This window comes from Iodidimonas nitroreducens (assembly GCA_000710935.1).
Lineage (GTDB): Bacteria > Pseudomonadota > Alphaproteobacteria > Sphingomonadales > Rhodothalassiaceae > Iodidimonas > Iodidimonas nitroreducens.
In genome coordinates this window covers 1-57,671 of sequence record BAYV01000003.1, presented here as the reverse complement: position 1 = coordinate 57,671, position 57,671 = coordinate 1, and the positions used below count along the sequence as shown (strand labels likewise).

The 57,671-nt window shown below is 54.4% G+C and carries 45 protein-coding genes and 1 pseudogene (1 of these 46 running past the window's edge); 28 read left to right on the top strand and 18 right to left on the bottom strand.

What is annotated here, in order from left to right; all coding sequences use genetic code 11:
- From AQ1_RS00905 to AQ1_RS00855, 11 genes are all read left to right on the top strand, one after another.
- Nucleotides 1-352 carry the 3' portion of a FliH/SctL family protein gene (locus AQ1_RS00905; RefSeq protein WP_042083003.1) on the top strand. It extends 329 nt beyond the left edge of the window, so 352 of the gene's 681 nt are visible here — the last part of the coding sequence; the start codon falls outside the window, past its left edge; the stop codon is at nt 350-352.
- A 209-nt stretch (nt 353-561) separates the two neighbouring features.
- Nucleotides 562-834 carry a flagellar motor switch protein FliN gene (gene fliN / locus AQ1_RS00900; RefSeq protein ID WP_042083124.1) on the top strand — a complete coding sequence of 91 codons (273 nt, stop codon included), beginning with the start codon at nt 562-564 and terminating at the stop codon, nt 832-834.
- 17 nt (nt 835-851) lie between these two features.
- A complete protein-coding gene (locus AQ1_RS15385; protein WP_042083000.1) occupies nt 852-1,781 on the top strand; it encodes a flagellar type III secretion system pore protein FliP in 930 nt (309 codons plus the stop codon).
- Nucleotides 1,782-1,801: 20 nt separating this feature from the next.
- Nucleotides 1,802-2,833 carry a flagellar motor switch protein FliG gene (locus AQ1_RS00890; RefSeq protein WP_042083122.1) on the top strand — a complete coding sequence of 344 codons (1,032 nt, stop codon included), beginning with the start codon at nt 1,802-1,804 and terminating at the stop codon, nt 2,831-2,833.
- Nucleotides 2,834-2,909: 76 nt separating this feature from the next.
- Nucleotides 2,910-3,560 (top strand): DUF938 domain-containing protein, encoded by a 651-nt coding sequence (locus tag AQ1_RS00885; RefSeq protein ID WP_042082998.1) that lies wholly within the window; start codon nt 2,910-2,912, stop codon nt 3,558-3,560.
- Between the two features lie 112 nt (nt 3,561-3,672).
- Nucleotides 3,673-4,743, top strand: a complete 1,071-nt coding sequence (locus AQ1_RS00880) for a radical SAM/SPASM domain-containing protein (protein WP_042082996.1) — start codon at nt 3,673-3,675, stop codon at nt 4,741-4,743.
- On the top strand, nt 4,733-5,995 hold the full coding sequence (locus AQ1_RS00875) for a NupC/NupG family nucleoside CNT transporter (RefSeq protein ID WP_042082993.1): 1,263 nt from the start codon (nt 4,733-4,735) through the stop codon (nt 5,993-5,995). The genes AQ1_RS00880 and AQ1_RS00875 overlap by 11 nt, the downstream gene beginning before the upstream one ends.
- Nucleotides 5,996-6,179: 184 nt before the next feature.
- Nucleotides 6,180-6,686, top strand: coding sequence for an RNA polymerase sigma factor (locus AQ1_RS00870; protein WP_161760356.1), 507 nt, complete (start codon nt 6,180-6,182; stop codon nt 6,684-6,686).
- Nucleotides 6,687-6,698: 12 nt separating this feature from the next.
- On the top strand, nt 6,699-7,820 hold the full coding sequence (locus AQ1_RS00865) for a FecR family protein (protein WP_042082987.1): 1,122 nt from the start codon (nt 6,699-6,701) through the stop codon (nt 7,818-7,820).
- Between the two features lie 233 nt (nt 7,821-8,053).
- Entirely contained in the window at nt 8,054-11,320 is a 3,267-nt protein-coding gene (locus AQ1_RS00860; protein ID WP_042082985.1) for a TonB-dependent receptor, read from the top strand.
- A gap of 72 nt (nt 11,321-11,392) precedes the next feature.
- Nucleotides 11,393-13,063 (top strand): M28 family metallopeptidase, encoded by a 1,671-nt coding sequence (locus AQ1_RS00855; protein WP_042082982.1) that lies wholly within the window; start codon nt 11,393-11,395, stop codon nt 13,061-13,063.
- A gap of 5 nt (nt 13,064-13,068) precedes the next feature.
- On the opposite strand, the gene AQ1_RS00850 is transcribed toward AQ1_RS00855, so the two are convergent.
- Nucleotides 13,069-13,971, bottom strand: a complete 903-nt coding sequence (locus tag AQ1_RS00850; protein WP_042083121.1) for a DMT family transporter — start codon at nt 13,969-13,971, stop codon at nt 13,069-13,071.
- 199 nt (nt 13,972-14,170) lie between these two features.
- Between AQ1_RS00850 and AQ1_RS00845 the strand changes: the two genes are divergently transcribed.
- Nucleotides 14,171-15,229: an NADP-dependent oxidoreductase gene (locus AQ1_RS00845; RefSeq protein WP_042082979.1), complete on the top strand. Its 1,059-nt coding sequence runs from the start codon at nt 14,171-14,173 to the stop codon at nt 15,227-15,229.
- Nucleotides 15,230-15,294: 65 nt separating this feature from the next.
- On the opposite strand, the gene AQ1_RS00840 is transcribed toward AQ1_RS00845, so the two are convergent.
- Complete coding sequence (locus AQ1_RS00840; RefSeq protein WP_161760354.1) at nt 15,295-17,760, bottom strand: TonB-dependent receptor; 2,466 nt, start codon at nt 17,758-17,760, stop codon at nt 15,295-15,297.
- 566 nt (nt 17,761-18,326) lie between these two features.
- Between AQ1_RS00840 and AQ1_RS00835 the strand changes: the two genes are divergently transcribed.
- Nucleotides 18,327-19,337: a LacI family DNA-binding transcriptional regulator gene (locus AQ1_RS00835; RefSeq protein ID WP_042083116.1), complete on the top strand. Its 1,011-nt coding sequence runs from the start codon at nt 18,327-18,329 to the stop codon at nt 19,335-19,337.
- Here the strand turns inward: AQ1_RS00835 and pgmB are convergent, their stop codons facing one another.
- Both pgmB and AQ1_RS00825 read right to left on the bottom strand, forming a co-directional pair.
- A complete protein-coding gene (gene pgmB, locus AQ1_RS00830; RefSeq protein ID WP_042082976.1) occupies nt 19,338-19,991 on the bottom strand; it encodes a beta-phosphoglucomutase in 654 nt (217 codons plus the stop codon).
- A complete protein-coding gene (locus tag AQ1_RS00825) occupies nt 19,988-22,447 on the bottom strand; it encodes a glycoside hydrolase family 65 protein (RefSeq protein WP_052370658.1) in 2,460 nt (819 codons plus the stop codon). The genes pgmB and AQ1_RS00825 overlap by 4 nt, the downstream gene beginning before the upstream one ends.
- Nucleotides 22,448-22,747: 300 nt before the next feature.
- On the opposite strand from AQ1_RS00825, the gene AQ1_RS00820 reads away from it, so the two are divergent.
- Together AQ1_RS00820 and AQ1_RS00815 are read left to right on the top strand one after the other, a co-directional pair.
- Nucleotides 22,748-23,995 carry an MFS transporter gene (locus AQ1_RS00820; RefSeq protein ID WP_042083110.1) on the top strand — a complete coding sequence of 416 codons (1,248 nt, stop codon included), beginning with the start codon at nt 22,748-22,750 and terminating at the stop codon, nt 23,993-23,995.
- Nucleotides 23,996-24,116: 121 nt separating this feature from the next.
- Nucleotides 24,117-25,169, top strand: a complete 1,053-nt coding sequence (locus AQ1_RS00815) for a substrate-binding domain-containing protein (protein ID WP_042082973.1) — start codon at nt 24,117-24,119, stop codon at nt 25,167-25,169.
- 12 nt (nt 25,170-25,181) lie between these two features.
- Here AQ1_RS00815 and AQ1_RS00810 read toward each other — a convergent pair whose 3' ends face one another.
- Both AQ1_RS00810 and AQ1_RS00805 read right to left on the bottom strand, forming a co-directional pair.
- Complete coding sequence (locus AQ1_RS00810; RefSeq protein WP_081836973.1) at nt 25,182-26,864, bottom strand: alpha-glucosidase; 1,683 nt, start codon at nt 26,862-26,864, stop codon at nt 25,182-25,184.
- Nucleotides 26,851-28,743, bottom strand: coding sequence for an alpha-amylase family glycosyl hydrolase (locus AQ1_RS00805; protein ID WP_462686900.1), 1,893 nt, complete (start codon nt 28,741-28,743; stop codon nt 26,851-26,853). Before AQ1_RS00805 ends, AQ1_RS00810 begins: the two co-directional genes overlap by 14 nt.
- Here AQ1_RS00805 and AQ1_RS00800 point away from each other — a divergent pair.
- The 3 genes from AQ1_RS00800 to AQ1_RS00790 all read left to right on the top strand — a co-directional run bounded on the left by AQ1_RS00800 (nt 28,724) and on the right by AQ1_RS00790 (nt 30,722).
- The gene (locus AQ1_RS00800) at nt 28,724-28,951 is read left to right on the top strand and encodes a hypothetical protein (protein ID WP_150006878.1); all 228 of its coding nucleotides are present in this window, start codon (nt 28,724-28,726) and stop codon (nt 28,949-28,951) included. The genes AQ1_RS00805 and AQ1_RS00800 overlap by 20 nt on opposite strands.
- Nucleotides 28,952-29,085: 134 nt before the next feature.
- Complete coding sequence (locus AQ1_RS00795) at nt 29,086-30,378, top strand: sulfite oxidase (protein WP_042082970.1); 1,293 nt, start codon at nt 29,086-29,088, stop codon at nt 30,376-30,378.
- Nucleotides 30,375-30,722 (top strand): hypothetical protein, encoded by a 348-nt coding sequence (locus tag AQ1_RS00790; RefSeq protein WP_052370656.1) that lies wholly within the window; start codon nt 30,375-30,377, stop codon nt 30,720-30,722. Before AQ1_RS00795 ends, AQ1_RS00790 begins: the two co-directional genes overlap by 4 nt.
- Before the next feature lie 52 nt (nt 30,723-30,774).
- Here AQ1_RS00790 and AQ1_RS00785 read toward each other — a convergent pair whose 3' ends face one another.
- From AQ1_RS00785 to AQ1_RS00770, 4 genes are all read right to left on the bottom strand, one after another.
- Nucleotides 30,775-31,944, bottom strand: coding sequence for an isovaleryl-CoA dehydrogenase (locus tag AQ1_RS00785; protein ID WP_042082967.1), 1,170 nt, complete (start codon nt 31,942-31,944; stop codon nt 30,775-30,777).
- 105 nt (nt 31,945-32,049) lie between these two features.
- Complete coding sequence (locus tag AQ1_RS00780; protein WP_161760352.1) at nt 32,050-33,066, bottom strand: Gfo/Idh/MocA family protein; 1,017 nt, start codon at nt 33,064-33,066, stop codon at nt 32,050-32,052.
- Nucleotides 33,059-34,339, bottom strand: a complete 1,281-nt coding sequence (locus AQ1_RS00775; RefSeq protein WP_042082963.1) for a dipeptidase — start codon at nt 34,337-34,339, stop codon at nt 33,059-33,061. Before AQ1_RS00775 ends, AQ1_RS00780 begins: the two co-directional genes overlap by 8 nt.
- On the bottom strand, nt 34,336-36,015 hold the full coding sequence (locus AQ1_RS00770) for a M28 family metallopeptidase (RefSeq protein WP_042082962.1): 1,680 nt from the start codon (nt 36,013-36,015) through the stop codon (nt 34,336-34,338). The genes AQ1_RS00775 and AQ1_RS00770 overlap by 4 nt, the downstream gene beginning before the upstream one ends.
- A gap of 313 nt (nt 36,016-36,328) precedes the next feature.
- On the opposite strand from AQ1_RS00770, the gene ald reads away from it, so the two are divergent.
- The 3 genes from ald (at nt 36,329) to AQ1_RS00755 (ending at nt 39,682) form a co-directional block, all read left to right on the top strand.
- A complete protein-coding gene (ald, locus tag AQ1_RS00765) occupies nt 36,329-37,447 on the top strand; it encodes an alanine dehydrogenase (RefSeq protein ID WP_042082961.1) in 1,119 nt (372 codons plus the stop codon).
- Nucleotides 37,448-37,484: 37 nt separating this feature from the next.
- Complete coding sequence (locus tag AQ1_RS00760; RefSeq protein WP_042082960.1) at nt 37,485-38,486, top strand: asparaginase; 1,002 nt, start codon at nt 37,485-37,487, stop codon at nt 38,484-38,486.
- 143 nt (nt 38,487-38,629) lie between these two features.
- Entirely contained in the window at nt 38,630-39,682 is a 1,053-nt protein-coding gene (locus AQ1_RS00755) for an EAL domain-containing protein (protein WP_081836960.1), read from the top strand.
- Between the two features lie 21 nt (nt 39,683-39,703).
- Here AQ1_RS00755 and AQ1_RS00750 read toward each other — a convergent pair whose 3' ends face one another.
- A complete protein-coding gene (locus AQ1_RS00750; protein ID WP_052370653.1) occupies nt 39,704-41,290 on the bottom strand; it encodes an alkaline phosphatase in 1,587 nt (528 codons plus the stop codon).
- Nucleotides 41,291-41,314: 24 nt separating this feature from the next.
- Nucleotides 41,315-43,288: a serine hydrolase domain-containing protein gene (locus tag AQ1_RS00745; protein ID WP_042082954.1), complete on the bottom strand. Its 1,974-nt coding sequence runs from the start codon at nt 43,286-43,288 to the stop codon at nt 41,315-41,317.
- A gap of 189 nt (nt 43,289-43,477) precedes the next feature.
- On the opposite strand from AQ1_RS00745, the gene AQ1_RS00740 reads away from it, so the two are divergent.
- Both AQ1_RS00740 and AQ1_RS00735 read left to right on the top strand, forming a co-directional pair.
- A complete protein-coding gene (locus tag AQ1_RS00740; RefSeq protein ID WP_313979440.1) occupies nt 43,478-44,950 on the top strand; it encodes a coniferyl aldehyde dehydrogenase in 1,473 nt (490 codons plus the stop codon).
- Nucleotides 44,951-45,020: 70 nt separating this feature from the next.
- Nucleotides 45,021-45,779, top strand: coding sequence for a hypothetical protein (locus tag AQ1_RS00735; protein ID WP_042082952.1), 759 nt, complete (start codon nt 45,021-45,023; stop codon nt 45,777-45,779).
- A gap of 33 nt (nt 45,780-45,812) precedes the next feature.
- On the opposite strand, the gene AQ1_RS00730 is transcribed toward AQ1_RS00735, so the two are convergent.
- Nucleotides 45,813-46,370: an NUDIX domain-containing protein gene (locus AQ1_RS00730; protein WP_052370651.1), complete on the bottom strand. Its 558-nt coding sequence runs from the start codon at nt 46,368-46,370 to the stop codon at nt 45,813-45,815.
- A gap of 383 nt (nt 46,371-46,753) precedes the next feature.
- Between AQ1_RS00730 and AQ1_RS14290 the strand changes: the two genes are divergently transcribed.
- Together AQ1_RS14290 and AQ1_RS00720 are read left to right on the top strand one after the other, a co-directional pair.
- The gene (locus AQ1_RS14290) at nt 46,754-48,907 is read left to right on the top strand and encodes a tetratricopeptide repeat-containing sensor histidine kinase (RefSeq protein ID WP_161760349.1); all 2,154 of its coding nucleotides are present in this window, start codon (nt 46,754-46,756) and stop codon (nt 48,905-48,907) included.
- A 60-nt stretch (nt 48,908-48,967) separates the two neighbouring features.
- Entirely contained in the window at nt 48,968-49,459 is a 492-nt protein-coding gene (locus AQ1_RS00720) for a hypothetical protein (protein WP_042082950.1), read from the top strand.
- A gap of 32 nt (nt 49,460-49,491) precedes the next feature.
- On the opposite strand, the gene AQ1_RS00715 is transcribed toward AQ1_RS00720, so the two are convergent.
- The gene (locus tag AQ1_RS00715; RefSeq protein WP_042082945.1) at nt 49,492-50,664 is read right to left on the bottom strand and encodes a vWA domain-containing protein; all 1,173 of its coding nucleotides are present in this window, start codon (nt 50,662-50,664) and stop codon (nt 49,492-49,494) included.
- A 369-nt stretch (nt 50,665-51,033) separates the two neighbouring features.
- Between AQ1_RS00715 and AQ1_RS00710 the strand changes: the two genes are divergently transcribed.
- On the top strand, nt 51,034-51,822 hold the full coding sequence (locus AQ1_RS00710) for a VPLPA-CTERM sorting domain-containing protein (protein ID WP_161760347.1): 789 nt from the start codon (nt 51,034-51,036) through the stop codon (nt 51,820-51,822).
- A 172-nt stretch (nt 51,823-51,994) separates the two neighbouring features.
- Here the strand turns inward: AQ1_RS00710 and ctrA are convergent.
- A pseudogene (gene ctrA, locus AQ1_RS00705) lies at nt 51,995-52,681 on the bottom strand (response regulator transcription factor CtrA); the annotation flags it as partial.
- 379 nt (nt 52,682-53,060) lie between these two features.
- On the opposite strand from ctrA, the gene fliI reads away from it, so the two are divergent.
- Both fliI and fliJ read left to right on the top strand, forming a co-directional pair.
- Nucleotides 53,061-54,386, top strand: a complete 1,326-nt coding sequence (gene fliI / locus AQ1_RS00700; RefSeq protein ID WP_042083088.1) for a flagellar protein export ATPase FliI — start codon at nt 53,061-53,063, stop codon at nt 54,384-54,386.
- A gap of 10 nt (nt 54,387-54,396) precedes the next feature.
- On the top strand, nt 54,397-54,822 hold the full coding sequence (fliJ, locus tag AQ1_RS00695; RefSeq protein ID WP_042082939.1) for a flagellar export protein FliJ: 426 nt from the start codon (nt 54,397-54,399) through the stop codon (nt 54,820-54,822).
- Nucleotides 54,823-54,866: 44 nt separating this feature from the next.
- On the opposite strand, the gene AQ1_RS00690 is transcribed toward fliJ, so the two are convergent.
- From AQ1_RS00690 to AQ1_RS15380, 3 genes are all read right to left on the bottom strand, one after another.
- The gene (locus AQ1_RS00690) at nt 54,867-55,205 is read right to left on the bottom strand and encodes a DUF4112 domain-containing protein (RefSeq protein ID WP_042082938.1); all 339 of its coding nucleotides are present in this window, start codon (nt 55,203-55,205) and stop codon (nt 54,867-54,869) included.
- An 8-nt stretch (nt 55,206-55,213) separates the two neighbouring features.
- Nucleotides 55,214-57,247 (bottom strand): pentapeptide repeat-containing protein, encoded by a 2,034-nt coding sequence (locus AQ1_RS00685; RefSeq protein ID WP_042082936.1) that lies wholly within the window; start codon nt 57,245-57,247, stop codon nt 55,214-55,216.
- Nucleotides 57,248-57,433: 186 nt separating this feature from the next.
- The coding region (locus tag AQ1_RS15380; RefSeq protein WP_042082934.1) for a hypothetical protein at nt 57,434-57,671 on the bottom strand (238 nt) is incomplete at its 5' end.

The following is a 57,671-nucleotide window of genomic DNA, read 5'->3' as shown; positions in this document are numbered from 1 at the left end:
AAAGCTGGCGCATCGTTTGACCGAGGATCATGCCCTCACCATCGCGCAAAATCTGGTGCGCCAGGCTCTGCATCAGCATGGCGATGCCCCCAGCCTGACGATCGAGGCCGGTCGCCTTTTGGCCGATCCCCTCAGCCGGCTGGTGCAGCAGGGTGAAGGCACCATGAAAGCCCAGATGAATGGCCTGCTGGTGCAGCAGAATAATCATTTGAGCGATTTTGGCATCGCCATCACATGGGCACGGGGATCGGTGCGCCATGACCCCCAGGAAACCCTGGACCGCATCGACAAGATGATCGGAACCATATTCGACCTGCGTTTGAAATCAGACCATGAAGAAGGAACATTCTGATGAATTTGAAAGATTTTGACGGCGAACAGCCAGATGAAAAACCAGCATCAAAAGGCGCAACTGAAGCCAGTGCCGAGGTCGGAATGGAAAAAGAGGGATCAGCCGGAAAATCCACCAGCAAATCCTCGGCCAAACCGTCAGATAAACCGGCGGGAAAAAAAGCCGGTGAGGCCGCTGCCGGCAATAGCGGGGGCGGCGATGGCGGGGTGATGGCCGATGAAAATGGCAAATACAGCCTTTCCGCCCTTTATAATGTGCCGGTGAATATCAAGGTGGTTTTGGGGTCGGCGGCGCTCACCGTTAATCAGCTTTTGAAGCTGGGGCGGGGTGCCGTGGTGGAAATTGATCGCAAGGTCGGGGAATCGGTGGATATCCACATTAATAACCATCTCGTAGCCCGGGGCGAAGTGGTGATCGTTGAAGATGATCGGCTGGGGGTCACCCTCACCGATATCGTCGATATGCGCATGACGCACAATTAAGATAAGGGCGAGGGGATATGCCGCAAAGCCGGAGAACCGCTTTTCATCTGGGCATTCTTTTGATGGCCGCCGCCTTCATGATCTGGCCGGGCATGGCGCTGGCCCAATCCATGAGCTTTGATCTGGGAACCGGCAGCGATGCCACCCTCACCGCCCGGTTGTTTCAGGTGATCTTGATGATCACTGTGCTTAGCCTTGCGCCGGGTATCCTGATCATGGTGACGAGTTTTGTCCGCATCGTGGTGGTGTTGTCGATCCTGCGCTCGGCCCTGGGGCTGCAACAGGCCCCCCCCAATATCGTTCTGGTCAGCCTTGCCCTTTTTCTCACCGCTTTCATCATGGCCCCCACCTTTGAGCGCGCCTGGAATGAAGGCATGCGGCCCATGATCAATGAAGATGTGACCATGGAACAAGGGGTGAGCAACATTATTGCCCCGGTGAAAAGCTTCATGCTGATGCAGGTGGGCAGCGGCGAACTGGCCTTTTTCGATGCACTGGCCGCACGCAGTTTCGGGGCCGTAAAGGATCCATCCGGCGATCCCCCATCCCCGCCCGCATCACCATCCATAGAAACATCCGGCCCGGGTGGCGGGGCGGCGGCAATGGACGGCAAGGATCTGCTGGCGATGATCGACCGGGCGGCCCAAATGGCAGATGGCCCGGCTGCAGGGGGCGGCGCAGAGAATGGGGGGGCGGATGCGGTATCCTTGCGGATTTTGCTTCCGGCTTTTCTGATTTCTGAATTGCGGCGCGCTTTTGAAATCGGCTTTTTGATTTTCATGCCCTTCCTGATCATCGATCTGGTGGTGGCGGCCTTGTTGATGTCGATGGGGATGATGATGCTGCCGCCAGCCATCGTCGCCTTGCCCTTCAAGGTGATTTTTTTCGTTTTGATCAATGGCTGGCAATTATTGGCGGGCAGCCTTGTGCTGTCTTTTGCCGGCTGAGAATGGAAGGAACCGCGACCATGGCAGGACAATCGATCGTTCGGGATAATTATGTGGCTTTGACCGGCCCTGAAAAGGCATCGATCATGTTTCTGGCCTTGGGCGAGAAACGCGCCGCCCCATTGCTGGAGCGGCTTGATGAGGATGAAATCAGGATCGTCACCCGTGCCATGTCGGGTTTGGGGAATATCACGGCATCGGTTTTAGAAGATCTGATCAATCGCTTTACCGAACAATTCGCCAAGGGGGGTTCGGTGGTCGGCTCTTATGAAAGCACCGAACGGATGCTGAAGGCTTTTCTGCCCGATGATAAGGTGGGCGAGATCATGAATTATATTCGTGGCCCCGCCGGACGCACCACATGGGAAAAGCTATCGAGCGTGAATGAGCATTTATTGGCAAAATATCTCTCAGGCGAGCATCCCCAAACCGTGGCTGTGGTGCTGTCCAAGCTGAACCCCGATCATTCCGCCAAGATATTACCCCTTTTGCCACGCCATATCACCCGCTCGGCGATGCGCCGGATCGTCAAATTGCAATCGATCCCCCAAGAGGTGGTGGGCGATGTGGAAGAAGTTCTGCACAAGGAATTAATGCTCAATTATGCCTTGGCGGCAACCACCGACAGCCATGAACAACTGGCCGAGATTTTCAACCGCACCGATCCCAAATCCCTTGATGATTTTATCGAGGATTTCGAGCGCGACATGCCGGATTCGGCGGCCCTTGTGAAGCAATTGATGTTCACATTTGATGATCTGGTGGAATTGGACCCCATGTCTTTGGGGGTGCTTATCCGCTCTTGCGATACGGATATGCTGGTTTATGCGCTGAAGGGATCGAAAGCCCCCATCCGCGATATGTTCATTGGCCAGATGTCGGAACGCGCCGGGGCTATTTTGCGCGATTCCATCGAAACCATGGGGCCGGTGCTGGCCCGGGATGTGGAGCAGGCCAAGAACAATATTTTGCAAAAGGCAAAAAATCTGGCCGAAGCCGGGGCGATCGTGATCCAGCGGGGCGATAACGCCAATAGTCAGGTGATCTATTAGGTCAGATGATTTCCTGATGGGATCATGCTAGGGTCAGGACCCTAGGGAAAGCCTTTATTTTGATCCGGGAAATATCGTGAGCCAGCCGCCGTCTGAACATCTTGCGCCTGATGCGAAGCGCCATGCGCCCGCAACCGAACGCAATCGCGAGGCCATTTTGCAGGTGCTTTATAAAGCTGTGCCGCAAGATGGCATGATTTTGGAAGTGGCATCGGGAACCGGCGAACATGCGGTTTATATGGCCCCAAAGCTGGCGCCAAGGCTGTGGCAGCCCAGCGATCTTGATGAAGATAATCTGCGCAGCATCAGGGCCTGGGCGATGGAGCAGCCATCAGCCTCTCTGCGCGATCCGGTGCGGCTCGATGTTTCTGCCCCCGATTGGGCGCAGCCTTTTGCGGGTACCCGGCCACAGATCTGCGCTCTTCTTGCCATCAATCTGGTGCATATCAGCCCATGGGCCTGCGCTGAGGGGCTGATGCGGGGCGCTGCGCAGCTTTTGCCGCCGGGCGGTCGGGTGATTTTATATGGTCCCTATAAAATCAAGGGCACCCACACAGCGCCCAGCAATGAAGATTTTGATCAATGGCTAAAGGCGCAGGATGAGGCCTGGGGGGTGCGCGATCTGGAGGCCATAGCCGATCTGGCGCGATCCCATCATCTGATCCTGATCGATCAGATCGCCATGCCCGCCAATAATTATTCACTGATTTTTGAAAGATCAAACTGAGCCCATCGGCTAAAGGGGGATCGCTGTCTCTTTCCCCATTGGGCAAAATATGTTTATTGGGTGATGCCTATTGGGCTGTGACTTGGGACGATTTGAAAGACAAGGGTAGAGTGTGGAATCGATCTATTATGTTCTGAGCTGGGCCTGCCATCGCAAATGCAAACATTGCTATGATGATCGCTTTCGCCCTTATGTGCGCGATGCTCTTGAATCTGTGGTGGTGGAAGGCGAACAGGCCTATGCTCGCATCATCGCCAATCTGCCTGAACGCATGACCTATCGCGATCTTGATGCCCGTAATGCACAGGGCGAGCCCGAAGAAAAGATTGGCCGGATCGTTTTATCGGGGGGCGATGTGCTGGTCGATCCGGTGCGCACCCGCATTCTGTATCCGGCGATGGAGGCGATCACCCGCAAATATCGCGATCAGGGCGGGGTGCGGATCATCGTGCAAACCACGGGGGATCTGGTGACCCCTGAAATCCTTGATGATCTTTTGGCGCGCGGAATGTGGATGATTTCAATTTCCGGCATGGATGATTATCATGTGGGCCTTGAAGGTGATAAAAAACTGCCGCTTGTTGCTCATCTGAAAGATCTGTTTGCCCGGCGGGGGATCAGGAAATCGGGCTATCATGCTCCTGTGATGGGCTGGGCGGACGAAGAGGGCCCGGTTTATGATATGTTTGGCGCCAATGGCGAAGAATGGATCGGCGCTTTATGGCCCCGGGGTCGGTCTTGGCTGAATGGCCTGTCGAAAGCCACATTCAGCGATAATTTCTGCAATGGCTGGTCGGGGGGGCTGCATTTTCTCGATCATGGCCATGCCGGGTCTGAAGTATCGATCGAGCCGAATGGCGATGTTTATCCCTGTTGCCTGAAATCGGCTTCACCCTTGGGCAATCTGCAACAGGAAGCCTTGGTGGATATTCTCGATAGCCTTGCCGGGCATCCGGCGTTCGAGGCCATCAATATGGGCCATCCCGAACGCATGGGCCTATCATTTGGTTGGGATACCGAAACATTCTATGAAAAATCCATGCGCGAAAACCCGAAGGGGGAAATTCAGGGCCATTTATGTTTTGGCTGCGATGCTTTCCATCGCGAGGTTTTGAGCAAGGTCATTGCTGATCTCCGCGCGCAACGCCTGAGCGAAAAGGGCGTGCGCAGCTATGCTGGATAATGTTCTGGTTTCCATTCAGCCAGCTTTTGGTCTGGCGGTGCTGATTGGTATTGCCTGGCTTTTCAGCGAGGATCGGCGCGCTTTTTCATGGCGCTGGGTGGTGGGCGCGGTACTTTTGCAGATCGTGCTGGCTTTTTTATTCCTGCGTGTGCCGATGTTATGGAAATTACTGGAAGCAGCCGGCGAAGGCGTGATGGTGCTGGAACAGGCGTCGCGCGCGGGCTCATCCTATATGTTTGGCTATCTGGGGGGCGCCCCTTTACCGTTCGAGGCAAAAGCCGGGGCATCAACCCTGATCATTGCCTTTGAAATTCTGCCGATCATTCTGGTCACAGCCGCCTTGTCGGCGCTTTTATGGCATTGGCGGATTTTGCCCGCCATCATTCGCGGATTGGGCTGGGCTTTACAGCGCAGTTTGGGAATTGGTGGCGCAGTGGGGCTTGGCACGGCGGCCAATCTGTTCATGGGCGTGGTGGAAAGCCCACTGGTTTTGCGCGCTTATGTACGCACCATGGGGCGGGCGGAAATTTTCATGGTGATGGTGGCGGGGCTTGCCACCGTTTCGGGGGTTGTGCTGGTTTTATATGCCACCTTGATCGAACCCGTGGTGCCGGGTGCCACCGGCCATATCCTTACCGCTTCCCTGATTTCGTTGCCCGCAGCGCTGTTATTTGCGCGGCTGATGATCCCGGGTGACAGTGCCACCGGGGCGAAGGATTTTGATCAAAGCGTGCGCTATGCCAGTTCCTTGGATGCTTTGGTGCGGGGCACCGAAGATGGGCTGAAGGTTTTTTTAAGCGTGATGGCCATGCTGATCGTGGTTTTCGCGCTGGTTTATCTGGCCAATGCCATTTTGGGTCTGGCCCCTGAAATCGGGGGGGCGCCGCTCAGCCTTGATCGGTTGTTCGGCTGGATCTTTGCGCCCATCGTGTTTTTATTCGGGGTGCCCTGGTCTGAAGCCGGGGTGGCCGGGCAATTGATGGGAACGAAGGCGGTTTTGAACGAGTTTATCGCCTATCAGGCCCTGTCGGAATTGCCAGCGGGGGCGTTATCCCAACGATCCTCGCTGATCATGGTTTATGCCATGTGCGGCTTTGCCAATCTGGCCAGCATCGGCCTTCAGGTCGCCACCTTTGCAACATTGGCCCCTGAAAGACGGGCGGAAATCGCGGCTTTGGGGCCGAAGGCCTGGCTTGCGGGCAATCTGGCGACCGGGGCCACAGGGGCGATTGCCGGGCTTGTGCTGTTTTAAAATCGGGGTTTTTTAAATGTCCGGTACCCGAACCCGGCCTCCCAAACGTCTGTACTTGAACATTGAAGCTGACATCCCCTGCCGTGCCATTTTCATGGAACTCTGCTATGGTATCAGTTTGGGGAGGGGCTATAAATCTGGGAGAGGGACGATTCCGCAGCTTTCCGATCAGGAGAATCCATTGTTGGCGGTTTTTCTGGAAAGGCGTGAAGCGCTCCATGCCATGGTGGCGGCGCGCCTGGGGGATCGTCAGGATGCCCGCGATATTTTGCATGATGCCTGGCTCAGGCTTTCTGCCATCAAACAGCCTAAGCGCGTCGATAATCCGTCGGCTTATGTGGTTCGCACGACGCAAAATGTGATGAAGGATCATATCCGCCGGGCCAATGTCAGCCGGCGGCATGTGCAGATGGCGGGGGATTTGCCAGCCGATATTCCTGCTGCGCAATCTTCTCCCGAAATCGATGCTTATCATCGCGCCCGCCTGCGCCAGATGCGCGCCTTGCTTGGCGATCTGTCGCCCAAATGCCAAACTGCTTTTCTGCTCAGCCGTTGCGATGGATTGAGCTATCGCGATATTGGCGATCGCATGGGGATTTCCGACAATATGGTGAAAAAATATCTGGTCAAAGCTTTGGCGCATTTGCGGGCCCATATGCAGCCTGCCGGCGATCCGGCGGATCGGGCTTGAGGCGTTTTGAAAATGAATAACAAAACGATGGATCAGGAACGATCACGCCATGAAAAAGCGGCCCATTGGTGCATCATCATGCAATCGGGGGTGCCGACGGCGGCTGAAAAGAAAGGCTTTGCCGATTGGATCAATGAAAACCCGCTCCATTTGCAGGAATATAGGGCAGTTTTATCCTTATGGGCCGAGGCCGCCGATTATGGCGCAGCCCTTGATCCCAGCAGCGATGTGATCCGTTTATATCCCGCCCATAATGGGGCGACAGCCAAAGATGCGGACGGGCACGGAGGGCGATTATCCGGCTTTTTCGGGGCGATGAAGGACCGGCGCATGGCGGCGGCGTTCGCCGTGATCATGCTGGTGGCGGTGGCTGTTCTTTCATTCCCGCCTTTGGGGGGTGGGGTGCTGGTTACGCAGATTGCGGATAATCTTTTCGGCCCGGCGGTGGAGTCATTCCAAACCCGCAAGGGCGAAAGCCGGATGATTGCTTTGGACGATGGCTCGGTGATTGAATTGAACACGCTGTCGAAACTGGAAATACGCTTCAGCCAGCATGAACGAACGATCATGATGATCGAGGGTGAGGCCTATTTTGATGTGGCCAAAGATCCCCAAAGGCCCTTTGTGGTGCGGACTGATAAGGCCAGCGTGCAGGCGGTGGGCACCGAATTCAATGTGCGCCTTAGCCCGGATGATCTGGCCGTTACGGTTGTGGAGGGGAAGGTGATGCTGCGCCAAACCAAAGCCGATGATGGCACAGTGGCAAAAGCGTGGGAAACCAGCCTGAGCCGGAATGAACAGGCGGTGTTGAGCCGCTTTGATGGCGGCGCGGATAACGATCCCCTGATCCGCAGATCGGATGATGTGCCATTGGAAAAAGTGGTGTCATGGCGGCAGAATAAGCTGATTTTTGAAGCCGCGCGCCTTGGCGATGTGGTGGCGGATTTCAATCGTTATAACACGATGGAAATCATTCTGGCGGATGAGGATTTGGCCGATTTGTCGATCAGCGGGGTTTTTGATTCCCGCGATCCCGAAGCTTTTTCACATACGCTGGAAGCATTCGCACCGGTGGAAGCCCTGATTTTCGGGCGATCCAGAATATTGATCAAAAACATTCATGATAATATATAATATATCGCCTTTTGCTAGATTATTATAATGATCCGCAATCACCATATTCGTGATTTATATTAAATTTACAAAATCGGGTACCCGAAAAGCATCGCTCAAACGTCACTCTTTTCACAGGAAGACTAAACAATCCTGTGGGCAAGGTTTGATCTGCATCTTTGGCACGATGAGATGCGAATTTTAAAAAGCCTTGGATCGCGTACCATCAAGGGCGGACAGTTTGGGAGAAGATCATGACCTTCAAGACCAGTGTTTCTGCATATGCACTTGCGATGGCTTTGGCCAGCACCGCTTATGTCGGCAGTGTTGCGGCCCAAGATAAGGGCCCGCTGCAGGCAAGCGCCGTCGAGGCTGACACGCGCACATTCGAGATTGAAGAACAGGCGGTGGAAACCGCCTTGCAGCGTTTTGCCGAACAATCGGGCTTTCAAATGGCGTGGCTTGCCAATGATGCTTCGATGCTCAATGCAAAAGCGGTGAAGGGCGATTATACCCCGTCTGCGGCGATGCAGATTCTTCTGGATGGCACCGGCCTTGAATTTCGCCAGATCGATGAAAAAACCATCGCTGTTCTGACCAGATCCGCGCAAAAAGATAGCCAAAATGGTCAGGATGAGCGCTGGACCCGCCTGGCATCAGCCAGTGGCGCGCGGATGGCCGGAATGGCGCAGGCAACGGGCGCAGGACAACCCCAGGGTGCCGGGGCTGCGCAGGCCGATCAACAGATGATCGAAGAAGTGGTGGTGACAGGGTCGCGCATTCGGCGCTCCGGCACCGCAACGCCGATCCCCGTCACCATGCTCGATGCCCGCGCCATTGCCTTGAACGGCGATGCCCGCCTGGCCGATACCTTGAATAATCTTCCCGCCATCGGGGCAACGCAGACCTTGGCCAACAGCAATGACAATCCGCAGGAAGCAGGGGCTAATTTCCTCAATCTGCGGCGCTTGGGCATTGATCGCACACTGGTTCTGGTGAATGGCCGCCGCCATGTGGGCAGCCGCCCCGGCACCACGGCAGTGGATGTGAATACCATTCCCACGGCGATGGTCGAACGGGTTGAGGTGATCACCGGCGGGGCTTCGGCGGTTTATGGTGCCGATGCCGTATCGGGGGTGGTCAATTTGATCATGCGCGATGATTTCCAGGGGCTGAAGCTTGATGGTCAGGTGGGGATCACCGATGAGGGCGATGGTGAAAGCTATCAATTGAGCCTGACCGCGGGCACCAATTTCGATGATGGTCGCGGCAATGTCTATTTCAACACGAGCTATGATAAAACACGATCCATCGATGCGCTGGATCGCGGCTATGCCAGCCAAAATCTGCGCTTTGCCAGCAATCCGGCCAATAGCGGCCCCAATGATGGGGTGCCCGATCAGATTTTGTTTGAAAATACCGGCTTCATCGGTACGCCGGGCGGGGGCCGGGTGGTGGCACCCGATACCCTTGGCCTGTTTGAAGCGGATGGCGGCCCTTTCACCTTTGATCAGAATGGCAATCTGATTTCCCAAGATCTGGGGCAATTGCCCGAACCCTTTCTGAGCCAGGGTGGGGATTTTGTTAATCTTTCCGCTTTCGATCTTTTGCAGGTGCCCATTGAACGCCTGATCGTTTCAACCGGGATGCATTATGATCTGCATGAAAAGGTAACGCTGTTTGCCAATGCCAAATATGCCCAAAGCGAAAGCGCAACCGCTGGCCAGCCCACCTTTACCCTGCCCACCTTTTCGCCCATCTTTTTAAATGCTGATAATCCTTTCGTACCGCCCGAATTGCAGACGATTCTGGCGAACAACGGGGCAGATGGCTTTTTTGTTTCGCGCACCAATGTGGATCAGGGGCAAAGGCGCTCGCGTTCGGATCGCGATACCATCCAATTGGAAATCGGGTTTAAGGGGGATATCCATCCCAATCTCGATTATACCGTGCATTATCAATATGGCCGGGCCGACAACACCACCGAATTTCAGAATGAACAGATCTTGTCGCGCTTCAATCAGCAGCTTGATGCGGTGCGTGATGCGGATGGCACTATCGTGTGCCGTGATCAATCGAATGGCTGTGTGCCCCTGAATGTGCTGGGCCCCAATGCCGCAACTGCGGATGCTTTGGCCTTCAGCCATGTTGATTTTCTCACCGAAGGGCGGCTGACCCAGCAGGTGGTGAATGCCACCATTACCGGCGATAGCGCGGGCTTTATCGATCTGCCTGCGGGGGCGCTTGGCTTTGCCCTTGGCACCGAATACCGCAAGGAATCGGCAGAAACCGAAGAAGGCTTCCTGCGCAATAGCGGTGATGTGTTCCCCGGCGGTCCCATCGAAGATGTGGCTGGCAGCTTTGATGTGTGGGAAGCTTTTGGGGAAATCAGCGTGCCGGTTTTGCGCGGCCTGCCTTTTGCTGAAGAGGTTAATCTGGAAGCGGCCGTGCGCTTTGCCGATTATTCCACCATCGGCAGCGCCACCACATGGAAGGTGGGCGGCGATTGGGCACCCATCAGCGATATTCGCTTTCGGGCGGTGGTGAGCCAGGCCGTGCGCGCCCCCAATATCGGCGAGCTGTTTGCCCCCACAAGATTGGCCAATGTGTTTTTGGAAGACCCCTGCGATAGTTCAAATCTGCAAGCGGGAGCTTCCAGCCGGGCCGCCAACTGCGCGGCTTTGGGGCTGCCGGCCGATTTTATTTCCAATGCTGGTGCCGTTACCACCCGGGTGCTGACCGGGGGCAATGAAAATCTGAAAGAAGAAACCGCCGATACACTGACATTCGGGGCCGTGCTCACCCCGCGCATGATCCCCGGTTTCAGCCTCACTGTCGATTATTGGAATATTGAAATCGATGATGCGGTGAACAGCTTTCCGGTGCAGGCGGTGGCCAATAATTGCGTGGATGCCGAAACCATCGATAATCCCTTCTGCGAGAGCATCACGCGCCGGCCGGATGGAAATTTTGAAAGCATTTCCAGCCAGTTGATCAATGTGGCCTCGCTGGAAGCCGCAGGCATTGATATCGAAGCCAAATATTTCATGGATCTGGGGGCGGTGACGAACAATGCCGTGCCCGGCACCCTTGATCTCAATCTGGTGGCCACCTATCTCGATAGCCTTAATTTCTTTGCGCAGGAAGGTCAGGCCGTGCCGGATCGGGAAGCCGGAGAATTGGGCGACCCGGAATGGACGGTGAATCTTCGGGGCACTTATGAACTGGGCGATCTCACCTTCAGCCTTTATCAGCGCTTCATTTCCAGCCAGCGCCTTGATCTGGCGGAATCGCCTGAATTCCGCGATCCCAACAGCACCGGATCGGAATGGTACACCGATCTTCAGGTCCGCTATCGTCTGGCTGATCTGACCGAGGTCTATTTCGGTGTGGATAATGTGTTTGATAATGCCCCGCCGCCTTTGGCACGGGTGCCGGAAACCCGCAGCTTTGGGGATGATGCGGTGGTCTTCGATCAGATCGGGCGCTTCTTTTATGCGGGCGTTACGGTTCAATTCTAGGCTTTTAAAATGCAAAAAAAGGGGGGTCGGCCAAAGCCTGCCCCCTTTTTTATGAAGATGGAGTGATGCACCATGGGCGACCCACGTGATTTTAAATTCATCGGCCTTTGTCTCGCTATCGGCCTTGCTGCCTGTGGCCAGCAAAAAACGGATGAGGATAAATCGGCCTTCAGCCCCGCGATCACAGCGGAGGATCTGGCCGCCCATAGCGCTGTTTTGGCCAGTGATGATTTTGGCGGGCGGCCCCCTTCGGGGCCAATGGCCGATAAAACCATCACCTATCTGGTGAATGCCTTGGAAAATATGGGGCTAGAGCCCGCTTTTGGCGACAGCTTCACCCAAAAAGTGCCGCTTGTCTCGATCGAAGCGGCGCCCGATGCGGTGTTGCGGGTCGCAGGCGATGCGCAAACGCGATCCTATGCCTATGGCAGCGATATGATGGTCTGGACGACGCGGGTGGCCGAGCATATGGCCATAAAGGACAGCGAACTCGTTTTCGTGGGCTATGGCATCAACGCCCCCGAATATGGCTGGAATGATTATGAAGGCATCGACATGACCGGGAAAACCGCGATCATTCTGGTCAATGATCCTGGCTTTGCCACCCAAAACCCCGATCTGTTCGATGGCAATAGCATGACCTATTATGGCCGCTGGACCTATAAATATGAAGAGGCCGCCCGCCAAGGGGCAGAAGGCGCGATCATCATTCACCAAACCGCCCCTGCGGCTTATCCCTGGAGCGTGGTGGAAAACAGCTGGACCGGCCCGCAATTTGATCTGGTGCGCCCCGATGGCAATGCCGGGCGCGTGGCGATTGAAGGCTGGGTGCAGGAAAGGGTGGCGCAGCAGATATTTGCCGATGCCGGGCTTGATTTTGATGACCTGACGAAGGCCGCACAAACACCGGGGTTCAAGCCCATGACGATGGGTTTGACCGCATCGGTGGCGGTGAAAAACAGCATCGAAACATCGCAAACGGTGAATGTCGGCGGTGTTTTGAAAGGGGCGAGCCATCCCGATGAGGCGGTGATCTATACGGCCCATTGGGATCATCTGGGCGAAGGCCCGGCGGTGGATGGGGATAAAATCTATAATGGCGCGGCCGATAATGCCACCGGCATTGCCACGGTTTTAGAAGTGGCGCAAAAAATGGCGGCAGCCCAAAAATCCCCCCGTCGCACGGTTTTGTTCCTGTTTGTGGGGGCAGAGGAACAGGGCCTTTTGGGAGCCTATCATTATGCCGATAACCCCATCACCCCCCTTGGAAAAACGGCAGCCCTGATCAATACGGATGTGGTTTTGCCCTTGGGCGAGATGAAGGATATCACGGTGATTGGGCTTGGTTCATCCCAGCTTGAAGAGATTTTAGCCGATAATATTGCAGTGGATGGGCGCAGCCTTACCCCCTATCCCAATCCCGAGCAGGGCTTTTATTTTCGCTCGGATCATTTCGCCCTCGCCAAGCGGGGCGTACCGGCGCTTTATCTGGATACCGGAACCGAACATATCACCAAGGGTCGCGCCTTTGTGGCCAAGGCCAAGGCCGATTATGTGGCCCATCGCTATCATAAACCATCGGATGAAATCATGCCCGATTGGGATTATAGCGGGGTGGTTCTGGATGCCCGGGCGATCCATGATGTGGGCTGGACTGTGGCCAATAGTGATCGCTGGCCGCACTGGTATGAAGGCAATCCCTTCCGCGCCATCCGCGCTGAAAGCGCCGATATGCGGCCCTGACCCGATCAGCGCGCGGTGGATTGGGTTTTCGGCTTCAGGATCAGCAGCAATAGCCCGCCCAAAACCAGGATGCTGGAAATCATAAAGCGCGTGCTCAGCGCTTCACCCACGAACACAATTCCCCCCAATGCGGCCAGCAGGGGGACCGAAGTTTGCGACAGGGCGGCCAGGCTTGGCGATAATTTGGGCAGGGCCTTGTACCAGAGCACATAGCCCAAGCCCGAGGTGACGGCCCCCGATAGAATGGCAAGGAACAGGCCCGAAGCATGCGGACGGCCAAAATCGCCAAATATCAAGAAAATCGGTATAGCAATAAAGCTGGCCATCAGGAAATTGCCTGTGGTGGCGGCGATGGGATCGCGGGCCAAACCGGTTTTGGGCGAAGATTTTTTGGCACCGTGAAGGGAATAAAAGCCCCAGGCCACCCCGCTCAAGCCCATCAGCAGGGCACCGACAGGATCGGGAGCGCTGGCCCCGGGCAGAAGAAAAGCGCCAAGCCCGCTCAGGGCGATGCTGATCCCCAGCCATTCGCGCCCGGAAGGGTGCATCCCCCGCCACAGGGCCACGCCGATCATGCTCGCCTGAACCATGGCGAAAAGGATCAGGGCCCCGGTGGCGGTTTCAAGCCGGATATAGGCAAAAGAAAAAGCGGCGGCATAAATCAGCAGATAAAGGGCAGGCCAAAACCCTCTTCCCGCCCATGCCTGTGCAAGCTTGTCTGATCGCCCTTTTGCTTGCAAAAGCATCAAAAAAGCCAGCATCAAAGCGCCTGATAAAAGCCTGATCAGGGTAAAGGCGGCGGGCGAGATGGCCCCATCGGCCAGCGCCAAACGGCAGATCACCGAATTGGCGGCAAAGGCCAGCAAAGCGGCAAGGCTGAGCAGAAAGAGATGCAAAGAGGCGATCATGATCACGAAATGTCCGAAAAAAACTGATTTAATGGGATGGAGCCAGAATGCAGCATAAGGGGATAGCCTAAGAGGTCGAGCGGATAATGATCCCACACCCTGTATCCTGATGGGCAACATGCCTTTTTTGTGAGCTTTATGGCTCGATCAGGATATGATCAGATCAATATGATGCTATTGGCAATCAAGGAAATATGTGATGTCTCAATCTTCTGCTACCCAGCAAACGGCTTCGGTCAATCGTCGTCTCGTGCTTGCCGAACGGCCGAAAGGCGAACCCACAGCAAGCACCCTGCGCCTTGAAACCGCCGAGATTCCTGCCCCCAAAAAAGGCCAGATGCTGCTGCGGACCGAGTTTTTATCTCTCGACCCCTATATGCGCGGACGGATGAGCGATGCCCCATCTTATGCCGCACCGGTGGAAATCGGCGGTGTGATGGTGGGGGGCACGGTGGCCCAGGTGGTGCAATCCGAGCGCGATGGCTTTGCAAAAGGCGATTGGGTGGTAAGCTTTAATGGCTGGCAGGATTATGCCCTATCCGATGGCACCGGGGTGATGCCTTTGGGGCGCAATCCGCAAAATCCCTCCTGGGCTTTGGGGGTTCTGGGGATGCCGGGCTTTACCGCTTGGGCGGGGCTGACCAAAATCGGCCAGCCCAAGGCCGGGGAAACCCTTGTGGTGGCAGCGGCAACGGGGCCAGTGGGCGCCACCGTAGGCCAGATCGGTAAAATTTTGGGCTGCCATGTGGTGGGCGTTGCCGGGGGCCCGGAAAAATGCGCCTATGCGGTTGAAACCTTGGGCTTTGATGCCTGTATCGATCATAAGGCTGATGATTTCGCCCAGCAGCTTGTGGCCGCCACGCCCAAGGGGATTGATGTGTATTTTGAAAATGTCGGCGGCAAGGTGTTTGATGCCGTCATCGGTCAGCTTAATCCCGGGGCGCGGGTGCCTGTGTGCGGGCTGATTTCGCAATATAATGCCACCAGCCTGCCTGCGGGGCCGGATCGGATGAACTGGCTGATGGGGCAATTATTGCGCAAGCGCATCACCATGCGCGGCTTTATCATTTTCGATGATTTCGCCCATCTTTATCCCGATTTTGCCAAAGACATGCAGGGCTGGATCGCGGCGGGCAAAATGCACTATCGCGAAGAAATCATCGAAGGATTGGAACAGGCGCCGGAAGCCTTTATCGGCCTTTTGCGCGGGGAAAATTTCGGTAAGCGGGTGATCTATGTTGGACCTTTGACGGCCTGACCGCAAAGCGCGATGCCTTATATATGCCGGGCCGGGAGCATCGATCCCCCGGCCCGGCACCGGTTTTAGAAATTGTAGCTGAGGCTGAAGCGGAAGGACCGCCCCAAAATCGGCCGGGCAAAGATCGCCGTGCCGGTTTGGGCCCCCAGAACACGGGGATTGCCTTCGGTCAAGCCATGGCTGTCGGTGAGATTGTCTGCGGTGACCTGAAAGGTCCAGTTATCCACATCCATGACGACCCCGGCATCGAGCTTTTGATAATCTTCCAGAACCTGCTGATTTTCAGAATCCGAGAAGCGATCCCCCACATGGGTGAAGGTGCCATAAAGGGTGGCAAAGCCCCAGGGCAGGGCGATGTCGTAGCTGGGGGTAAAGCGCAATTGCAATTTCGGTTGGCGTTGCACGCGATTGCCGTCATTAACGCTTTTCCCATCGAATTCCGCATCCTGCCATGTGCCGGTCAGGGCAAGCGACATGCCTTCAAAAGGCCGCACGACGAATTCACCTTCCACACCAATGGCATTCGAGCCGGAAATGATCACCACATTTTCGCCATCGATGAAGCGCTGTTCGGGCAATCCGGTGAAATCATTGTAGAATAGGGTTGCAAACACACTGACCATATCCGTTGAAGCCTTCAGCCCCACTTCATATTGGTCAATGGATTGAATGCCATCCGCGCCATCCCGCAGATTATCAAATTGCGGGAATTTCTGACCATTATTGACCCGGGCAAAGATCGCCATATCCTGGTTCAGATTATAGTTCGCACCGATGGTCCAGGATGTTTCCGTTTCATCAAAATTGATGGTGCGGAATGAGCCATTCAAAATAGCGGCATTATTGTTGAAAAGCGTGGTGGGATCATCATCAAGATCGACACCGAAATCAACATTTTCTAGGGTGGCATCAACATTCTGGTTTTCGATGCGGAAGCCGGCATCGATGCGCAGATCGGGGGTGATCTGCCATTCATCAGCAAAATAGGCGGCAATATTGCGGCCATTATAAGCGGCATTCACATCAAAGAAAGGCGCGCCGATAAAGCCATTGCGAGTCACCTGGGTGCCATCATTGAGGCTGAGATCAATGCGCCGGGCATTTTCTTCGGCAGCCAGAAGCTGATCATTGCCCAGAAACCAAAGATCGTTTGATGAGTAATCAGAAATATAAAGGCCAACAGTGAAGGTGTTGCCTTCAAACAGATCTTTGGCCACCGAAAAATCATTGGTAAAGGATTCGATATCCTTTTCCACTGACCACATGCCCGCCGTTAGCGCCTGTTGGCTAAGATCGGTGATTTGTTCGCCGGATTCGGTGAAGGTGAAGGTGCCGCCCACGCCATTCGTGTCGATCCCGGCGAGAATATCACCCAAGGTGCGGGGGGTATTGGCAGGCACCAGGCCGATGGTATCAGCATCGCCCGACATATAATTGAATTTCTCGCGGATAGTCCAGCCGCCATCGAATTCAAATTCTGCGCTGCCGCCGATCATAAAGGTTTCTGCACCCCGGCCATCGGCCAGATCCAGACGGCGGGTTTCGCCATTTCGGCCGGTTTCGATTACGCCCAAGCGATTGCCATTGCCGATCAGATTGCCGGTACCGCGATCAAAGCCCGGGAATTCTTCGATATTGCCATTTTCATCCGACAAAAGGGGGATCGGCAAAAGCCAGGCCCCGCGATCATCAAGGAAGCGGGTATAGACATTGATCTGTCCATTATCGAACAATTTCGTGATATTGGCGCTGATCTGTCCGCCCCGTTCGGAATTGAATTCGGCGTCCCTGATCCCGTTCGATGTGCGGTAAAAGCCGCCAAAGCTGTAGAACAGATCATCCGCCAAGGGGCCGCTCATCTGCACATCGACCCGCTTTTCACCAAAATCGGTGCCAGACAGCTTTAAGATGCCTTCGGTTTCCGGGCCACCTTGTTTTTGGATGAAATTGACCGTTACCCCTGGCTGGCCATTGGAGAAGACAGGATTGGGGCCGCCGCGCAAAGCTTCCATGCGCTCAACCGTTTCATCGATCCGAAACAAGCTGGAATTTTCAAGGAAAGACAATGTGGGGGGCGGGAAGATGGGCATGCCATCCACCTGAATCGTCACGAATTCGGCGTCACCTGCGCCGGGAAAGCCGCGCACGAAGATATTGGCACCGGATTCACCGCCAGAGCTTTCAGCCCACACACCGGGAACCGCTTTCAGAAGATCGGCGGTGCTTTTGGGCGCGAATTTGTTAATTGCATCATTATTCATGGTGGTGATGGCAAAGCTGGCATCCAGCTTCTTCATCCCCGCGCCGCCGGGGCGACCAGTGACCACGATTTCCTCAAGGCTGAGGGTATTGCTTTGTTCGCGTTCGCTCAGCTGATCGGCAGCCTGCTCGCTATCGGCGGCCGTTATTTGCGCAAAAGCCTGCCCGGTTGCAGCGCTTGCACCATAAAGCAGGGCAAAGCCTGCGACTGTTGACAGGAAACCGCGTGCTGCTATGCGCGCGGTTCGTGAGCCGTGTGTTTTTGAGGTCATGTCATCCTCCCCATAAAGAGCCATCCATCACCACATCACCATTGAGCCGGCCTGGCCAATGGGCAGATATGGCAGTTTTGCGTCGGCTTCGTGCCGCCGTCTATAGTTTCCGGGGATTTGATAGCCCGGATCATTACGTGTATTTGATTCAATAGGTCTAAATGAAATGCATTTCAATGTTTTTCTAAAATGCATTTCATAGCCGGTCTATAAAACAGGTGGACTGTGGCAGATCAGCATCTAGGGTCCTGACTCTAGCCTGTGTCATGAACTTTCAAAACAAGGGGAGCGCATCAATTTTCCGAGGGAAGGGAGATCGTCGTTTTTGCTTGCAACTCAAATCATGTTAAGAGGCCGAGAGCTTTGGTTATGATAGGCTAGAGCGATTTCGAGCGGAGTGGGATCACGACGCGGCAAGGAAATCGCGGTCAAACAGATATTGAGAGCATTTGATCCGGTCCACTTTGATCGGAAAATGCTTCAGACCCCTTTGAGGGGGAAGAGTTCAAAGGGGTGATGGGTTGAAAGGGACTGGCACAAAAATGATCGGCAGGCGGGCGAAAACGATGGACGATATCGCGCGCCTTGCCAGGGTTTCAAAGCCAACGGTTTCGCGGGCTTTGAGCAACAGCCCGCTGGTGACCGAACAAACCCGCCAGCATGTGCTCGAAGTCGCTGCAAAATATGGCTATGTGGTCAATCGCAATGCCAGAAAACTGCGGCAAAATCGTGCCCATACCATCGCGGTGGTGCTTGATTTCGGCTCTCATCGTGAAAATCGCATTTCCGATCCGTTCATCTTCAATCTGCTGGCGGGCGTTTCCGAAGCTTTGGGCGAGCGGGATCAGGATTTGCTTTTATGTTCGCCCAGCCATAGCACTATCGAGCAATTGGCATCCCTTACCTTATCAGGGGGGGCGGATGGTATCATCTTTTTGGGGGAAGGCGGGCGCCGGGATGAATTGATCGCCCTTGCGGGCCGCCCTGTGCCTTTTGTGGTGTGGGGGGCTGTGGAAGATGGGCTGTCTTATTGTGCGGTGGGAAGCGATAATTTTCGCGGTGGTTTATTGGCCGGCCGCCATCTGCTCGAACGCGGACGATCCCGTTTCCTGTTCATCGGCGATCCCCAGCATTTTGAGATTTCGGCTCGTCGTCAGGGGCTTGTGGCGGCCCTTGATGAATATTGCGAAAGCCATCCCGAGGACAAGGCGCGCTTGCAGATCACCGATCTGTCGATGGTCGATTTTTCTTATGCCACAAGCCATGAAGCCGCCACCCGGATGATGAAAAGCCCTGATCCGATCCCCGATGCCATTTTCGCGGGCAGCGATACGGCGGCGATGGCGGTGATCAGCGCTTTGCGTCAGGCCGGGTTGGCGGTGCCCGCAGATGTTTCTGTGGTGGGCTATAATGATATTCCGGCCGCCGAACATTTCCACCCGGCCTTGAGCAGCATTCGGCAGGATGTGCACCGGGCGGGCGCCTTATTGGTTGAAAAGCTGATGCTGGCGATTGAGGGCCACAGGCCTGCTTCGGCGATGCTCGAAACTCGCCTGATCATTCGGGATTCGAGCTGATCAGCGGCAGTAGTCCGCTGGCCTGAAGGCGGCGATATTGGGGATGATGGCATCGGCTTCATCAAGGGTCTCGCGATCCCCCACACCAATCACAAAACAGCCCGCCGCCTTCGCCGATTGCACGCCGGCTTTCGCATCATCCAAAGCAAGGCAGGCTTGGGGATCACAGCTAACCCCCTTGGCCGCCATGAGGAAAATATCGGGGGCGGGTTTTGAATGCCTGGCCGCCCCGGCATCGGCAATATAATCGATCAGATCACTGATCTGCAGCCTTTCGATCAGGGTAGGGGCATTGCGGCTGGCCGAAGCCAATGCGGTTTGCAAGCCCATGTCGCGACAGGCGAGAAGGGCATCACGGGCCCCGGGCAGCAGAGCATCCGGGCTGAGCTGCTCGATGATGGTGCGATAATAGCCATTCTTGCGATCCGCAAGCTGGATTTTTTCGGCGTTTGTATAAGATCGCGATGCCTTTTCCAACAATATATCAAGGGATGCCATGCGGCTCACCCCTTTCAGGCGTTCATTGATATCGATATCAAAGGCAATGCCCAAGTCATCAGCAAGCTTTTTCCAGGCCTTGAAATGCTCCATGGCGCTATCGGCCAGCACGCCATCGAGATCAAAGAGAACGGCTTTGAAAATTCGCTTTATCATGCGCTTTTCGTGCCCCTATTCTGACCGCTGTTTTCGGCGACTGTGTGGCGGGTAGGGGCGCTGATTTCTTGCGTTTCATCCAGCATCATCATCTGATCACCATGATAAATGCGCATGGGTGCCCCTTTCAAAAGGCGATAATGCGTTGTTTGGGGGGTAATCTCGATGGCGATCAAGCGATTTTGAAAGCCCAGATTAAAGCGCAGGGCCGTCCATTTCTCAGGCAGGCAGGGGGTAAAGCTCAGGGCATCATTTCCCTTGATCCGCATCCCCGCAAATCCTTCGATGATGCACATCCAGCTTCCCCCGGATGAGGCCATATGCAGGCCATGCCCGGTGTTTTTGTGCAGATCCCCCAGATCCACATAAACGGCATGGTGGAAATAATCCAAAGCCTTTTCCGCCCGCCCCAATTGGCTCGAAAGCATTCCGAAAATGCAGGCCGATAAGGTTGAATCATGAACCGTTACGCCTTCGTAATAATCAAGATCGCGGGCCATATCGGCCGGATCGAATTGATCGCCCAATAAAGCCATGGCCAGCACCGTATCGGCCTGTTTGCAGATCTGATGGCGATAAAGGCTGAGCGGATGATAATGCAAAAGCAAAGGGAATTTATCGGCTGGTGTGCCCGCAATATCCCATGGTTTCTTGTCGAGAAAGCTATCATCCTGCGCATGAATCCCTAAATCTTTGCTATAGGGCAGATACATCTGATCGGCGGCCTTGCGCCACAGGGCGATATCATCATGGGTGAGGCCGATGCTGTGGGCAAGGGCGGTAAAGGCATCGGGGGCCTTCGCCTCCATCCATCGGGCGATTTCATAGGCATGATCAAGATGCCTGCGGGCCATGGCATTGGTATAAAAATTATTGTTCACAAGGGCTGTATATTCATCCGGCCCGGTGACACAATTGATACAGAAAGCATTGTTTTTCAAGGGATTAAAAAAGCCGATGTCATTCCAGATCAGGGCGGTTTCAAATAAAAGCCGGGCCCCGTGTTCGATCAGGAAATCTTCATCGCCGGTCATATCCACATAGCGTTTCAGGGCATAGGCCACATCGCTATTGATATGATATTGCGCCGAACCGGCAGGAAAATAAGCCGAACATTCCCGCCCGCTGATGGTGCGCCAGGCAATCAGGGCACCGCGTGCATGGCCCATTTCGCGGGCATGTTGGCGCGATTGTTCCAAAGTGCGGCAGCGATAAAGCAGCATATCGCGGGCAAGCTGTGGCCGTGCCGATGCCAGCATGGGCAGCCCGAAAATTTCGGCATCCCAGAAATAATGCCCTTCATAGCCTTCGCCGGTTTGGCCTTTGGCGCAAAGCGATGTATCGCCGCCCCGGCCCACCGCCTGCAAAAGCTGAAACATATTAAAGCGCAGGGCAAAGCCATCTTCGGGCGCCCCATCAATGGCAATATCGGCATGGGCCCAGAAATCGGCCAGATCATCGGCCTGTTCCAGCAAAAGCCCGGCAAAGCCCAAAGCTTTAGCGGCCGCCAGATGATCGAGTGCTTTTCGGGCATGGTCCTGAAGCGCGGCGGGCTGCGGAGTGGGCGGGCTGGCTTCATAGCAGATGAATTTGGTCAGGCTGATGCTTTCGCCATCCGATAAGCTGGCTTTATACGCCTGTTCCACATTCTGATCTGGTCCCTTTTCGGGATTGGGGGTGATCGCTTCCAGACCACTTGAAGCTTCATGATCGGCGACAACAGCCAGATATTGCCCGCTTCTGGTCAGTTGATAAAGCATGCCCTGCGCCAAACCTTCGATGATCGCGGAACGCCTGATAAATGGGGATTGCTTGAACGCCGGGCCAAGGCGGGGATCATGGGCCCCTTCATGGGGCTTTTCCTGATTGCGCGCGGGGGCTTCTGCTTCAGCCGCTTCAATGAAGGAGTGGATGGACAGATCAGCCGGGGCACCCTTGACGCTGATGGTCACTCTGCTGGCCAGAATACCGGGCCTTTGCAGACAGGCGAGGCGTTCATAACGGGCGGTGATGATGGCGCCACGCGCTGTTTTCCAACACAGATGGCTTTCCAGAACGCCGGTTTTGAAATCAAGGCGGCGGCTGGATGAAACAAGCTGCGTGCTGCCGGCATGAAGCCTTTCCCCATCGGCATGAAGATGGATCGGCGTTGCATTGGGCGCGGGCGGGCGGGTATCGCTGCTTTCGGCAAAGCCATGGGCTTTTTCATGATAATGGATGGGAACCGTTTCATAAATGCCATTCACATAAACCAAAGCCCGGCCCAGATCCCCTTCATCCAGCGCATCTTCATAGCCGCCGCGCACACCGATCAGGCCATTGCCCACCGAGAAAAGCGATAAGCTGCGCGGCAGGCTCGCCTGATCCACCCCCTGTTCGCCCCCCTGTTCGCTGAGAGACCAGGCATCGAGCTTGTAGGGTGATCCTTTAAGGAATGGGTTTTTTGTGATGGACATCGTGCTGAACGCCTCCCCCGGTCGGACCGATTGTTTCACGGCAAGAGGCTGAGCGCAGTGCCTCGCGTGATCATCATTTTCTTGGTTATCTATAAGACAAAAACTTAATGAAATGCATTTCATAATGCAATAGGATATGATGCTGACACATGAAATTGATAACCATCAGGATCATCAGGACAGGCTCATCAGGAACGGCACCGGCTGATCGGGTGACAAGGCCATGATAAAGGGCCAATCTTGATGAAAGATAAGAGAAGCGGGCCAAAAAAAGCCTGCAATAATGGGAGGATATCGCGCGTGGAAACGATAAGGATCCGACTGTCGCTGATCACGACCTATATCGTGTTCGCCATCCTGCTCAATTCCGTGGGCACGGTGATCATGCAATCGATCAACAGCTTCGGGGTCACGGAAAGTGCTGCGGGCATATTGGAGGGTTTCAAGGATCTTTCGATTGCTATTGTCTCTTTTGTCGTGGCGTCGTTCCTGCCGCGTTTTGGCTATCGCCGCTCGATGATTGCGGGGCTTTTGCTGGTCACGCTCGCCTGTTTGGCCATGCCGCTGGCCAATAGCTTTTTTGCGACCAAGATGATGTTCATGGCGGTGGGGGTGGCTTTTGCTCTCGTCAAGGTATCGGTTTATTCCTCGATCGGATTGATCACCAAAAACCCCCGCGATCATGCCGGTTTCATGAATGTGCTTGAAGGCATGTTCATGGTAGGCGTTCTGGCGGGTTACTGGATTTTTGGCTATTTCATCGGCGATGGATCCTCAGGCGGGTCTGATTGGCTCGATGTTTATTGGGTTCTGGCGGTCTTGTGCTTGTTCAATATCGTGTTGTTGCTCAGCACCAAAATGGATGAAAGTGGCAGCCATGGGGACAAAAGCTCGATGGTTCAGGATTTTCGCAAGATGATGGCATTGCTGGCCTTGCCGATGGTGCTGGTTTTTGTCATTTCGGCTTTTCTTTATGTGCTGATCGAGCAGGGCATCGGCACATGGCTTCCCAATTTCAATAACAAGGTTTTAAATCTGCCTTCGGATATGAGCGTGCAGGCCACCAGCATTTTTGCCGCTTCATTGGCGATTGGGCGATTGAGCGCGGGGGCGGTTTTGAGCCGGGTGAGCTGGTATCCCGTGCTCAATGTGTGTGTGCTGGCGATGGCTGGTCTTGTTTTGCTGACTTTGCCCCTCACAAGGGGGCTGGAAGGACAGGTCGTGAGCGGCTGGGCCGAGGCCCCTCTGGCGGCTTTTTTGTTCCCGCTGATCGGGCTTTTCATGGCACCGATTTATCCGGCCATCAATTCGGTTATTCTATCGGCCTTGCCTACGGCGCGGCATTCCTCGATGACCGGGCTGATCGTGATTTTCTCCGCCCTTGGGGGCACCACGGGTTCGCTTATCACCGGGCGGGTGTTCGAGGCTTTTGATGGCCAAACCGCCTTTTATCTGTCGTTGGTGCCCATGCTGGCGATCCTCATGTGCCTTTATCTGTTTCGCCAGACCACCGGACGCCACAAAGCGGGCGAAGCGCAGGCCGCCTGATCATCTGTGGAAATGGGGGCAAGGCCGGGCTTTTGCAAAAATGAATTGCCGATTTGCAAAAAGCCCGCGCCTTGCTAAGGTCATCCCTGATAATCATAAGGGCGGGTGGCACCTCAATTCCATGGATAAAAAACGAATGCATGAGCGGGGCGTTTTTGGTGATCGCCCGCTTTATCGGCTGGAAGATCTGGCAGAACTGGCGGGCGTTTCCATTTCCACGGTTTCGCGGGCCCTGAACAATTCCGATCTGGTGAGCGAGCGCACCAAAAGCCGGATCAGGCAGATTGCCCAAACCCATCATTATTCCGGCCGCCTGCGCGATAAGCTGGGGCCGGTGGCCCCCACATCCCGCACCATATCGGCGGTGATCCCACCCCCACAGGGGCGCGACCGGCGGATTTCCGATCCTTTCCTGCTCGATCTTTTAGGCGGGCTTGCAGATCAAACGATCGAGCGCGATTGCGATCTGCTGATTTCGCATGTGATGCCAAGCGATCTGGATGGCATGTTGTCTCTGCTCAGCACCGGGCGATCAGATGGGCTGATTTTTCTGGGCCAAAGCACGGTGCATGATGATCTCAACAGTCTTGCGGATCGCGGGGTGCCCTTTGTGGTATGGGGGGCGCGCCTGCCCAATCAGAAATATTGCACGGTGGGCAGCGATAATTTCAAAGGCGGGCACCGGGCCACCAGCCATCTGATCCGGCTGGGGCGGCGGCGGATCGCCTTCATTGGCGATATCGAAGCCCCTGAATTGCGCCTGCGTTTTGATGGCTATAAGCAGGCCTTGGCGGATGCCGATCTTCCTTTCGATCCGGCTTTGGTGCGTTCGGCGCATTTTTATCTGGAATCGGCAATGGAATCCATCGAGGCGCTGATCGAAAGCGGGATCCGCTTTGATGGGGTGATCGCGGCCAGTGATCTGATCGCCATCGGGGTGGTGCGGGGCCTGTTGAAAAGCGGGCTTCATGTGCCATCGGATATATCGGTGGTGGGTTATGATGATGTGCGCATGGCCGCCTATGCCAGCCCCACCTTGACCACCATTTCTCAGGATGTGGATAAGGCGGGGCGGCTTTTGATCAGCAAATTATTACGCCTGCTCGATGGTCAGGCGGTGCGGTCGGAACAATTGCCAACCGAATTGATTGTTCGCGAATCCTGCGGCGCCTGATCGTTCAGCGCTTTATCTGCCCTCTCCGTGGCTCAGGATGCAGCCGCCAAAGGGGGGCAGATGCAGGCCGCCAGCCTTGATCGATCCATCCAGCCCCGTGATAGCAAGCTTTGACCATTGGCCGGTGCTTTGGGGATGCCAATCCAAAGGATCGGGGCCCAGATTGAAAGCGCACAGCAGGCGATCATCCCCATGGCGGCGTTCAAAAGCCACGATGGGTTCGGGGCTTTCAAAAAAATGGAGGGAGCCATGGCGCAGGGCCGGGTGGTTTTTGCGCAAGGCCAGAAAATCCTGCATCTGCCGATAGCATGATCCGGGGTCGGCCTGCTGGCCATCGGCAGCCAAAGCCAGATGATCAGGATCGATGGGCAGCCAGGGCTCGGTGGTTGAAAACCCGGCATGAGAGCTCTGGGCCTGCCATGGCATGGGGGTGCGGGCCCCATCGCGGCCCAGCGTATCGGGCCAATTGGCAATGGCTTCGGGATCGGCGAGCCGGGCATAGGGAATATCGGCCTGGCTTAGCCCCAATTCCTGACCCTGATAGATGAACACCGTGCCGCGCAGGCTGCATAATAGCGTGTTCAGGGTCTTGGCAAAACGCGGATCATGTTCGCCCCCGCGATCCCGGCCCCAGCGGGATGCCACCCTTGGGGCATCATGATTGCTGAATGCCCAGCTTGGCCAGGCGCTGTTATCTGCCTGATCCCAGGCCGAAACCGCTTCATTTACAAGCTGTGCGCTTAGCCGATCATTTTCAATGAAAACAAAGCTATAGGCCGTGTGTAAACGATCTGCACCCTCAACATAAGAAATCAATTCCTCAAGGGAGCTGTGATCGCCGATTTCGGCAACGGTAAAGCGATCCTCATAACTGTCGATAAGCGCCCGCAAACGCGCGATGAAAGCAAAATTTTCGGGCCGCGAGCGATTATAAAGATGCTCTTGAAAATCATAGGGCCGCAAGCCGCTGCGACCGCTGGGTGGATTATCGCGCAATTGGGCATCATGCATATAGAAATTGGCGGCATCCAGCCGAAAGCCATCAACGCCGCGATCGAGCCAGAAGCGCGCAATGTCCAAAATCGCATCCTGCACAGCTTGATTGCGCAGATTGAGATCGGGCTGTTCGCTTAAGAAATTATGCAGATAATATTGTTTCCGGCGGCCATCCCATGTCCAGGCCGCGCCTTTAAACAGGGATTGCCAATTATTGGGCGGGCCGCCATCTTTTTTCGGATCGGCCCACACATACCAATCGGCCTTGGGATTGCTGCGATCCCGGCGGCTTTCCAAAAACCATGGATGCTGATCCGAACTATGGGAATAGACCTGATCGATGATCAGCTTCAGCCCCAGGGCATGGGCTTTCTGGAGCACGGCATCGAAATCATCGAGGGTACCGAAAATGGGATCGACATTGCAGAAATCGGCAACATCATAGCCATAATCCACCATTGGCGAGGTGAAAAAGGGCGAAATCCAGATCGCATCCACCCCCAAAGCGGCAATATAATCAAGATGATCCAATATGCCTTTCAGATCCCCGATGCCATCACCATCGGCATCGGCAAAGCTGCGGGGATAGATCTGATAGATCACCGCGCCACGCCACCAGGGTTCTTCAGGATGCTTCCGTTCATCCGGCCTGTTCGGGGCAGGCTCATGGCGTGATCTGATGATGTCATTCTTTGTCATAAAGGCCCCATACAGCAAAAGATAAAGGGGGAAGGTGAAGCTGCAGATCACCGCTGGCAGCATCGCGCACCGCTTGCCCATCCCCAAGCAAAAGGCCGGGCTCATCCGCAGTAATTCCTGATGCTTTCAGGGTGCTCAATCGTGCGTTTTGTGGAGTATCGGCGCTGTTGATGGCGACAAGAAGGGCCGCGCCGCTTTGCACATCGATCCGGGAAAACGCGTAAATCCCAGCAGTTTCTGCAGCAAAATGGCTGATCTGCTCCCCCCGGCGCAAAGCAGGATGGGCGCGGTAGAGGGCCGCGAATTCGCCAAGGCTGCGATAAAGGGGATGGCTGGGGTCAAAATTATCCTCAGCCGTGCTGGCGTCACTGCCGATCAGGCGATTGTCATTATAAACCGCAACTTTGCTTTTAAACATATCTTCGCGGGCATCCTGATCATGGCCATCGCCGGTGAAACCCTGTTCATCGCCAGAATAGATCACCGGCGCCCCGCGCGCGAAAAGCATCAGGGCATGAGCCATGCGCAGCCGCTTGAGCAGCATCTCGTCATCGGCATCGGCGCCAAATTTTTTGAGGAGAAAATGCCCAAAGCGGCCCATATCATGATTGCCCAGAAAGGTGGGCAAAAGGCCGGCATCGCTCCAATCACTTTGATAAAGCCTGTCGGCGGCAAAAAAATCCGCCAGCATCTGCGTGGGGGCCCCATCAATCAGCACCTTTTGGGCAATGGATTGAAAACCGAAATCCAGCACAGCGGGGAATTTTCCATCCCGCACAAATTGGCTCAGGGCTTTGGGATCGGGATCATAAACCTCGCCGAAAACATAGAAATGGGGATTGCCAAGGGTTGCGGCATAGGCACGGATTTCGGGCACAAAACGCTGCCAGAACGCCATATTCACATGGCGCACCGTATCGATCCGAAAGCCATCGATACCAAATTCTTTGATCCAGAATTTATAAATTTCGATCATCCCGTCTAAAGCCCTGGGATGTTCGGTGAACAAATCATCAAGCCCGGCAAAATCGCCATAAAGGGAATTTTCGCCCCTGAAAGTGGTTTCGCCGCGATTGTGATAATAGATGGGATCATTGAGCCATTGCGGCACCTTTATATCCGCTTCCGCCTCAGGCACAAAGGGGCGATAGGCCCAATCGGGGCGGGTGAGACGGGCGAAATTCCCGGGTGTCTGATGGCGGGGATCATCCCCCATGAAGCCCGGATTGATGGCCGGGCCATCCCGATCCCCCCGGGTGGTATAGGGATAATCGGCCAAAGAGCGATAGGGGCAAATATTTTCACCCTGGCATTCCTGATATTGGATCACATCGGCTGTGTGATTGGTGATGATATCGAAAATGACCTTGATGCCCCGGGCATGGGCAAGGCGGATCAGATCTTTTAAATCCTGATTGCTGCCGAAATGGGGGTCGATGCGGGTGAAATCGGTGATCCAATAGCCATGATAGGCCGCTGATTCCTGTCCCTTGGGGCCTTGGACCGGCTTGTTTTTGAAAATCGGGGCCATCCAGATGGCAGAGACCCCCAAATCCTCCAGATAATCGAGCTTTTCGATTACGCCCCTCAGGTCACCACCATGATAAAAGGCTTTATGGGTGGGATCAAAGCCATGATCGAGTCTGCTGCCAGCCATTCCTCCGCGATCATTGGCCGGATCACCATTATAAAAGCGATCAGGCAGCATGAAATAGATGACATCATCCTTGATCGGCCGATTTTTGACCGGCAACAGATGCGGCGCATTTTTGTTTGTGATTTTGGGGTCTATCTCTTTGGAATTGCTGATCAGGCTTTGCCCATGGGCCTCGGCCCCCTGAAAAAAGGTGCCCAAGGCGATGAAAAATGCAAAAATCACCACCATCATGACGGGTGGGCGCCATGCGAAGGCAGAGGCCATCATCCATTTATTTCTGCCATTTATCATGATCAAAATCCCCGTCACCCTGCCTGTATCAGATTCGTTTATGGTATTTTATGCTAAAGATTTTGCACAAAAATGCAATAATGACAAGAAAATTGCAAAAACGGATGAGGGCAAAAAACGGCCGTTTTGTTTTGATTAAAAAACAGGGGGGCTGCATGGCCGCAAGCCAAGCCTCGCACGCTGGTGAAGGCAAGGTGACTTTACCGCAATAGAAAAACTAAGCATAATGAGCAGGTCATCTATTTTATCGGATTTAATCACCAAGAGGCAGGCATGTCGGACCCCAAACCCACTCCTCTCACAGACTTTTATGCGGATAATCCGCTGGAAGCCGAAGCCCATTTATTTGGGCGCAAGGCCCATGCGGATCGTCGCGGTTTTTTGCGCGGTGCGGGGCTTGCGGCTTTTGGAGCGGCCTTGGGCGCTGCGGTGCCCTTTCATCGCAATTTTCCCGCCGGGCTTATTCCCCATGCCTTGGCGCAGGGCAGTGTTGTTGCGGGGAAGGATGGGCTGATCATTTTGAATGACCGGCCTTTCAATGCCGAAACCCCGGCGCATCTCCTTGATGATCCCATCACCCCCATCGCGCGGCATTTCATTCGTAATAATGGCCTTCCGCCCGAAGATATGTCGGCCAGGGATTGGCGTTTGCGCATCGATGGCCTTGTGGATCGGCCGATGACCTTATCCATTGATGATTTAAAGCGCGATTTTGAAACGGTCACCGAACGATTGGTGATTGAATGTGGCGGCAATGGCCGGGCTTTTTTTGAACCCGGTGCCAGCGGCAATCAATGGACAGTGGGGGCCGTGGCCTGTGCGGAATGGACCGGCGTGCGGCTGGCCGATGTGCTCAAAGCCGCAGGGGTGAAGGATGATGTGATCTACACCGCCCATGAAGGGGCGGATAGCCATTTATCGGGCGATCCATCCAAAATGCCCTTGTCGCGTGGGGTGCCTATCGAAAAGGCCATGGATCCGCATAATCTGATCGCCTTTGGCATGAATGGCGGCGATATCCATCCCATGAATGGGGCGCCTTTGCGGCTTGTGGTGCCGGGCTGGCCGGGAAGCTGCTCGCAAAAATGGCTCACCCGTATCTGGTTGCGCGATCAGGTGCATGATGGCGCCAAGATGACCGGTACCAGCTATCGCATGCCGCGCTTTCCCGTGGCCCCGGGAACCGAAGTGCCGGAAAGCGATTTCGAGATCATCGAAGCGATGCCGGTGAAATCCCTGATCACCCATCCGGTGGATGGCATGGCCCTTTCCAGGCCGGCGCTGGATGTGCGCGGCCATGCCTGGGTGGGCGAGGGGAAAGTGGCGCAGATGCACATAAGCCATGATTTTGGCGCCACATGGCAAGAGGCCGAATTGGATGAACCGGCCAATCCCTTTGCCTGGCAGCAATGGCGCGGGCATATCAGCTTCCCGGAACCGGGCTATTATGAAATCTGGGCGAAGGCGACAGATGATCGCGGCATCTCTCAGCCCTTTAGCATTGGCTGGAATCCCAAGGGTTATCTCAATAATTTCTATCATCGCATCGCGGTAACGGTGGCATGATGATGAAATTCGGCTGGTTTGGTCTGCTCGCTTTGCTGGTGGGGTCTGATGTTCATGCCCAACAGGCGGGTGAAGATTTCGATCCGGATATGCCACCTGAAATGGCCATGATGCAGGCGGGCGAGGGGCGCGAAACCACATTTTACATGTGTTCGGCCTGTCATTCGATGAAGCTGGTGACCCAGCAAAGGCTGAGCCGTGATCGCTGGGATTATCTGTTAAACTGGATGACAAAGGAACAGGCCATGCCCCCCCTCGATGATGAAATGAGGGGGGAAATCCTTGATTATCTCAGCACCAGCTATGGCCCCGACCAAAGCAGCCGCAAAACCCAAAGGCGCTGAAATCCTGCGGTCCGGAAAGGCTCGACCCGGAAAAGCCCCAACCCTTAAAGGATTAGGCGGTTTCGCCAAAAAGCTCGCGGCCGATCAGCATCCGGCGGATTTCGGATGTGCCCGCGCCGATCTCATAAAGCTTCGCATCGCGCAGCAGCCTGCCGGCAGGATATTCATTGATATAGCCATTGCCGCCCAGCGCCTGAATGGCCTCAAGGGCCATTTGCGTGGCTTTTTCCGCTGCGTATAAAATGCAACCGGCGGCATCCTTGCGGGTGGTTTCGCCGCGATCACAGGATTGCGCCACCGCATAAACATAGGATCGGCAGGCCCCATAGCTTGTGTACATATCGGCGATTTTCCCCTGCATCAGTTGAAATTCGCCGATGGGTCGGCCAAATTGCTGGCGTTCATGCAGATAGGGCAAAACCACATCCAAACAGGCACGCATGATCCCCAAAGGCCCTGCGGCCAGCACCACCCGTTCATAATCAAGGCCCGACATCAAAACCCGCACGCCTTTGTTTTCTTCGCCAACCAGTTGATCAAGGCCGATTTTCGCCCCGTCGAAAACCAGTTCGCAGGTATTGGAGCCGCGCATCCCCAATTTATCGAGCTTTTGCGCCGTGGTGAAACCGGGGGTGTCTTTTTCCACCAGAAAAGCCGAAATGCCTTTTGATCCCGCCTCGGGCTCGGTTTTGGCATATACCAAAAGCACATCGGCATCCGGGCCATTGGTGATCCACATTTTATTGCCGGTGATGACATAGCCGTCATTGTGCTTCACGGCCCGGGTTTTCATCGAAACCACATCCGATCCCGCCCCGGGTTCCGACATGGCCAGCGCACCCACAAACTCGCCGGAAATCAGCTTGGGCAGATAGGCGGCCTTTTGCGCTTCGTTGCCATTGATGACGATCTGATTGATGCACAAATTGCTGTGGGCACCATAGCTCAGCCCGACTGATGCCGATGCCCGGCTGATTTCTTCCATCACGATACAATGGGCAAGATAACCCATATCCGCGCCGCCATAGGCTTCGGGGGCGGTGATCCCCAAAAGGCCGATCTCACCCATCGCGGGCCACAGATCCCGGGGGAAGGTGTTTGTGGCATCGATTTCGGCGGCACGTGGGGCGATTTTATCCTCGGCAAAGCGCCGCGCCGTTTCGCGCAGCATATCAAGCTCTTCACCATGATCAAAACGCAGGGTTGGAAAGTCGAAAAACATCTCTGTGGTCCCGATTTTATGGAGTTTTTACGGTCGGCCCATTCTTAGCGCGCTTTATGGGTCATGTCCAAGCCAAGGATGGTCCAAGCCTGGGATGGCTGCCCTTTATGGAAGGGAAGCAGCATGGCGCACCAGATCGATAGCGCGCATATTATTGATGCTGTCGGCCCCTTCTGTGGGCAGAGACTGGCCTGCAAAAAGGGCGCGCTTCACCGCCAGTAATTGGCATTCCATCGTTGTGGGGCCGATGATTTCCCCTTCCTCGCTGCCTTCAAGGGTTTCGACGATATAATGATGGCCGCGATCCGGGGCGAGGGGGTTTTGCACAAACAGGCGGCCTGCGCTGCCTTCGATCAGCAGATGATTGCCCCGCTCTGTTTCAGCATCCATCCGCATGGTGATGGCGCATTGGGTATCGCCACAGCTAAATTCCGCGCCCACCGCTTCATCCACGCCGTCTTTCACAATCGCTTCGGCCACCATGTTTTCCGGTTCATGCCCGGTCAGGCTTCGGCACCAATGCAGGGGATAGCAGCCCATATCCATCAAAACGCCCCCCCCCAAGGCCTGATGGCGTCGAAATTCGGATGGGGAGTCGCTGATGGGCGTGCTGAAGGTGGCACTGATATGCTGCAACTGCCCCAATTGCCCGCTTTTGACATGCGCCAAAATCATCGAAAACAGCGGATGATAGCGATAATGAAAGGCTTCGATCAGCCTTTTGCCGGTTTTGCGCGCAACCGCAACCATGGCGCGGGCTTCCATTTCATCAAGGGCGAAGGGCTTTTCACAGAGCACATGCTTGCCCGCCTCCATGGCCTTGATGCACCATTCGGCATGAAAAGCGGGCGGCAGGGCATTATAGACCAGATCCACCTGTGGGTGGGTGACAAGGGCAGCATAATCATCGGCCACCTCGAGGATGCCATGCTCTTCGGCAAAGGCTTCGGCCCGGCTTTTATCGCGGGCGGCGATGGCCATCAGATCAATATCGCCATGCAGCGCCGCGGGCTCAACTATGGCCCGTGGGGTGATGCGTGCGGCCCCCAAAAGCCCGATGCGCAGAATCTGCGCTGCCCAGTCTTTATTTGGCCCGTCTTTATTCAGCGTGTCTTTATTCATTGGCGGGTGCTGTGGCATCATTCTGCGCCTTGGTTGCGTGATCTTCAACTGCCCGCCACAGGCGCATCAGATTGCCACCCATGATTTTTTCGATCCCGGCTTCATCATAGCCGCGCTGCAAAAGCCCTTTGATCAGATTGGGGTAGGCCGACACATCCTTCAGCCCCACCGGCAGGCTATCGCCTACGCCATCATAATCCGATCCAATACCCACGGCATCGATCCCGGCGATTTCAACCACATGATCGATATGATCCAGCACATGGGATAAGGTGGCAAAGGGATAGGGGTTTTCGGCGCGATAACGTGTCTCGAAAGTGGTTTCCAGCTCTGCGCTTGCCTCTTGTTCGGTTTCTTCAAGCCAGGCTTCATAGGCGGTATCGCGGCGTTTATTATAGCCATTGGCGGCTTCGGTGAGAAAGGCCGAACCGAAATTGATCATGATCACGCCCCCTTTGGCGGCCATGGCCTTGATCATGTCATCCGCCATATTGCGCTCGAATCCCGGGGTGAAATGCCGGGCCGAGCTATGGGTGGCCAGCACCGGTGTGGCGCTTTCAGCCATCACATCCCAAAAAGCCTGATCCGATATATGCGAGACATCGATCATGATCCCCATGCGGTTCATGGCATGGATAAGGGTTGTGCCAAATGCGGTCAGCCCATCATGGGGGCGGGCCTCATCATAAGAGCTATCGGCGATATGGTTGGAGCGCGAATGGGCCAGGGTGATATAGCGGATGCCGCGCTTATAAAAATGATCGAGCAGATCAAGGCTGCCCGCGATAGGGGCGCCATTTTCCATGCCCAAAGGCAAAGCGATCCTGCCCGCTGCCCGGGCCGCCATCACTTCATCAGTGCTGTGGGCGATGGTGGCTTGATCGGGGGCTGTGGCTATGATCCGCTCCACCAGATCGATCATTTGATCGGCATGGGCCGTGGCTTTGCCCGGCGCCTCGAATTCATAATCGGCAGGGGTGTAGATCGACATGAAAGCCACATCGAGCCCCCCCGCAAAAGCCCGGGGGACATCGAAATCACCATCAACCGTGGGCCGGGTCACATCTTCATAAAGCTTATGCAGCCGATAAGGCACATCGATATGGGTATCGGCGATCAGCAATTCCTGCGCCAGTTTATCGGCACGGGCTTCAAGACTTTGCGACCCGACGGATGCCGGATCGCTGTTTTGATCGGATGTGGTGTTTTGGGGGGCCTGATCGCACGCCGCGAGGACAAAAAGCCCGCATAAGGCAATGAGGGGGGATTTCATTGGGTGTCCTCCATATCCTGTTCGCGGATGGCGCGAAATTCCGATCCTTCCTTCCATAAGGGCCAGCGATCTCCATAAGCCAGTTGGTGGCCGATATCGTAAAACAGCAATAAATCCTCCACCGCCCCCGATAAATCCCAGTTCGGATCATATTCATCGGCGGGCTTGTGATAGGCCCGATCGATATAATCCTGCTGCTGCGCCAATCCCCATTCGCGGCCATGGGCGCGGCTATCAACCCCGCTATCGGCATAAAGAGCGGGGATACCCACCTTGGCGAGGCTGAAATGATCGGAGCGATAAAAATAGCCATTTTGCGGGGTGGGTTCGGCAACCACAACGCGATCCTGCTTTTGGGCAGCGGCTTCCAGCATATCCTGCAGATCATTCTGCTGCCAGCCGATGAGGGTGACATCCTTCGTCGGGCCATGGATATTCAGCCCATCCATATTGATCGCGGCCACGGTTTTATGGGGGGCAAAGGCAGGACGGGCGGCATAATAAGCCGATCCCAAAAGCCCTTGTTCTTCTGCTGTTACCGCCAGAAAGGCAACGGACCTGCGGGGCGGGGTTGGGGCCTTGCTGAAGGCATCGGCCAGCAGCATCAGCCCTGCCGTGCCCGTGGCATTATCAAGCGCCCCATTATAGATTTTATCGCCCTTCAGGCTGGGATCGGTGCCCAGATGATCCCAATGGGCCATATAGATCAGCGCTTCATCCGGCACGCTGCTGCCTTCCCGCACGGCAATCACATTATGGGATGTGGTATGGCGCACAGTGCTTTCCAGCCTCGCTGAAAAGGTGACGGGCAGGGGGGTGGCCTTGAAATCGGGGGAAAGGGCGAGCGCTTGGGCCTCATCCAATGTCAGATCACCACGTTGGAGCAAAGCCGTGGCAGCGGCCAAAGAAATCCAGGCCTCCACGGCCACCCGGCTTTGGCCCTTATCTGCTGAAACGAGGCTGAATTGCGGGCCGGACCAGCTGGATTGCACCACATCCCATGGATAGCCTGCGGGGTCTTTTTGGTGGATCAGAATGGCGGCAGCGGCGCCCTGGCGGGCGGCTTCCTCGAATTTATAGGTCCAGCGGCCATAATAGGTCATCGCCTTGCCATTAAAGATTGCGGGGTCGCCGCTGGCATAGCCCGGATCATTGATCAGCATCAGCACGGTTTTACCCCTAACATCGATGCCTTCATAATCATTCCAGCCATAGTCTGGCGCGTTGATGCCATAGCCCACGAAAACCACCTCCGAACCCTCGACTGTGATCTCGGGCTCTTCGCGCAAACTCCAGGCCAGAATTTGGCTGCCATAGCCCATCCCTAAGGCCTCACCCTCTTTGGTAAAGGCGGCATGAAAGCGGCCCCCTTTGGGATTGACAGTGATTTCAGCCAAGGGAACGGGCTGAACATAACTGTCGCCAAAACCCGGCTTCAGGCCAAGCGCGCGAAAATGCTGCTCCAGAAAACCGATGGTTTTTTCTTCGCCTTCGCTGGCGGGGGCCCGGCCCGCAAATTCATCGGATGCAAGGGTCGCGGTATATTGATGCAGGCTGCTGGCCATGGCGTTTTGATCAAGCGCCTGATTGCCATTTTGGCCGCCAGTTTGATCGCCAGTTTGGTCGCAACCGGCCAGCACCAAAAGGCCCGCACCCAAAAGCCATGCTTTCAACATTTCTCGTTCCTGCGTGATGATTAAAACTTATTGAGAGGTTTGCAGGCGGATGCGCCAAGGTCAAGCGGCCATTGTGATCTCATTCACGTGCCCAGCCTTATGGCCTGCATGAATTGCTTATAATGAAATGCTGGAAACGCCGCTTATTTTATGCCTTAATCTTTCCAAATGATCAAAAAAAATGAAGCTTTCGATCAAAGTTGCACCGGGGTGGGAAGGGGCTACCCACAAGGAAAGACAGGGCGGTTTTATCATTGTATAAAGGCGCAGGAAATCAGGGCCGCACAGCGGTTTAACAAAAATGGAGTGTGCTATGCTTGTGGGTGTTCCCAAGGAAATCAAGAATCTTGAATTTCGTGTCGGTTTGACGCCGTCCAGCGTGCGCGAACTGATTTCCCATGGCCATCAGGTCATCGTGCAGAAATCCGCCGGGCATGAGATTGATCTGGGCGACGCGCTTTATCAGGCGGCAGGGGCCGAAATCGTTGATAGCGCGCAAGAAATCTTTGCCCGTGCCGATATGATCGTGAAGGTAAAGGAACCGCAGGCAGCGGAATTGAAAATGCTGCGGGAAGGCCAGATTTTGTTCACTTATCTGCATCTGGCGCCCGATCCCGATCAAACCCGTGGCCTGCTCGATTCCGGCGCCATCGCGATTGCCTATGAAACGGTGACCGATGCCCGGGGCGGCTTGCCCCTGCTGGCCCCGATGAGCGAAGTGGCGGGCCGGATGTCCATTCAGGCGGGTGCCCATTGTCTTGAGATGCGTCAGGGTGGCCGTGGGATGCTGCTGGGCGGGGTGCCCGGCGTGCCTTCGGCCAATGTGGTGATCATCGGCGGCGGTGTGGTGGGCACCAATGCGGCGCGGATGGCCATGGGGATGGAAGCCCATGTGACCGTGCTGGATAAGTCCATTCGCCGCCTGCAGGAACTGGATTTCCAGTTCGGCTCGAAATTGAATACCGTTTTTTCCACCGTTGATGCGGTGGAAGAACATGTGCTGGGGGCTGATCTGGTGGTGGGGGCCGTGCTGGTGCCCGGTGCTGCGGCGCCTAAAATCGTCAGCCGCGAAATGGTCTCGCGCATGAAGCGCGGCTCGGTGCTGGTGGATGTGGCCATCGATCAGGGCGGCTGTTTTGCCACATCCCGGGCCACCACCCATAATGATCCCATCTATCTGGTCGATGATGTGGTGCATTATTGCGTGGCCAATATGCCGGGTGGGGTGGCGCGCACATCCACTTTTGCCCTCAATAATGTGACCTTGCCTTTTGCTCTCGCTTTGGCAGACAAGGGCTATAAAAAAGCCCTGAGCGATGATCCCCATCTGCGCAATGGGCTGAATGTGCATCGCGGTCATCTTACTTATGAAGCGGTGGCACAGGATCTGGGTGTTGATTATGTGTCTGCCGAAAAGGCCTTGGGGGCCTGATCGGTTTGGCGCCCTTTCTATGAATATGGGATAAGGGATGGCAAAGCCGCAGATTGCCCTGTTCACCATGGGTGGCACGATTGCCATGACCAATGGTCCGGATGGCGGGGCGGTGCCCAGCCTTGATGGGGCGTCGCTGATTGCGGCGGTCCCCGCCCTTGGCGATCTGGCGGATATTTCCATCACCGAACTGGCGCGGCTGGGCAGTGCCAATATCGGCTTGCCGCAGATCATCCATCTGGCCCGCCTTGTCAAAAAAGCGGTGGCCGATGGCATCGATGGCATTGTGGTGACCCAGGGCACCGATAGCCTTGCCTATAGCGCCTTTGCCTTATCAATGCTGATCAATGTGCCGGTACCGGTGATCTTTACCGGGGCCATGCGGCATCCCGCCATGCCATCGGCAGATGGGCCAGCCAATCTTCTGGCAGCCATGCGGGCGGCCTGTTCCCCGCAATTGCGCGGCTTTGATGTGCTTTTATGCATGAATGATGAACTGCATAGCGCGGTTTTTGCCCAAAAAACCCATATGAGCAATCTGGCGGCTTTTCAATCGCCGGGTGCAGGCCCTGTGGCCTGCCATAGTGAGGGGCGCATTCATGTGCTGGCCCGGCCTGTGGCTTTTGCAAAGCCTGATATGGGCGATGATCTCAGTGCCGACCAGTTGCCCGCTGTGGCGCTGCACATGATTGCTTATGGCAGCACGGGGGCGGATTTGATTTGGTCCAAAAATATATCCGGGTTGGTGATCGCGGGCTTTGGCGGTGGCCATGTGCCGGAATCGATGGTTGATAATCTGGCTGATCTTGCCGCCACCATGCCGGTAATTCTGGCCAGCCAATCAGGCACCGGGCGGGTGCTCGAATCAACCTATGGCTATCGTGGCGCTGAAATCGATCTTATTGCGCGGGGGCTGATACCATCTGGCTTTTTCTGTCCGCAAAAGGCTTTTATTCTTCTGAAAATTCTTCTCGCCAAAAAGGCTAAAATTGAAGGGATTCGGGCCATTTTCCAGCAGCGTCCAGCTTTGGCTGGGTGAAAATGCTAACACTTTGTTTATTCCTCGCCGCTAACTTCAATCAATAGGGTTCAAAAGACCAACGCCTAGAAATAAAGTGTCATAAGATTGAAAATGCTCATTCGTCTGGTCGCATCATTGCAAAGTCCTTTAAAGGACTATTCATGAGCATGTCTGTTTTCAAGACAGATCTGCCCGAAGCCAGACCCGGTTTGGTGCGCGCTTTGCTATGGGCCAGCAACCCGGATGAAGCCATGATCTTGTCTCGGGAATTGCGGGCCAAGGGTTTTACCAGCTTTGCCACTGATGCCCAAAGCGTGGTGGGGGTTTTTGCCAATGATGTGGCGCTTTTGGCTCATGTTTTGGGGGAACGCCTCGATCTGGAACAAAGGCAGACAACCAAGGCCCTTGTTTTGAATGGTAAGGCCCCGGTTTTATCGGATTTTGCCAATATCCAGACGGTTGAGCATTTCGTTCATCATCATTCTTCGCGTTGGCTTGTGAAAATGCTCGATGATCGGCGGTTTAAAAGCCAGGTGCAGCCGATTGTCGAGGTGAATGGCCGGGCGGTGATGGGCTATGAATTTCTGTTTCGCGGTCTGCGCGATGATGGCACCATGGTGCCACCCGTGGAAATGTTCACGGCCGCGCGCGAGCCGAATTTGTCGGCGCGTCTTGATGCGGCAGCCCGTGATTGCGCCGTGCGCACGGCGGCACGCTTTGGAATACCGGAAAAATTGTTTATCAATGTTTTGCCCACCAGCGTTTCTTTGGGCCAATCGGCCTTTACCGATACCCTTGATCTGATCGAGGCAGCGCAGATCCCCCCCAGCCAGGTGGTTTTTGAAATTGTTGAAAGCGAAGCGGTGGCCGATATTTCGCTGCTTTCGCGGATGATCAATTTTTGCCGCAATGCGGGCTATTCCATTGCCCTTGATGATTTTGGCAGCGGGTTCAATAATCTGACCATGCTGATCGGCCTTAATCCCGATTATATCAAGCTGGATAAAAGCCTGATCTCGCGGATCAGCGATGAACCGCCGATCTGGAATCTGGTGGCCAATATGATTGATGCGGCCAAACAATCTTCAGTTCAGGTGATCGCCGAAGGGGTGGAAGACGAGCGCACCGCGCGGCTTTTAAGCGCCTTGGGTGCTGATTATATGCAAGGTTATCTGCTGGGCCGCCCCGAAGACCGCCCCAAATTGCTGGATTGAGGCGGCCTTTGAAGTCGGTTTTCAGGGAGCCTTATGCGCTGTGCTCGCATGATCCATAATGTGATAGATCACATTCTGTTCCAACACGCCGCCCGCCAGATGCGCCCAGGGGCCGGTGGCAAATAAAGCCACATCCTCGCCCGCATGGGTTTCCGATGGTAAGGGCACCAGCGCCTGCTGCTGATAGCCGGGGGCTTTTGTGTCATGCTCTGCTGGATCGGGGCGCTCTCCCTTGATGGCGCCGGGGCCATTCCCATAGCCCAAAGTGGTATAGGCCTTGCCGTCCGCGGCCAGGGCCGGTTCATGGGATGGGCTGCCATCTTTGGCTGGCGGCGATACCAGCCCCAAAATGGGATTGCCGCGCGCCGGATAGCCCGCCATGGTGAAAACATGGCTGTGATCGGCGGTGACAAGGATCAGCGTTTCATTGATATCCACCTTATCCAAAGCGGTTGCCACGGCCCGGGCAAAGGCCTGCCCATCTTGCAAGGCATTGAAGGCATTGCCGCCATGATGGGCATGATCGATCCGCCCGCCTTCCACCATCAGAAAATAGCCCTTGTCGTTTTTCCTGAGCATATCGATGGCGATGCCGGTCATGTCGGCCAAGGATGGCTCGCCCGGCCCGGTTCCTTGCTCCAAATCCTTGGCTCTTTGGGAGTCAAATTTCATGTGCGAAGGCTCAAACAGCCCGAGCAGATGATCGGTTTTTGCAAGATCAAGGGCGCTGAGTTGATCAAGCGATGTGACAAAAGCCGCGCGATCATGGCGCTGCAGCCATTCCTGGGTGAGATCGCGACCATCGGCGCGATTGCCGCTGCGATCAGGATATTCGGGGTCTTTTGTTTCTTTGGGAAGGAACTGCCCGCGCCCGCCGCCCATGGCAACCGTTAGCCCCTTGCCATTTTTTGGGCCAAAATCGAGGAGTTGGGTGGCGATATCCTTGCAGCCTGCGGCTTTGGCTTCGGCGGGTATGTCGGTATCATCTTCCCAATCCCGCGAAGGGCTATGGGCATAGACGGTCGCCGGTGTGGCATGGGTCAGCCGGGCAGTGGTGACAACGCCAATGGATTGGCCCGCCTGCGCGGCCTTTTCGGCAAAGCTTGATCTTTGGCCCGATGGCCAATCACCGCAATGGCCCACGGGATGCCGGGCTGCCATATTGATCACGCCGATATTGGTTTTCACCCCGGTCATCATCGCCGATGCGGTGCCTGCGGAATCGGCCACCTGTGCATTATGATTATAGGTTTTAATGAGCGCGCTATGGGGGAAGCGTTCATAGGGCATGATATTTTCTTCACCGCTTTCGCCGCGTGATTGCCCATCATAAATGCGCATGGCGGTGAGGGTGGAAATACCCATGCCATCACCAATGAACAGGATGATGTTTTTGGCCCGGTTTTCGTTTTTCTGCACCGTCAGGCGCTGTTCGATGGCGGATTTGCCCGCCACCCACCAGGGGTCTGCGCTGAGATCGGTGCTGGGATTGGGGGCCGTATTCTGGGCCTGTGCCGGGTTTATGGCCAAAAGTGCGATGAGCGCAAGGGCGAAGGCGCCGCCTGTGTAGCATTTGGACTGTGTGAGCCGGGGGCGATGATCTGTCATATTCATGATCCGCTTGTGGTCAGGTCAAAATCCGGGGAAAAACCCCCATTGAAAAAGGGTAAACAGATAAATCAGGCTGATCACGATGATCATGGCCTGAAAAATCCGGGTGCCATTGTTTTTTATAGCAGCCAAAAACTGCCCATGACCAATGAAAGACTGATGACGCCCAGAGCGGATCAATATGGCAAGGCGGATCAGCATGGCGAGATTGGCCAGATTTATAAAAAGTGCCAAAAGCGCACCATAGCCAAGAACGGGAAGAATGAGCGGGGCAAAGATGGGGCGGGCGGCGGCGATCAGCAAAATTGTCAAAAAGAAAAGCCACAAGACTGATGACAGAATCATTCCGATATGCAGCGCTTTATGTGATGGGGTCTTGATCAGTCGCGCGCTGTTTCGGCAGGCGATCAGCAGGCTGATCACAGCCAGCCCGGCAATGATCAGGCTTTGCCATAGGAACCAGGCAGGCGTGGCGGCCCAGCCGATTTTGCGGGCGGGATCAAGGCCCGTTTCATCGGTTAAAATCATCTGCCCGGATCGACTGATCCCTTTCCTGCTGATTTTTTTGAAGGCGCGCGGGGCTTCCAGCCCCTCGGCTTGATAGAGTGCCGGGCCAATTGGATGGTATAATTGGGCCTTGCCCCCATCATGATCGGGTTGATGGATCAAAAGGCCATTGGATTTGCTTCTCTCTGTGTCAGACGGGGCTCTCACCTCGATATAAAAATCGCTAGGTGACACAATCCCGGCCACCGAGCGTAAGGGCTTGGAAAAGGGGCGATAAAGCCCGATCAAATCACGCTGATCCGTTGTATCAGCAGCGGCGCTGTCTGCCTTAAGATCATCCGTAGCAGAGAAATAATGATCCACCAGAAGGGGCGGCAAAGTCTCAACAAGGCTTGCCCCGCCGGGCAGGGTGGCGACTATAAAGATGCCAAGGTGCAATTCAGGGACCATCACCAGATTGGCGTGAACCATTCCCTTTTGCCCGCTTTGGTCGCTTTGGCCCAAGTGACTTCTATGGCCAAGACCACGAAAGCCGCCGGGCAGATTATACTCCATCAATCCATGGGCCATCCCCACCACAAAAGGCGCATTTTGAAACTGCGGATCAAACATACGCTGCGCTGTTTGGGGGCGCAAAATCCGCCCATTTCGCCATTGCCCATCAGCCAGAAAGGCCCCCATCAACCGGGCTAGATCGGTCGCCGTGGAGGAGAGCGCATGGGCAGTGCTCATGTGGCTATGGGTCATATCAAGGGGGGCAAAAATATTCTGATTGCTATAATCGGCGATAGAAAGCCCGGTGATCTGGCTGATGATCGCAGCGCCAAGGGCGGCATTGTGCTCGGAATAAAGGGCGATTTCTCCCGCTGGGCGGCGCTGATTGGGCCTGCCCGCGCTCTCAAATCCGGCGCTATGGCTTATCAGATGGCGGATCAGGATCGGCCCGGTGGGATCGATTTCAAGCTGAAGCTGTGGGGGCAGATGCCGATTGATGGGATCATCAAGGCTGAGATAGCCGCTTTCCTGAAGCTGCATGATGGCGATCCAGATGATGATATCCGATAGGGCACCCATCGGAAATCGGGTCGTTTCGGGATCGATCAGGTCACCATCGCTTTTCGTGCCATAGCCTTTGTTCAATAGAATTTCATCATCCTTGATGATCGCGATCATCGCCCCTGAGATGTGATCGCGGGCCATCGCCCCATGCACCACCCCATCGATGAAAGAGATAACGCCATTGATATTATTGAAATTGGGCCGGGCGTGGGCCAGGACCAGCGGGGCTTCCGACACCGGTGGCGGCGGAATGGCCCCGGGGGAATAAAGCTGGCCATCGTCTGCTTTGGTCTGGCTATCGTTATTATTCTGCGCCCCTGCCTGCGCTGTTTCGCGGTTTTGGGCCTGTGCCGGAATGGGGGGCCAGACGAAAGCCGCAACCATAAGAGCATTGAAAAGCAAGACATATGAACGCAAGGCGGATGTCATCAGGGCTGGTTCCTTGATCAGGTTTTCATGGCAGCTTTAAAATCCAACCCCGATCAGCCGGAACCCGCCGCAATAGAGGGGATTAAAAAGATGCATCCAGCCTATCATATGCTAGATTAAGACCGAAACAGGGCCAAGCCTTCATTGGCCCTGCAGTGATGAACCCTGTCTTTGAAAAGGATGGATGGGATGGCCAGCCGGATGCAAGCAATTGATGCCGATCAAACGATAGAGGCCTATCGGGCAGCCATGAATGATGTTTTGGCGGCGCAGAAAAAAGCCTTTCTTGATGAGGCGCCGGTCTCAGTGAAAAGCCGCATCAGCCGCCTTGACCGAACCCTTGCCATATTGGTTGATCATCAAAATGAACTGTGTGCGGCAATGGCACAGGATTTCGATTCTCGCCCGGTGCTGATGTCGAAATTCACCGATATCGCTTCGGCTGTAAAGGCCCTGAAATTTGCCAAGAAACATCTGCGCTATTGGATGCAGCCGGAAAAGCGCGGCCTTGAATTTCCCCTTGGGCTTTTGGGGGCATCAGGGCGGATCGCGTATCAGCCGAAAGGCGTTGTGGGCGTGATCAGCCCATGGAATTTTCCGGTCAATCTGACCTTTGCGCCCCTGGCCGGGATTTTGGCAGCGGGCAATCGGGTGATGATCAAGCCATCTGAATTGACACCGGCCACCTCGGCTTTGATGGAGCAGCTTTTCAGCGAGTATTTCGATGGCGAGGAAATTTCCGTGATCACCGGCGGGGCTGATGTGGGTCAGGCTTTTTCCTCCCTTGCCTTTGATCATCTGCTGTTTACCGGCTCCACCGCTGTGGGCCGCCATGTGATGCGGGCGGCGGCAGATAATCTGGTGCCGGTGACTTTGGAATTGGGCGGCAAATCCCCTGTGATCGTCTCGAAAAGCGCCGATCTCGACCAGATGGCTGAGCGGGTTTTGACTGGCAAGCTGATGAATGCCGGGCAGATTTGTTTGGCCCCGGATTATCTGCTGGTGCCACAGGATCGGATGGCCGCCTGTGTGGAGGCTTTGGAAAAAGCGGCCGCCCGGCTTTATCCCCACATGGATCGCCATCCTGATTATACGGCCATCATTAATAGTCGCCATCACAGCCGCTTGCAGGCCCATATCAAGGATGCCCAGGAAAAAGGCGCGCGTCTTTCAGTGTGTGGATCAGATGGCCAACAAAAGCCCGATGATCAGCCGAACACCACCATGCCCCTTTATATACTCAGCGGTGTTGATGATCAGATGACGGTGATGCGCGATGAGCTTTTCGGCCCGATCCTGCCCCTTGTGGGCTATCAGTCTATTGATGAGGCCATCGCCTATATCAATGCCCATGATCGGCCTTTGGGGCTTTATTATTTCGGCCAAAATCAGGCCGAGGAGCGCCATGTGATCGCGCGCACGACATCGGGCGGGGTGACGGTGAATGATGTTTTGTGGCATGTGGCCCATGAAGATCTGCCCTTTGGGGGCATCGGACCCTCGGGCATGGGATCTTATCATGGGGTGGAAGGTTTCAAAAGCTTCAGCCATGCCCGCACGATCTATCGGCAAACGGGCTTTAATATCACCAAATTGATTGGGGCCCTGCCGCCTTATGGTCAGGCTTTGGCAAAAACCTTGCGCTTCCAAATCAAGAAATAGATGATGCCGATGGTAGGCTTTTATGGCCTTTTGATGCGGTGATCAGGCAATGAGGAGATAGGTTATTTTTATGGCAAAGCGCAGGGCTGCCGCCCTTTTGTTGATGCTTGGCGTGTTTATGCCTTTTGCGCTCAAGGCGCAGGATGGATTGGATCAGGCGCAGGCTTATGTGGATGCGGTCAGCGTGCCCTTATTTGAAGCCGCCCGGATCGAGCCTGAACTGCGCTTTCCCATCAGGGTGATCGAGGATGAACGCCCGGTGGCTGTGATGTTGGGCAAAAGCGAGGGGCAGATTTCCACTGCGTTGCTTTTGCTGGCGGATCAAACCGAAGAAGTGGCCGCCGCTTTGGCCCGGATCATTGCCGAACAGCAGATCGATCCCCGGCGATCGACCGGCAAGCGGGGCTATAAAATGAAGATGCATGCGCCCGGAGATGATCGCTTGCGCGGGTCTTTGACTAGCGTGGATGAAGCCTTTGCCCGCTCATCGGAAAGAGCGGCGCGAGAAACCCTGAAAAATCGGGAAGGGTTTGGACCCGCGACCGAGGAAATCCGGGTGCGGGCGCGTGATCTTGACAGTTTCGTGGTTGAATTGCTGCGCAAGGCCGATGCATCGGGGCGCCCCTTGATGACCTTATATGAAAAAATGTCGCGCATGGGGGCCGGATTGTTCGAGCGCGATGATTATGATGGCCGTATGGTGCTGAATGAGCAGATAAAGTGGCTGGCGGATCGGGTGGCCATGGATGCGGATGCACAATCCAGCCCGATTTGGCAGGCGATGGATGATGATCTGCGGGCCGTGCAGCAAAGCCTGAAAGCCCAATGAAGCCCCAGTGAAGCCCCAGTGAAGCCTTGTCAATCAGGACTGCAACAAAAACCATTGCAGGGCGATCACGGTTTTTGCATCCTGAAGCCGGTTTGATGCCAGCAAAGATTTGATCTCATCGAAAGGGATGCGAACGATCTCGATATGTTCTCCGGGATCGGTGCCGCCCCCTTTATGCACAGCTTTGCTATGATCGATGGTGCCAGCAAAGATAAAGCTCCGCTCGGTGGAATAGCCGGGTGTGGGATAGCACAAGCTGATCAGGGTCAGGGGGCCGGGGGTGAGCCCCGCTTCCTCGATGGCTTCTCGATGGGCCGCTTCTTCCGGTTTTTCCCCCTCTTCGACCACTCCGGCGACGATTTCCAATAGCGCACCGGGGCCTTTTTCATAGGTCGGCCATCTGAATTGCTCGACTAAAACCACCTCTCGATGGATCGCGTCAATCAGCAAAACCGAGGCCGCATCGCGCCGATTGAGGCGCATCAAACGATGGGGGCCGGAGATGCCCTGATCCTTGAATTCAAAGCTGATCTCGGCGCTTTCGATCTTTAGATAATCGTCAAAAAGGCAATTTTGGTTTTCGATTTTCATGCAAATCCTGAGCATGAGGAGAGAAGGCGTGCCGAGCGGAAAAAGGGTTCTCGCTGCTCAGACCGATGAGGGCTCCGGGGTATGCATTCAGTCTTGATGATTCGTTCTGTGGTTTATTGGTCTCAATCTTGTTTACTGAACGTTGTTAAAGATCCGTTTATAATAAGCAAATTATTTTGAGAAATATCATTATCCATTACGGTAATGAAATTATTAATCATCACAATCAATTGATCTTGACCGATGGAACGTGCGTAACGTAGCTGCTTGGTGCTCGTGCAGACAATCTGCATGTTTTTTTTCAAAAAACTTATGAAATGATTCCATTGATGGAGAGAAAAATATTTTTTCAGCACTTTGCCCATTTTTTGCTGGCGGCGCTTATGATGTTGACGCCCGCTTTGTCTTGGTCTGCTCAAAGCCCTGAAAAGGCTGTGCTGGCTGATGATTTATTAGATAAGATCATGGAGCGGATTGAAAATGGTCGGCATATCCTATCCCAGGCTTATCTGGATGATGAGATCGCCTTGGTCGATCAATTTCAGGGCAGGGCGCAAAGGCTCCAAATCTTCAGGGTCGCTACTCTTTTTTCCTGGCTTGAATTGCAAGAGGAAAGCCTCATCTGGGCCAATCGCCTGATTTCCGATGCGCGCATGGCAAAAGATCAGGAGATGGAATTTCTGGGCCAGATTGCGCTGGTTTATGCCAATGGCTTGGAAGGTGGCTATCAGGCGGCCTTGGAAGTTTTGGACGTTTATGAAGAAGATGCCAGACTGAAGAGTGAGCCTGTCGCGACCGTTTATGCCAGTAGCCGGATGGCCGCATTATATCCTGTGATTGGGGGAATGCAGCAGGCTCTTGGAATGCTGGATACTGGCTTTGCGTATCTGGATGAGGTGGAAGATCAGCAATTACGGTCGTTTCTTCGTCTCGATCTGCTCAATATAAGCGGTTATGTGATGACCAGTCTCGACGATTTTGAAGGGGCCGCCCGTTATTATCTGAAGGCGCTGGATGTGTCTGATCAGCTTGGGGTGCGAGGGGATGGCGAAACTATCCTGTTCAACCTGGCAAACACTGCAGCGACTTTGGATGATCCACAAAGAGCGGTGGAAATTTACCAGAATTTACTGGTCTTTCTTGAGGGGGAACAGCGCAGCGACAGCTTTTTCTATGTTTATTACGGACTGGCTGAAGCCTATCATAAGATGGAAGATTATGAGCGATCGGTTTCATGGGCCGATAAGGCTTTTGCCACCCTTGAACCCAATGCGCCTTTTTCGGCAGATCTGGCGGTGACCCAGGCGCTGAATTTGATCGAATTAAACCGCTTGGAGGACGCTAAACCCTATATCCAAAAGATGCGCGATTATATTGCCAATAATCCTGAATTAAAGGGATCGGAATTTGCATCCTTCCTTCCCCTGCTGCTATCGCAGCTTGAAGCGACGCAAGGGCAATATGAAGACGCTTTGAAATACCATATGGATTATGTCGCCCAAAAGATAAAAGCGCTGAACAGCATGTATACAGGGGATATATCCGGCTTGCGAATGCGTCTTTATGAAAAGGTTGAAGAAGAACAGACGAAAAGATTGGCGGCAGAAGCCAGACAATTTCAAAATGAACAGCGCCTGAAGTTGCAACGTTTATGGCTGTCTGTCGCTGTTTTCGCGGCACTGATCGCCAGCATTTTATTTGTTTATCAAAAGCGAATGAATAAAGCCCTGAAACTGAGCCAGGCGCGTGCCGAGGCAGCCAATGCCGCAAAAAGCCATTTTTTGGCACAGATCAACCATGAATTAAGAACTCCCCTCAATGCGATCATCGGTTTTTCGGAAATGGCAGTCAATGAAGTCCATGGGCCCATTGGGAATCGTCATTATCTCGACTATGCCAAATCCATTCATCAGGCTGGCCATAATCTATTATCAGTGATCAGTGATATTCTTGATCTTTCATATATTGGGGGCTGGGAAAATGATCTGGACGAAAAGCGATGCAAGGCTGATGAACTGATCGCGGAAGCCCTTCAAAAGGTGCAATCGCAGGCGAAAGCGAAAGAAATCGCGCTTGTGGTGGCTAATATGTCCGCGCCTTTGCAGTTTTCGTCCATTGAATTGCTGATTGATCGGCATTTGATCTGCAAGGCGCTGCTCAATCTTTTGTCGAATGCGGTGAAGTTTTCGCCATCTGGAACCGAGGTGCGGATCACGACCAGCTTGCTTGACGATGGGTCCTTTCGCTTATGCATCGAGGATAAAGGCATCGGCATGTTGGAGCATGATATCGAGCGCGCATTGCAGCCTTTTGGCCAGATTCAGAATGTTTTAACCCGTAATCACGAAGGCGCGGGTCTTGGTCTGCCTTTGGTGGCGGCCTATCTTGATCGCCATGGTGGCAGCTTGAGCATTGAATCGCAATTGGCTGAGGGCACCAAAGTCTTTATGACCCTGCCACCGGATCGTGTGTTTGTTGTGCGCGCGGATGCTGTTAAAGACAAAAAAACAAAGATGGGCATTCTGATGGGCGCCTGACCCTGATTTTGGCAAAATTTTGCCCGTGATCGAATTTGCCCGTGATCGAAGGAGTGGCGGATGCGGCTCGGACATGCTCTTTTCTGTCTCGGATTTTTGGGGCTTGCCGCTTGTAATGATGAAGAGGTGCGCTTTTGCAAGGCCTGGATCGCCTCTGCTTATGCTGATCAAAGCCTTTCATGGCTGGATGTTTCCATAAAAACTCAACCGCTGACAGCATTTGAAGCACAAAAAACCGTTTTCCCCAATTATGATCCCCATACCCACTTCAAAAGGCGACCCGATCATATCCCCTCGATTTTATATGCTCTTGAAATCCTTCCCGCAGATTTGCGCACAATCAGCATAGATTATCGCTATCAACCGAATGAAGTGGGGTTGGGCGGTTCGGCTAACGAACCCATTGAAGAGCAAAAATCCTGCCGCTTTCTGCGCCTTGCGGATCGACCGCAGGATGTCTCGCACGCGGCCCTGGTCAAATTTTCCATGGAAAGCGCTCTGGACGGCAAGGAGGCGCGCTGTTGCATCAAGGTCAATGAAAATGTGCGCTGAGCGAGCCGTTTCGAGATAAGCGGATGCCGCCTTTAAACGAGTGCCCTTATGGCATCGTTCAATCCGGCCAGGGTCAGGGGAAACATTCGATCTTTCATCAGTTCGCGGATCATCGTCAGCGATTGGCTATAAGACCAGTGCTGGGCCGGAATCGGATTGAGCCACACGGCTTTGGAATAAATCCCCAAGGCCCGGCGCATCCAGGTTTCCCCGGATTCTTCGTTCCAATGTTCCACCGAGCCGCCGGGATAGACAATTTCATAGGGGCTCATCGAAGCATCACCCACAAAGATCAGCTTATAATCAGCGGGAAAGCTGTGTAAAATCTGCCAAGTATCGATGCGTTCCTGATGGCGGCGGCGATTATCTTTCCACACGCTTTCGTACAGGCAATTGTGGAAATAGAAAAATTCCAGATACTTGAATTCGCTGCGGGCTGCGGAAAATAGCTCTTCAGTGATTTTGACATGATCATCCATCGATCCGCCAACATCGAGAAACAGCAGGATTTTGACGGCATTATGCCGCTCAGGCCGCATCTTGATATCCAGATAGCCCTTTTTCGCGGTCGAGCGGATGGTATCATCAAGATCAAACTCATCCAAAGCCCCGGTGCGGGCAAATTGCCGCAAACGGCCAAGGGCCACCTTGATCGACCGGGTGCCCAATTCGACCTGATCATCGAAATTGCGAAACGCCCGCTTGTCCCAAACTTTGATGGCGCGGCGATGGCGGCTTTCCTTTTGCCCGATCCGCACGCCTTCGGGATTATAGCCATAGGCACCGTATGGCGATCGACCGGCGGTGCCGATCCATTTATTACCGCCCTGATGACGCTCTTTTTGCTCTTCAAGACGTTTTTTCAGGGTTTCCATGATCTGATCGAAATCGCCCAGAGATTTGATCTGCTCCATTTCTTCCGGGCTTAGATGCAATTCCGCCAGTTTTTTCAGCCAATCTTCAGGCAGATCGATCTGATCACTATCACTCAGCAGATCCAGCCCTTTGAACACATGGCCGAAAACCCGGTCGAATTTATCAAGATTGCTTTCGTCTTTCACCAGAGCCGCCCGGGATAGATAATAAAATGTCTCCACCGACCAATCGGCCAGGCCTTCATCCAGGGCTTCCATCAGCATCAGATATTCCTTGAGGCTCACCGGCACACCGGATTGCCGCAGGCTTTGGAAAAAATGGATGAACATCAGGAGCGGTCTCCAGCGATCAGTTTTCAGCGGTCAGTCTCCAGCGATCAGGCTGGGGCAATCATAGCCCCGGACGGGTCAGGGATGAAAGGGCCGGTTATTGGATCATCACCTTATTGGCAGGGTTGACGGGAGGAGATCGTAAAACTGTTCTAAAATGGGACAGCGCCGTCAGCTAATTTTACAAATCAAAAATACTCGTGCCATAAAGGGGAGGGGAGGGAGATTAACTTATTGTTTATGAACAGCTTTCATCCAGATCGCGAAATTGGCCTGTATCTTGCTGTGATGGGGGTGAATCTGGGGCGCTTGGCGTGTTCAGGCATGGACAGTTAAATTTCTGAGCCGAAAGGTCAAATGGGGGCGAAGATGACAGCTTTAGGGATGAAAAGGGGTGCGGCATCCGTTCTGGCGGCAATCCTGTCTGGCATGGTGATGGCCGCGCCGGTGGATGCTGCGGTTATTGCCAGCCATGATTATAATCTGTTCAGCCATCCCGATGGCAATCAGGCCCCCCCGATTTATGGCTTGCGCCTTGATGGGATCGAGCGCTTTCTCACCGGTGGCGGCCGGGCATCCGATGTGTGGACCTTTGCCTTTACCAATGTGACAGCAAGGCTTGAAGTGCATGACGATTCGGCCCTGAACAGCTTTCGCATCATTGGCCTGGGTGAAGGCGGGCGGGATTCGGGGGGAGGGTCTTATGTCGCTTCCGCCCCGGTGAGCTTTGATTTTACCTATCGGGGATTTGCGGCGTCGGCTGATTTCGATCCCCTCAATCCGGGGATCCAGATTTTTGGCGATGGCGCAGGGGCCAGTTCCAAGGGAACCGGCAAATTAAGCTTTTTGGATTCTGTTTTGGGTATTGATGCCGGCCAGCAGGTGCAGCTGATTGCCTGGGGCGATCAATCGGGCCGGCTGTTCAGCTTTTTATCCAATAATCACCGGCTCGATTGCCCGGAATCGGTGCATTGCGGCTTTCCCGTGGGCTGGGGTTGGCTGGGGCTGACGGATGGCGCGCAACGTGTGTCTCATGTTTCCTCACAGGATTTTCTGTTTGCCAGCCGCTATGTTACCGATGTGCCTGTTCCCGCGAGCGCGCTTTTTTTCATCGGAGGGCTTCTCGGTCTTGGGATGATGAGCCGCCGCAAGCGCTGATCAAGGCGTTCTGATCACCATCCGCACCCGGCTCGCGATTGTGTTTCATCACCTGGCGAGCCGGTTATGATCTTGATCATGGGCGCAGCCTTTAACTGGCGAGAGCGTTGGCAGTTTCAGCACCCTTGGGGCTTTTTCTGTCCCCGGAATTTGCAGAAGCTCTGTTTTCACCCTGGCTTTCTTCATCGGGATCACGCAAAACATAGCCACGCCCCCACACGGTTTCGATATAGTTTTCACCATCGGTGGCCGATGCCAGCTTTTTTCTCAGCTTGCAGATAAACACATCGATGATTTTTAATTCCGGCTCATCGATGCCGCCATAAAGATGATTGAGAAACATTTCTTTGGTGAGGGTGGTGCCCTTGCGCAGGCTCAAAAGTTCGAGCATGGCATATTCTTTTCCGGTCAGATGCACCCGATTGCCGCGCACATCAACGGTTTTAGTATCCAGATTGACCGAAAGCTTGCCGGTTTTGATCACCGATTGGGAATGCCCCTTGGAGCGGCGCACAATAGCGTGGATGCGGGCCACCAGTTCTTCCTTGTGAAAGGGCTTGGTCAGATAATCATCGGCACCAAAGCCCAGGGCCTTCACCTTATCTTCCATTTCCGATTGCCCCGACAAAATCAGGATCGGTGTATTGACCTTGGAAAGCCGCAACTTTTTCAGGACATCATAACCATGCATATCCGGCAGGTTGAGATCGAGAATGATGATGTCATAATCATAAAGCTTGCCCAGATCGAGGCCTTCTTCGCCCAGATCCGTGGTATAAACATTGAATCGCTCAACCGAGAGCATGAGTTCGATGCTTTTGGCTGTGGTGGTATCGTCTTCGATCAATAGCACGCGCATGGTCTTCTCTCCTGTGCGCTACCGGAACATTTCTTGTTCTGGTTCCCTGTTTTGTGGCCACGAGAGACGACAATGCCCCCGCTTCGCCTTCATCCGTCATCGGCCTTATGCGTTAAGACCTTTAGATTTTTCGGCTCTCAGATTTTTCAGGCCATCGCGCATAAAATGCTTGCTGCCCCTGAGTCGCCCCCTCATTAATCAAAGTTAACAGGCGATTTATTAACAAATTATAACCTTAATAGAAACGACCGACCGCAAAAAGCCTGAAATTGCGTTATTAAACATAGTTTACTTAGGTTTAAGAAAATGCGCACAGGATGGCTTTTCAGCGTGAATGGCCCGCATTGGCCGCTTTATCTGCATTTTGGAATCTCCTGACATGGCTGCGAGTCTCAAAAGTCTGCATATCGGAATCAACCGGATTCAATCTGATCGCCGCTATGGCCGGGTGGTGGCGGTACGCGGCTTGCTGGTTGAGGTGGCGGGCGCAGAACACAGCCTGTCTGTGGGATCGCGGGTGATCATTGAAGCCCGGGATCGCCGCCTGATCGATTGCGAGGTGATCGGCTTTGGCGATGAGCGGTCGCTGGTGATGCCCTTCACCGGGCTGGATGGTGTGGGAATCGGCTGCAAAGCTTATGTGGGGGAGCAGGAACCGGCGGTTTATCCCTCGTCCGCATGGCTTGGCCGGGTGGTCAATGCCTTTGGGCAGCCGGTGGATGGCAAGGGCCCCTTGCGGGAAAGTGGCGAACCGGCGCTTTTGCGCGCCCGCCCCCCGGCGGCCCATGAACGGCAAAGGGTGGGGGCCAAGCTTGATCTGGGCGTGCGCGCCCTCAATAGCTTCGTTTCCTGCTGTTCGGGGCAAAGAATGGGGATTTTCGCGGGGTCGGGTGTCGGGAAATCGGTGCTGATGTCGATGCTTGCGCGCTATACCGCCACCGATGTTGCGGTCATCGGCCTGATCGGCGAGCGCGGGCGCGAGGTACAGGAATTTATTGAGGATGATCTGGGCGAGGAGGGGCTGGCACGCTCTGTGGTGGTGGTGGCCACATCCGACGAATCGGCCCTGATGCGGCGGCAGGCGGCGTGGCTCACCCTCACCTTATCGGAATATTTTCGCGATCATGGCCAGCAGGTTTTGTGCCTGATGGATTCGATCACCCGCTTTGCCATGGCCCAGCGTGAAATCGGCCTTGCGGGGGGCGAGCCACCCACCACCAAGGGCTATACCCCCACCGTTTTTACCGAATTGCCGAAATTGCTGGAGCGGGCAGGGCCGGGGCCGCGCGGCGCGGGCTCGATCACCGGGCTTTTCACCGTGCTGGTGGAGGGCGATGATCATAATGAGCCGGTGGCCGATGCGGTGCGGGGCATATTGGATGGCCATATCGTGATGGAGCGGGCGATTGCCGAACGCGGCCGCTATCCTGCCATCAATGTGCTGAAATCTGTTTCGCGCACCATGCCCGGCTGCAATAGCGACGCGGAAAACGAGATCGTGCGGGAGGCACGCACCAGCCTTGCCGCCTATGCCGATATGGAAGAAATGATCCGCCTTGGCGCTTATCGTCGGGGGGCGGATGCGGTTGTGGACCGGGCCATGGATCTGATGCCCCAGCTTGATGCCTATCTTAATCAGAAAAAAGACGATCAAACCAATCTTGCCGATGGCTATCAACGTTTGGCCGATATTCTTCGATCATGAAAGGTGAGCGATGAAGGGTCTGGATGGCATGATCCGGTTGTCGAAATGGCAGCTTGATGAAGCGCGAAAGGAACTGGCCGGGGTGCAGGCCGAGATGAATGAGATCGATGCCCAGCTTGCTGCCCTTTCAGGCCAATTGGAAAAAGAAGGGGCTTTTGAAGGCGATGTGCTGGCGGGCCTTTCTTTTGGGGCTTTTGCTGCCGCCACATTCGCCCGCCGTGATGCGCTGCTGAAAAAGCGCCATGGCGTGGAAAAACAGCGCAATGCCAAGGAAGATGTGGTGCGCGAAGCCTTTCAGGAACTCAAGAAATTCGAGATTTTGGCCGAACGCCAAGCCCTGCGCCAAAAAGAGGACGCGGCCAAGCGCGAAACAGCCATGCTCGATGAAATGGGCATCCAGCGCCATCATCGCGATAAGGAACGCGATAAGGAATAAGGTGCTTATCCTTTATGATAAGGGGTGGCGAATCGGCTTGGCTCCTATTCCCCATGCCGGTTCTGCTCAGCCTTTAAAAGGGCGATATTGCGATTATTCACCTTGAAAGCAATGTCGAACAAATCCCCCGCGATGGGAATGCTCCCCAGCAGAAAATCGATCCCGATATTGGCCAGCATCTGCGCAATCACCCGCTTGCGCGCACCCATATGCACGGCTTCCGCCACCAGATAAAGCGACACCAACGCCATCACGGCATCGCCAATGCCGGGGATCAGGCCAATGATGCCATCCAGCCCCACCCGCACCCCAAGGCCGGGAATGCGAAAGCGGCTGTCGAGCAAGTCCGCCAATCCCTCCAGCCGCTTCAATCGCTGGTCCATGCTCTTTCCTATGCTGATGGCGTCCAAGAAATACGGAATTTTCGCCGGATTGCAACGCCGCTCAAAAACACCAATAACAAGGATAAAACCGATTGAAACGTGGAAAGAACCTTCAGCCAAAGGGGCAGGCCGGGGCTTTGAAAGGCCGCCGCCAGGCGCGGCACCGTATCGGGAAAGCGGACATCCCAAACCGCCCCCGGCTTGATAAGATTTTGGATGGACAAGGCAAAAGCATCCCCAAGGGCGGGATGGGGCGCGCCGTCGAGGTGGAAGCAAAGGGTGCCACTGCCAAGGCTGGCGCATAAAAAGGCGGTCGTCCAAATCACCAGAAAAAGCCCGAAAAGCCAAACAAGCGGGCGGCCGATGGAATGACCATAATCGGCTAAGGCCCAATAAACATGGCTCGATAGCGCCTCCATCCGCTTGATAGCCGGGCGGTGCCGCCGAGCAATCAATTCATAACGGAAATAGCGCCGCTCCCGTGATGAGTCGGCGATCTTTTCCATTTCCTGTTTCAGAACCCGGCAGCCGCCTTCCAAGGCACCGAAATAGGCTTCTCGGGCTTTATCCTCTCCCTTCACCTCACCTTTGACCGCATGTAATGCTTCATCCCAAAGTTCTGTGGCGCGGTCTTCACCGGGATCATGCAGAATAAGACTTTTGGCAAAGCGGGCTTCATTGAAAGTGGCGAGGCTGGAAATCTCCACGTCTCGGAAACTGACCAGTTCGCGAAAGCGGGTGGCGCGAAAGCAGTTGAGGCTTTCCATTGGGGATTGGGGAAGTTTACAATCTCTAAAAAAGGCCGCGCCTATGAATTCAGCACCTTCAAATGTCGTCTTGCCTTTGAATTCTGCCTCCTTAAATGAAGCCCGATCATCAAAAGTGGCCTCATGAAAGCTTGCCTTTTGGTGGAATACGGCAGATCGGAAAGTGACATTCTTGCCAAAACGGCAACCATCAAACCGCACATTCCCTTTAAAAATGACATGATCGAAATTCGCATCATCACCAAATTCAGAACCAGTGAAATCAACGTCAGAATAAAAAATGGATGTCCCAGAAGGAATATCTTCAAAATATGATTTACTGAAACTTAGACCACGGGAGAATGTACATTTGATAATAGAAACATCTTTATAAAAAAAGTTGTCTATAAATTGACAATTTTCACCAAAAGAAGTATTTTTTATTTGGAAATTTCCAAAAAATTCATTTTTTCTAAAAATAGCACTTTTTTCTAATAATGAATTATTTATTTTAAATAAATCGTAGAAACTTGATTTTTCAAAATATGCGTAATTTTTAAAATTTGTATCATGAATGCGAATTTCCTCAATTACTAAGCTATTCATAAATTTAAATATTTTTTTAAATTTACTAAATGATACTGACACGATTTTGAATTTATATTTATTGAAATAATATTTTATATCAGGGTGAGAAAAATTCATATTCAGGATTGATGTTTTTCCAAAATCAAAATCCATATCTAACAGAATTCTGTTTGTTAATTGGATGCTAAAAAAATCAAATATTTTTTCTGTCCTTGATCCTTTTAAATTGAGTTTGAATTTTTGATCCGCAAATATGTTTAAAGGTTCATTATTTGCTGTCTCTAGACGTGCAAGCAGTGCCCTTCTCAGCGCAGGGTGGGAAGAGGCCTCTGTTTCGGCAAGATGGATGATGTGCCACAGCTTGCCATCCGCCCCCGTTTTTAGGAGCCCTCTTGCCAATAACGCATCATCACTCAGCAGACGCTCTTCGCCATCGGCGATGCCGATGCTCCATCGCCAGTAATCTTGAATCGTTGCTTCTTTCCAATCTCCATAGCTGATTTTGTGCACATTTCCTTCGCCCGGGAAACCAGCCGGGGCCATCCAGCGCTTCAGTTTTTGCGCTTCTGAAGCCAAATCGCCCAAGTGCCAGCCGGCATCGGCCAATCCCTCCCAAGAAAAGTCCATCGCCTCCCAATCCGCTTCCCATTGGGCGAGGGCTTTGGCCTTCCGGGTCTCCACCTCTTCATCCGTCAGTTTCTGGCTCATATCCGCGCCCCCCCTATGAAAACCCTCATCTGCCTATCCTAGGGCCTGATCAAGGGCGATCAAAGTCTACCCCCAGCGCCACGACCGGGAAAGTCGCTATGCGCGCAATGATCTCGGAAAAATGGCGCGCCCGCATTTTATCCCTCTCGCCATATTCGATCAGAAAGGGCGGCTTATGGGAAAGATTCAGCGCCGCAAACGGGGGAAATGATAGGCTTTACCATAGCAATCCCATGCCGAGGACTGCTGGCCGGAATGGCGAAAGAGGGCGATGTCAAAAAACTTCCAAAAAGGGTTTGACAGGCCATGCCAGCATCCATATAACCCGCCCTCACCGCTGCGGAGCACACGGCTTCGAAACACGGCGGCGCCTTGGAAATCAAGGCTTTGATCTTTGACAGTGTTGATGAGAGAAGGGAGATGC

What these genes read in the sequence shown, in the direction of transcription:
- fliN (WP_042083124.1), top strand. Translation starts at nt 562, where the DNA reads ATGGCCGATGAAAATGGCAAATACAGCCTTTCCGCCCTTTATAATGTG.
- AQ1_RS15385 (WP_042083000.1), top strand. Translation starts at nt 852, where the DNA reads ATGCCGCAAAGCCGGAGAACCGCTTTTCATCTGGGCATTCTTTTGATG.
- AQ1_RS00890 (WP_042083122.1), top strand. Translation starts at nt 1,802, where the DNA reads ATGGCAGGACAATCGATCGTTCGGGATAATTATGTGGCTTTGACCGGC.
- AQ1_RS00875 (WP_042082993.1), top strand. Translation starts at nt 4,733, where the DNA reads ATGCTGGATAATGTTCTGGTTTCCATTCAGCCAGCTTTTGGTCTGGCG.
- AQ1_RS00865 (WP_042082987.1), top strand. Translation starts at nt 6,699, where the DNA reads ATGAATAACAAAACGATGGATCAGGAACGATCACGCCATGAAAAAGCG.
- AQ1_RS00860 (WP_042082985.1), top strand. Translation starts at nt 8,054, where the DNA reads ATGACCTTCAAGACCAGTGTTTCTGCATATGCACTTGCGATGGCTTTG.
- AQ1_RS00855 (WP_042082982.1), top strand. Translation starts at nt 11,393, where the DNA reads ATGGGCGACCCACGTGATTTTAAATTCATCGGCCTTTGTCTCGCTATC.
- AQ1_RS00850 (WP_042083121.1), bottom strand. Translation starts at nt 13,971, where the DNA reads ATGATCGCCTCTTTGCATCTCTTTCTGCTCAGCCTTGCCGCTTTGCTG.
- AQ1_RS00845 (WP_042082979.1), top strand. Translation starts at nt 14,171, where the DNA reads ATGTCTCAATCTTCTGCTACCCAGCAAACGGCTTCGGTCAATCGTCGT.
- AQ1_RS00840 (WP_161760354.1), bottom strand. Translation starts at nt 17,760, where the DNA reads ATGACCTCAAAAACACACGGCTCACGAACCGCGCGCATAGCAGCACGC.
- AQ1_RS00835 (WP_042083116.1), top strand. Translation starts at nt 18,327, where the DNA reads ATGGACGATATCGCGCGCCTTGCCAGGGTTTCAAAGCCAACGGTTTCG.
- pgmB (WP_042082976.1), bottom strand. Translation starts at nt 19,991, where the DNA reads ATGATAAAGCGAATTTTCAAAGCCGTTCTCTTTGATCTCGATGGCGTG.
- AQ1_RS00825 (WP_052370658.1), bottom strand. Translation starts at nt 22,447, where the DNA reads ATGTCCATCACAAAAAACCCATTCCTTAAAGGATCACCCTACAAGCTC.
- AQ1_RS00815 (WP_042082973.1), top strand. Translation starts at nt 24,117, where the DNA reads ATGGATAAAAAACGAATGCATGAGCGGGGCGTTTTTGGTGATCGCCCG.
- AQ1_RS00810 (WP_081836973.1), bottom strand. Translation starts at nt 26,864, where the DNA reads ATGACAAAGAATGACATCATCAGATCACGCCATGAGCCTGCCCCGAAC.
- AQ1_RS00800 (WP_150006878.1), top strand. Translation starts at nt 28,724, where the DNA reads ATGAAAAATGCAAAAATCACCACCATCATGACGGGTGGGCGCCATGCG.
- AQ1_RS00795 (WP_042082970.1), top strand. Translation starts at nt 29,086, where the DNA reads ATGTCGGACCCCAAACCCACTCCTCTCACAGACTTTTATGCGGATAAT.
- AQ1_RS00790 (WP_052370656.1), top strand. Translation starts at nt 30,375, where the DNA reads ATGATGATGAAATTCGGCTGGTTTGGTCTGCTCGCTTTGCTGGTGGGG.
- AQ1_RS00785 (WP_042082967.1), bottom strand. Translation starts at nt 31,944, where the DNA reads ATGTTTTTCGACTTTCCAACCCTGCGTTTTGATCATGGTGAAGAGCTT.
- AQ1_RS00780 (WP_161760352.1), bottom strand. Translation starts at nt 33,066, where the DNA reads ATGAATAAAGACACGCTGAATAAAGACGGGCCAAATAAAGACTGGGCA.
- AQ1_RS00775 (WP_042082963.1), bottom strand. Translation starts at nt 34,339, where the DNA reads ATGAAATCCCCCCTCATTGCCTTATGCGGGCTTTTTGTCCTCGCGGCG.
- AQ1_RS00770 (WP_042082962.1), bottom strand. Translation starts at nt 36,015, where the DNA reads ATGTTGAAAGCATGGCTTTTGGGTGCGGGCCTTTTGGTGCTGGCCGGT.
- ald (WP_042082961.1), top strand. Translation starts at nt 36,329, where the DNA reads ATGCTTGTGGGTGTTCCCAAGGAAATCAAGAATCTTGAATTTCGTGTC.
- AQ1_RS00760 (WP_042082960.1), top strand. Translation starts at nt 37,485, where the DNA reads ATGGCAAAGCCGCAGATTGCCCTGTTCACCATGGGTGGCACGATTGCC.
- AQ1_RS00755 (WP_081836960.1), top strand. Translation starts at nt 38,630, where the DNA reads ATGAGCATGTCTGTTTTCAAGACAGATCTGCCCGAAGCCAGACCCGGT.
- AQ1_RS00750 (WP_052370653.1), bottom strand. Translation starts at nt 41,290, where the DNA reads ATGACAGATCATCGCCCCCGGCTCACACAGTCCAAATGCTACACAGGC.
- AQ1_RS00745 (WP_042082954.1), bottom strand. Translation starts at nt 43,288, where the DNA reads ATGACATCCGCCTTGCGTTCATATGTCTTGCTTTTCAATGCTCTTATG.
- AQ1_RS00740 (WP_313979440.1), top strand. Translation starts at nt 43,478, where the DNA reads ATGGCCAGCCGGATGCAAGCAATTGATGCCGATCAAACGATAGAGGCC.
- AQ1_RS00735 (WP_042082952.1), top strand. Translation starts at nt 45,021, where the DNA reads ATGGCAAAGCGCAGGGCTGCCGCCCTTTTGTTGATGCTTGGCGTGTTT.
- AQ1_RS00730 (WP_052370651.1), bottom strand. Translation starts at nt 46,370, where the DNA reads ATGAAAATCGAAAACCAAAATTGCCTTTTTGACGATTATCTAAAGATC.
- AQ1_RS14290 (WP_161760349.1), top strand. Translation starts at nt 46,754, where the DNA reads ATGATGTTGACGCCCGCTTTGTCTTGGTCTGCTCAAAGCCCTGAAAAG.
- AQ1_RS00720 (WP_042082950.1), top strand. Translation starts at nt 48,968, where the DNA reads ATGCGGCTCGGACATGCTCTTTTCTGTCTCGGATTTTTGGGGCTTGCC.
- AQ1_RS00715 (WP_042082945.1), bottom strand. Translation starts at nt 50,664, where the DNA reads ATGTTCATCCATTTTTTCCAAAGCCTGCGGCAATCCGGTGTGCCGGTG.
- AQ1_RS00710 (WP_161760347.1), top strand. Translation starts at nt 51,034, where the DNA reads ATGACAGCTTTAGGGATGAAAAGGGGTGCGGCATCCGTTCTGGCGGCA.
- fliI (WP_042083088.1), top strand. Translation starts at nt 53,061, where the DNA reads ATGGCTGCGAGTCTCAAAAGTCTGCATATCGGAATCAACCGGATTCAA.
- fliJ (WP_042082939.1), top strand. Translation starts at nt 54,397, where the DNA reads ATGAAGGGTCTGGATGGCATGATCCGGTTGTCGAAATGGCAGCTTGAT.
- AQ1_RS00690 (WP_042082938.1), bottom strand. Translation starts at nt 55,205, where the DNA reads ATGGACCAGCGATTGAAGCGGCTGGAGGGATTGGCGGACTTGCTCGAC.
- AQ1_RS00685 (WP_042082936.1), bottom strand. Translation starts at nt 57,247, where the DNA reads ATGAGCCAGAAACTGACGGATGAAGAGGTGGAGACCCGGAAGGCCAAA.